This window comes from Planococcus halocryophilus (assembly GCF_022489025.1).
GTDB lineage: Bacteria > Bacillota > Bacilli > Bacillales_A > Planococcaceae > Planococcus > Planococcus halocryophilus_A.
In genome coordinates this window covers 1-57,671 of the sequence record NZ_JAKVTG010000014.1, presented here as the reverse complement: position 1 = coordinate 57,671, position 57,671 = coordinate 1, and the positions used below count along the sequence as shown (strand labels likewise).

Below are 57,671 nucleotides of genomic sequence, written 5' to 3'. Positions count from 1 at the left end.
TTCGTCTTGATGGTATTCGTTGGTGCAACAGTTTCACTTGATGTTGTATGGACTTTCTCTGATGTTATGAATGGATTAATGGCGTTCCCTAACTTAATCGGACTTCTCGGTTTGTCGGGTGTCATTGTTCTAGAAACGAAACGCATTATTGCAAAAATCAAAGAAGAAAAAGAAGCAAAACAGGCTGGCAATTGACATTACATTTGAATAATGAAATGATAAAGTATACCCACCTGAAAGGCAGGAACTTATCATGGACTTATCTACACCTTCTCCAGAAAATGTCAGCTTTATGATTGAAGAAATAAAAGCCAAATTGCGTATGGTTAATGTTGATGCAATGAGAGCTGAACATTTCAACGCTTCTCAATATGAAGATTTACATGACTTATACCAAATGGTTGCAACTCGCGACAAATTTAGTACAAGTGAAATGCAAGCCATCGCTACTGAACTTGGCTCATTGCGCAAATAACACATAAAAAATACCTTGAAGGCATTAGCCTTCAAGGTATTTTTTTGATTGTAGCCTTATGCCTGTCGGAGCAAAACGGTCGTTTCAGCTTTTCTTTTTGTCCAGCTTCAGAAGCCAGGTTCTCGGGTCATAAGTCAGCCCGGCTATACGACTGTAAACACGTCGCTTCGCCGGGCCGTCTTATGCCTGTCGAACCTTAACGGCTTCTTCAGCTTTTCTTTTCATAATGCACAACATACCAACCGCCTTCTTTTATGACCGTTTGTATGCTTAGTAATTCAAGTCCTGCTTGCTTTCCCCATTCGGCTAATTCTTCACGTTCAGGTAAGCGGTACAAATTATCGAACGATGAGAAAAAGCTATTAAAGACATTGGCGAAGGGTGGGCTGTCACTGCCTCCAGCAATAGGGGTTATTACCGACAACATGCCATTCTCTTTAACCCAGCTGGCCAATTCATTAAAAAGTTCTTGACGTTTCTCGAGATCGATATAGTGAATTACGTTGTTCATCATGACCATGTCTTGAGGTTGATCAGGTTTGTATTTCCACAGATCTGCATTTTCAATTGAAATGTTTTTATTGTCTTTTGTTAGTTTTTTCGCGACTTCTGTAACAGAAGGGCTGATTTCAATTCCAGTAAAATGCGTTTTAGGGAAACGTTCGGCTAATTTTTTAATATAGCCACCTTCTCCACAACCGATATCCAATACTGATGCTGCTTCTGTTTGTTTTAAACGTCTTGAAATTTTAGGAAGAGCCAACACTTCCAACAACCGACTTGTTTCCGCTACAGTTGGTGCGTGTTTTTCTTCATCGTAATGCAGACGGTCTTGGTTACGCATCATGTCGGGATAACTTAAAAGTGTTGGAATATGCAATTCCATCATTTCTTTTAAGAGTACCCCAGAGGAATTATTGCCTTTTGGTTTTGGCAATTTCCAAGCATTCCAGGTTTTATAACGACTTCTTCCCGCTTCTTTTAAATGGCCAATTGATACACCTACGCTAACCCACTGATTTAATAAGTCTGCGTCAAGTTGAAGGGCATCTGCCACATCCCTTTTTGTCATTGGGCGCTCGAACGCTTTAAATAAGTCCAACTCATAACCAACATACGCATGCCAACTGTATAAAAAAGGTTGATTGCGTTTCATATACATTCTTGCTTTAAACATCTTCATCACATCAATCATTTGAGTCCCTCCGTTTTCCATGGATAATCATCTTCCGGTGTATAGTATTTTAATTCTTTACGATCTTTCGGTAAATCTTTCATACGTACTGGCATAATGCCACCTTGAATAAATCGATCACGAACATTTTCTTTCCACATACCAAGACCCGAAACATTCAACATTTGTTTAAAATGGAGAATTGGATCTTCTTCCATACGTTCAAATGTTCGCTGACGGATATAGCTTACCGGTTTAAATGGAAACGAATAGGCTAATGCTGCTAAATGGCTCAATTGAATGACGTGATCAGCACGTTTATAGCGCACTTTTTCGTACCACTTCAAATTACCTGAATGCGTTTTTTTATATTCGAACATATCTGCCGTTAATTCACCTAAAATATCGGCGTCTTGTATCGCCATATTCATCCCCTCTCCTGCCATAGGGTGTACAGCGTGACATGCATCTCCAATGATTGCTTTGTTGCCTTTCACATAGGAATTAGCATGATACATTACAGGAATCATCAATTGGATTTTTTTCCAATCGCTTAGCTGTTGAACATATCCATCTACTACAGGAGCTAAATCTGTGTAGAGTTTATGAAAATGACTGATTGGTTTTTCTTTTAATTGTTTGTAATCTCCTGGTGGGATTAAGTAAACGCTACGAACTTGATCATCTGGCAATGGAAAAAGGCCTAAAAAACGATTATATGTAGAAATGATTTTGCCATCTGTAAAATCCTTCGCTCGCGGGAAAGTAACTGTCAAAAAATGATGATTGTAAGTAGTTTGCTTAACTTCTATTTCCATCGCTTTTCGTGTAACCGAGGATCGGCCTTCTGCCCCAAAGAAAAACTGAGCTTCCACTTCAAATTTCTCCGTTCCTTTTTGAAGAACAGCTGTTTTATCTCCGTAACCTTTACAAGCCGTACCTTTTAAATACTCGAAATTATCGTATTCACATGCTGCATTTAAAATTACCGATTTTAATTCTTCATGATGCATCATATAAGCTGCATTGTATTTACCTGGTAACACGTTGTAATCCATGAACGATTGATCCTTTACTTGTAACGAGCTAGAAAGTTCAAGCATGTCTAATACTTTAATTTCGTTTGAACGATTGCATACTTGCTCATAAATTCCGAGTTCATCAAAAATTTGCATACTTTTTGGTTGCAGAAGTTCTCCTTTATAAGTAGGTGCTTTTACAGCCATTCGCTCGGCAAGAATCACTTGGATGCCTCGTTGCGCCAACTTTAAAGCAAGCGTTAATCCACCAATTCCACCTCCGCCAATGAACACATCTGTTTTCATCTACCTCAACCCCTTGCTCCTCTTTACCCTAAACCTAAGAGATTAAAAACCACTTAATGCTGCCCAACAAAAAAAGAAGCCCACGAATGGACTTCTTTTCACAAATTATTCTTAAAGTTTGTTATAAGCTACAGCTAGTTCCGCTCCAACTTTCGCGTTATGCTTCACTAACTCGATATTGGCAACTAAACTTTTTCCTTCAGTCAATTCTTTCACTTTTCCTAAAAGGAAGGGTGTAACTTCCTTGCCTGAAATGCCATTGTCATTTGCTTCTGTCATCGCTTGTGCAATAATGTCATTAATGAACGACTCTTCTAAAGCATGTTCTGCTGGAATTGGGTTGGCGATAACTGCTCCGCCATCAATTCCTAAATCCCATTTTGCTTTTAGCACTTTAGCTAACTCATCTGTGTTGTCTGTGCGGAACGTTAGATCAAAGCTACTTGAACGCGTGTAGAATGCTGGCATCACATCTGTTTGGTAGCCGATAACAGGAACCCCTTTGGTTTCAAGGTATTCCATTGTTAACCCAATATCCAAAATTGATTTTGCTCCTGCACATACAACAGCGACTCCAGTGTTTGATAGTTCTTCTAAATCTGCCGAAATATCCATTGTTGTTTCTGCGCCTCTGTGTACTCCACCGATACCCCCAGTAGCGAAAACGCGAATACCTGCAAGTTCTGCGCAGATCATCGTAGCTGCTACAGTTGTCGCTCCAATTTGTTTTGTTGCGATGACTTGGCCGATATCTCTTCTTGAGACTTTAGAAACCCCAGGAGTGTTACCAAGAAGTTCTAATTCTTCTTCAGACAACCCGATTTTAATCTCGCCATCCATAATTGCAATAGTTGCTGGAACGGCGCCATGATCACGGATAATTTGTTCTACAATACGAGCTGTTTCCACGTTTTGCGGATAAGGCATACCATGCGAGATGATTGTTGATTCAAGTGCTACGATTGGTTTTTTGCCCTCTAGTGCCTGTTGTACTTCTGTTGAATATGAAATCATTGTGTTCATTGTAATTCCTCCAGTTCTTTTTGTAGTTGTACCGCTGTCAGTTCTTGACGAACAGTCGAATTGCTTTCTAATGTTTTTGCTGCATTCACCATACCCGCATGAATTGCTGCGTCTAAATCTTGGCTTCCTAATATGCTATGGACGATTGCACTCGAGAATGCATCTCCTGCGCCTGTGACATCGGCTACATGTTCGACTTGTATGGAAGTGTAATGTTTAGTGTCTGTAGAGTTTCCGGCTATAGCGCCTTCTTTCCCACCTGTGATGACGACTGATTCTGCTCCTCGATCTAAAAGTCGTTGAACGGCCTGATGCCACTCTTCTATCGTCTCGATAGACATCTCCAAATACTTACTTGCTTCATCACGATTTAAAATCAACCAACTGATACCTGCTAAATCATCACTCAAATGATTCATTTTTGGAGCCGATACCGGAATAACAGCTAAGGGAATTTTGTTAGCTAAAGCTAATTTACGTACATATTCTACCGTTTCACGTGGACAGTTTAAATCGATTACAAGAAAAGCAGCAGACAGTAATGCACTGTCATTTTTCGAAAGATAAGCTGGTGTCATAAAATCATAAATTTTCATATCCGCCATTGCCAGTATCATTTCGCCATCAGGTTCTAAAATGGCTGTGTATGTTCCAGTTGAAAGGCCTTCAACCGCCTTGGTAAGTTCTGTTGACATAAAAGAATTTGATGCCGCTTCAATTAAATCCCACTCAGGATCATTTCCAACAATGGATAGGAGTTTAACAGAATTGCCTAGTCGCCCCAAATTTTCAGCAACATTTCTTGCAACTCCACCGACACTCCCGGAAACAGATGCAGGATTTGATGTGCCCATTTGTGCAGTTTGCTGCATCAGGAATTTCCTGTCGACATTGGCACCGCCAATACATATAACCGTTTTTTCTTCTGGTAATACATATGCGCGTCCCAAAATTTTACCTTGCCGCATTAAATTTGAGATGAAGTTGGCAAGCGAAGGTCTGGACATATTTAACCTTTCGGCCATTTCCTGTTGGGACAGATAAGGATTTCGGCGGATCAATTCCAACACTTCCACTTCTTTCTGATTCATATCTACACCTCCATTTAAACTTTTGTTTAATTATAAACTTTTATAATAAATAATACAAGAAAAATAATTAATTTGAAAGACTGGTATAAATGATTGCAGGCTGAGACTGAAAATTGCTACTATAGAAGAGATGAGAGGAGAGATTTATTTGACGTCTTTTAATGAGAAATTAGCCCGCTATGCTGAACTAGCTATAAAAGTGGGAGTAAATATTCAACCGGGTCAGCAATTATATATTGCTGCCGCTATCGATTCTGCACCATTCGTTCGTCTACTTACCCAAAAAGCTTATGAAACAGGAGCTAAACAAGTCTATGTAGATTGGTCTGACGATGCCATTGCACGTCTGCGTTTTGAATTAGCACCAGAGGATTCGTTTTCACAATACCCTGCTTGGAAAGTTCAAGAGCGCGAACAACTAGCAGAACAAGGTGCTGCATTTATCAGCATTGTGTCTCAAAGTCCTGATTTATTATCGGGAATCGATTCAAAACGTATTGCCGCATCACAAAAAGCGACTGGACAGGCATTAAGCAAATATCGTCAATATGTCCAATCCGATAAAATTAGCTGGTCCGTTCTAGCAGCACCTTCAGAAAATTGGGCAGCTAAAGTATTTCCTGAATTACCAAAAGAACAGCAAGTTGACGCACTTTGGGATGCGATCTTTAAAGCTGTTCGTGCAGACCTTGATCAACCAATTGAGGCGTGGTCCGAACATAACCGCTTATTGCATACAAAAGTCGATTATTTGAACGATAAAAAGTACGCGAAACTTCATTACACATCGCCGAAAACAGATTTAGAAGTAGCACTTCCAAAAGGTCATCTTTGGTGTGGAGCTGGATCGGTTAATGAAAAAGGCGACACATTTATGGCAAACATGCCAACTGAAGAAGTTTTCACTGTTCCATATAAACCAGGCGTAAACGGCTTTGTTTCAAGCACTAAACCTTTGAGCTATGGCGGTAATATTATTGACGACTTTAAAATTACATTTAAAGACGGAAAAATTGTTGATGCAACAGCTGCTCAAGGCGAAGATGTTCTGAAACAACTGATTGCTACCGATGAAGGTTCACACTTCTTAGGAGAAGTTGCATTGGTTCCTCATCAATCGCCGATTTCTGATTCGAATATTCTATTCTACAATACATTGTTCGATGAAAACGCTTCAAATCATTTCGCTATTGGCAGTGCCTATGCATTTTGCCTTGAAGGTGGAAAAACAATGTCACAAGAAGAACTTTTGGAAAACGGCTTGAACCAAAGCATTACTCATGTCGATTTCATGGTTGGCTCTTCAGAAATGGACATTGACGGGATTTTAGAAGATGGTTCGCGTGAACCAATTTTCCGTGATGGTAACTGGGCTTTTTAAGTATCGATAATTCGACACTTATTTTTTCTGTTGAAATCGGGTATACTTAAGATTGATAATTACAGTTTAGAGAGGAGTTATCATTATGTTTTATGACATCACTGTCGTTCTTGGCTTTATGGTCGTCATTTTCATGTTTTTCTTTACGCTTCTTCACTTTCTTGGGAAAGAGCTTCACACGCACGACTCTGAGCATGTAGATCCTATTCCTGAAAAAAAATATTAAGCGATAAAAACCGGCTTCTTTATTGAAGCCGGTTTTTATATTGTTTGCTATTTCATTTATTGAAATAGGTATTTTTTTACTTTTTTCACTTTAGGTTCCTTGGACTCTTTCGTTTGCTGGTTTGTAATGATAAAATTCTATCAAGTCAAGGTTTTTATTTATAGGAGGTATTCATGTATGTTTTCTGCAACAGCTATTGGCATTGATTTAGGAACTGCAAATATATTGGTTTATACAAAAGAAAAAGGCATCATTATAAATGAACCTTCAATGGTTGCACTGGATGCAAAAACACGCACGGTTTTAGCCATTGGTAATGAAGCAAAAGCAATGCTTGGAAAAGCCCCAGATTCTATTCTTATCGTCCGTCCGTTAAAAGATGGAGTCATTGCAGATTTTGATGTAACGAGAGAATTATTGACCATCATCATGCAAAGAGCCTTGAAACAACTTGGTAGTACTTTTCGTAAACCTACCGTTATGGTTTGCACTCCATCCGGAGCTACTAAGGTTGAACGCCGCGAAATTCACGATGCAGTCAAAAAAAGCGGCGCTAAAACCGTTCACTTGATTGAAGAAACTGTAGCAGCTGCAATTGGCGCAAATTTGCCAATCAGTGAACCTGTAGCAAGTGTTATTGTCGATATTGGCGGAGGCACCACTGAAGTCGGCATTATCTCTTTTGGTGGAGTCGTGTCATCAAACACGGTCAAAGTAGCCGGCGATCGCATGGATGAAGATATTATTCATTATGTCCGCAAACAATACAATGTTTTGATCGGTGAACGCACCGCTGAGAATATCAAAAAAGAAATTGGATACGCACCAATCTCTCATGAGGTTGAAACGATGGACATACGTGGCCGCGATATTATGACAGGTTTACCAAAAACCATTACTTTAAGCTCTCTTGAAACACAAGACGCGCTTAAAGAATCGTTATCCGCCATTCTTGAATGCATTCGTGCAACGTTGGAAAATTGTCCAGCTGAGTTATCTGGCGATATGGTGGACCAAGGCGTTGTTATTTCTGGTGGCGGTGCGCTTTTAAAAGGTTTACAGGAATGGCTGTCAAAAGAGATTTCAGTCCCTGTCCATATCGCACCTCAGCCATTGGAGTCTGTCGCTATCGGAACCGGGTTATCACTTGGTATGATTAAGCAATTAGAAAAAATGTCGCGTTAAATGCATAAAGGCTAAAGTAGACCCCGTTTCATGGGTTTTCTTTAGTCTTTTTTTCCTTTATCATAGCTGTGATGATATGAAAACATACTATTATCAACATTAATTATTGAAAGATGACTATCTTCCTGATTTTTAAAAATATTCCTGTTGTAATTCGTATTTCTTATAAATTTAGATTAAAATAAAAGAGTATTATTCGATAAGGGGGAAGGTTAATGGCTTTATTAGACCAAATTTTAGAGTACAACGAAGAATTCGTGAAAGAAAAACGGTATGAGCAATATATGACCACTAAATTTCCGGATAAGAAAGTTGTTATTTTAACATGTATGGATACGCGGCTTTTTGAAATGTTGCCAAAAGCAATGAATTTTAAAAATGGTGATGTAAAAATTGTGAAAAGTGCTGGGGCTGTCATTAATCATCCTTTTGGTGGCATCATGCGTAGCCTAATTGTCGCGGTGTACGAGTTAAATGCAGATGAAATTTATATTATTGGACACCATGACTGTGGGATGTCCGCAATTAAACCTAAAGAAATTCTTGATAAAATGAAAATCCGAGGAATAGATGAAAAGACCATTGAGATGATGGAATACTCTGGAGTAGACTTAGAAGGTTGGCTTCGTGGATTTGATGATGTGACGGAAAGTGTTGCCCATAGTGTTAATATGGTGCGTCATCATCCATTATTAGATAAAAACGTTCCTGTGCATGGGCTAGTTATTGACCCCACAACTGGTAAGCTAGATGTTGTCGTCAATGGTAACGAAAACCGCTGAGAAATTCTCAGCGGTTTTCTTTTTGGTAATAGATATAATCGAGTGCAATTCCTTCTTTGCCAAATTGTCTGAGCAAAGATGTAACTTGTCCTCTATGATAGCTTGCATGATTGACAAAAGTGAACAACATTTCTTCTCTTGTCGTAGAAAATTTATCCCCGCGCATATTCCGGTAATGCAGTGTCTCTTCCCACTGTTGGTCTGTGAGAGATGAGAAAAACACTTCCATTTCCTCATGAAGCAATCCATAAGCCTCAATTGCTTTTCCTGTTGTTTCCACATCAAAATGTTCGAACGTTGGATTCGTAACGCCCGACATTCGGAGTAGCCACAGTTTCTCTACACCTAGGACATGCTCTGTTGTTTCTTGAATGGAAGCAAAAGAGTTAATGCCTTCTTTACTATAAAATTCCTCGCCTGAAGTTTGTACATGTTGCAAACAAGTGATTGCTGCCCATTTATGATAAGAGAATAATTTAGCTTTATCCATTCTTCACACCTTCTTCTCTTGTTATTCATCATTCAAACCAACGATGCAGGTCATTCCACCATTTTTTATAGGTGGCCTTACCCTTTCAAAATTCTTGCTCCATCATCGCGTAATAGTAATGATCTTTCCATTCACCATTAATATAAAGAAACTGCTTAAGTAACCCTTCTTGACGAAATCCAGTTTTCTCTAATACCCGAATCGAACCAATATTATCAGGTGAAACATATGCTTCGATTCGGTGAAGACGCAATTGTTCAAAACCAAAGACGGTCATTAGCTTCACAGCTTCCGTAGCAATTCCTTTACCAACATACGCTTCATCGATTGAATAACCAACTAAAGCGCTTAAAAAAGGCATACGTTTCACACTATATACAGAAATGTGACCAATTAGTTTGTTTGTGTTATGTTCATAAATCCCTACACTGTATTCCCGATTTTCTCTCGCTTGATATATCGACTCTCGAATTTTTTCTCGCTGAATGGCTGGTGTAAAATAGCTATCGCGGTGGCTTGGTTCGTAGACAGACCAATATTCCCGATTTCGCAATAGCAGTTGCACCATACCTTCTGCATCTTCCACTGTTAAACTGCGCAAATAACAAGTCTGTCCCTCAAAAAGCAAGTTCATCTTAAGCCTCAGCAGATGTCAGTGAAATGAATTCTTTGGCATCTTGGACACACAAAGCGATTCCTTTTTCCCAGAACGCCTGTTGTGTTATATCTTCGCCCAAATGTTTCATCGCCAATTCTTCTGCGGACATTACTGCTGTATCCCGAAGCAAAGCCATATATTTTTCTTCGAAGCTGCTTCCTGCGTCTAGAGCTTTTGCATACACACTCAACGAGAATAAGTAGCCGAACGTATACGGGAAGTTATAAAATGGCACTTGAGTAATATAAAAATGAAGTTTAGATGCCCAGAAATGTGGATGTGTTGAAGCCAACCCTCCGGCAAACCCTTCTTCTTGAGCTTGTTCCATTAATTCATTTAAACGAGCTGCAGGCACGACCCCTTTTTTACGTTCTTCATAAAATCGTGTTTCAAAAAGAAAACGCGAATGGATATTCATAAAAAATGCGACACTCCGCTGAACTTTGTCTTCGAGTAATGCGATTTTTTCCTCTTTAGACTGAGCATTTTTCACAGCGGCATCTGCAACAATCATTTCAGCGAATGTAGAAGCTGTTTCTGCTACGTTCATTGCGTACGAACGATTTAGCGAATGAACAGGACGCAGTGCATAAGAATGGAACGCGTGACCAAGTTCATGTGCCAGTGTTGCCACATTGGACATAGATCCGCTGTAAGTCATGAAAATACGTGACTCTTCACTTAGTGGTAAGCCCGTACAAAATCCACCTGGTCGTTTGTTTGGGCGATCTTCCGCTTCAATCCAGCCTTTTTCAAACGCTTGTTTTGCAAAATACTCCAATTCCGGACCAAACTTACTGAATTGCTTTAAGATAAACTCTGCCCCTTCTTGGTAAGTAAATTGCTGCGTACTTTTAGTTACCGGTGCATCTACGTCATACCAATCCAAACTATCTTTGCCAAGCAATTCAGCTTTTTTAGCTAAGTACTCGACGAAAGGCTGTTTATTTTTGCTAATTGCTCCCCACATCGCATCCAGTGTTTCTTGCTTCATCCGGTTAATATGCAACGGCTCTTGCAATACATTTTCCCATCCACGCTTTTTGTAAATTTCGAGACGGAATCCACCAATAGAGTTTAAGGTTTTCGCAAAAAATTCTTCCTTTTCGGTCCAAGCTTCTTCTAGTTTTTCATAAGATTCTTGGCGAACAGCAGGATCTTTATGTGAACTTAAGTTATTTGCTTGCCCAACCGATAATGATTTTGTCTCTCCATCAACCGTTACCGTCACATTAATTTCGCCGACTAGCATATCGTATAGCTGACCCCAGCCGTGATATCCATCAATACTTAACGCTGTAATCACACTTTCCTCTTTTTCAGAAAGCAGTTGTTTGGCTTCTTCTCGCCATTCATTCAAAACAAATGTAAATTTACGTAGAAGATCTCCATTCAACAACTGTGTCCACACCGTATCTTCGGTCTTTGTTAAATCTTGTTGGATTTTCTGAAAAGAATGTTGAAAACGTGCCGAAAGCGAAGCAGCTTCACTTTCTAAAATTCCCGCTTTTTTATCTTGTGTATTCTGCGCCATCAGACAGCCGATAAAAGCACCTGATTGGCTTAAATGTCGCATCACTTCACTCATTTTTTCTAGCAAGTCAAATACGTTTTGGGCATCTTCTTTTACAGTCGGCACTTTAAAGTTTTGAACAAGCTTTTCAAATTCAGTAAGCATCGTTACTGCTTGGTTCATATGTAGCCGCAATTCTTGAGATTCACTGCCGCCTGAAAATAGCGTATCCAAATCCCATGTTTCCGGATAATTAACTGTCATGGTTATGCCCCCTGGTAAACTAAATTTTCTAAAAACACTTATTAGTATATCATTTTTTAATCCGATACTGGAATATTATTCCCTTCAAGTCTGCACCACTTCACCTTATCGACATTTTTAGGGATTTATTTGGAAAAGGTTAATTGTTGATTGAAACTGTGGCAGGTATACTTGAGTAAGGGAGGGATTTCGTATGATCCGTATTTTACTGATGACAATTGCATTCATTGCTGTAATTGTTATGAATACTTTGGCAAACACTTTGCCATTAAATGACCAAACTACAGGGGAAGTGTCTAATCGACTTTTGGTTCTGTTCACGCCTGCCGGTTACGTATTTTCAATTTGGAGCATCATCTATCTTTTGTTAGCTGTTTGGATCATCGCTTTCTGGGTACGCTTACGAAAGGGGCAGACCCCTTCATACACAACAACCTTGACGTTTACATTAAGTTGCGTGTTCAATATCAGTTGGCTGCTATTATGGCATTATGAGTTTTTTGCCACATCAATCGTTGCAATGCTTGGCTACTTAATCGCCTTGATCTTCCTTTACTTGCAATACGGAAATTCAGAAAAATCGTTTACCGAACGCCTGCCAATTTCGATTAATATGGGTTGGATCAGCGTAGCAACTATTGCCAATATTAGTTTCGTTTTAACTTATTATAATTGGAACGGATGGGGACTGAGTGATCAATTGTGGACAGTAATTATGCTGACCATTGCCACTGCACTCGCTTTGCATATTCGTTTTCATCATATGGACGTCCCTTATGCTTTGGTTTTTATATGGGCATTTATCGGCATTGCGATCAAACATGGGACTGGTGAAATGTTAGTAACAACTGCTTCTCTATTCCTGAGTGGCGTAATTTTGACAGGCATTTTGCTAATTAAAAAACGAACACCAACAAATTAAAAACCTGCAGACAATCTCGTGAAATCGAGTTGTCCGCAGGTTTTTTTAAGTTGGAAGAGTAAAAGCAATTAATTATTCAGCTTTGTAAGCAAAATCGGTTCACCTTTTGTCACAAGAACCGTATGCTCAATTTGTGCGACTAATGACTGGTCTGGCGTGATAAATGTCCAACCATCACCTGACTCAATAATATGTTCAGATTTCTGAGAAATAAAGGGCTCTACTGCTAGCACCATGCCCTCTTTTAATATCGTTGTTTCCCAAGCATCGTAATAATTTAAAATATGCTGAGGCGCTTCGTGAAGCGATTTACCAATGCCGTGTCCTGTCAAATTCTTGATAACGAACAAGCCTTGCTCTTTTGCCTCGCGTTCGACTGCTTTACCGATTTGGTTCAGTTTTGCACCAGCTTTAACTTTTGTCATTGCGCGATCAAAAGCAGAAGCGGCGGCTGCACAGATTTTTTCTTTTTCTGCATGCCCTTGTCCTACAACAAATGAAATTCCCGTATCGGAAAAATAGCCTTCATACGAACCAGAAACGTCAATATTCACAATGTCTCCGTCTTTTATTACACGGTTACCTGGAATGCCGTGAGCTACTTCTTCATTTACGCTGATGCATGTGTATCCTGGGAAATCATATTCTGATTTCGGCCCCGATACGCCACCAAGCTCTGTAAATAACTTGCCGCCCAATTCATCAATTTCTTTTGTCGTGACTCCAGCTTTCGTTGCCGCTTTCATGGCTTCACGAATTTCAGCCACCATTTGGCCAGCTTTTTTTAACATTTCAATATCTTTTTCATTAGTTGCGATCATTAAATACCCTTCTTTCAAGCTTTTCTATTCAAGAATTATACCACAAAATTAAAACAGAGGCTTCCGTCCTGTTCGAATCTCTTCCAGCAATAAATAGAAAAAAAGACTGTCCGAAGACAGCCTTTTACCATTAAGCTTCGGCGTTTACCAATTTTGGAGCAGCTGCGAAAAGTACTGAACAAACAAAGGCCGCAAGTAAAAATACCGGGATCATGTACGTGGCATTATATACAGCAGAGTAAATTATCACGTTGCCTTCAGCGAACATACCGAAGAACAGTATGCCGGTGACTACATGCACGAAATAGCGTAATACCGATGCAATGAGCACACCTGACACAATCGCGATCAGCATCTTTCCTGTCTGCTTCGCTGCTGCATGCTGCAAATATTTTGTACGCGTAACGCCCGCTAGTCCAACCACACCGTATGCTAATAGATAATCTAATAATACTTGCATAACGACGAAGCCAAATGACAAAGGTGTTACAGAGATAAAGCCAGAAACAATTTGTAATAAGCCGACCAAAAGGCCAGTTAAAACACCTGCTCCAACTCCTCTTCTAAAAGCGATTAAGACAATGGGAATCATGACTAAACTAACTGAACCACCTTGTGGCATCTTGAACGATATAAAATCTAAAACAAATCCAAGAGCTGCAAAAATTGCAATCTCCATCATTAACAATACTTTTTTATTTCTCATGACTTCCTCCTTATGTGTTGTGCACATCACCAGAAGGGCCGCGAATAAAACCATAATAAAAACGACGCCGGGACAGAGCCAGGCGTCGTTGTAAGGACCGGTTTCTATCCACATCCCTGCGCAAGTGTTAACTTACAGGTTCAAAGGGTAAGAACGGATGTTCACTCTCAGCAAAAGCTCCCCTTGTGGTGTATACAAATATTTAACTTTCACCTGTATTGTACACAAGCAGCTACTTTTTAGCAAGGCTGTTTTAAGATGCAGTCATAGGGTAAAGTAAAGACTAGAAATGAAAGGCGAAAGGTGGTGGAGGCAGCCGGTATTTTAGGCCTGCCAAGTAAATGATTGAACTATTAAAGGATTTAATCAAAATTCAAAGCGATACGAAAGAACGAGCGAACGAAGCTCTACAATTTTGTGCTGATTGGTTAAAAAATAAAGGTGAAGATGTCACTATTCATGATAACAATGGGTATTTGATGTTGACCGCAGCTAAAGGTCAAGGAACTGAAACAATTGTTTGGAACGGTCACGTAGATGTAGTGCCAGGTCACGAAGAACAATTTGTGCCGGTCGTAGAACAAGATCGTTTATACGGTCGAGGTTCTGCTGACATGAAAGCGGGTGTCGCCGCGATGATGCAAGCTTTCGTTGAACTAGATAGTCCGAATTTAACGCGTAATGTACAATTACATATTGTAACGGATGAAGAAACTGGTGGTCGAAACACATCTAAATGGCTAGTTGAACAAGGCTACCATGGAAACTTTGTTATTTGCGGAGAACCTACAGGATTAAAAGTCGGATTGCAATCGAAAGGTGTCTTACGCATGGACATCACATTTAAAGGGAAACCGGCTCATGGCAGCCGTCCATGGGAAGGCGTGAATGCCATTGAATCGGCTATGAAATTTCACCAAGCGATTTCCGATTTACCTTTCCGAAAAGAATCAACTGAATACTATGAACAGCCTTCTGTGAACTTACCTATTATTAAAGCAGGAGATCGCTATAATGTCGTTCCTGCAATTTGCGAAATGTCATATGAAATCCGTTATATGCCAGGGCAAGACAAAGATGAAATTGTTCGTCAGCTAGCTGGCGTAGCCGATACAGTAAATGTTGATATGGAATATAAAGCGTCTGGATCGACACCTGCTTTAACAACAACAAAAGAAAATCCTTATATTCAAAGTTTACAAAAAGCAATTCTTAAAACAACTGATCAAAAAGCAATTTTATTCGGTCAGCATGGTGCTGCTGATACGCGGTATTATGCTGCTGTAAACGGTGGCGAAGGTGCAATTGAATTTGGTCCAACTGGAGACGACTGGCATGGCAACGCTGAATATGTATTAATTTCAAGTGTTCATGCATATAAAAACATCTTGCTCGCTCATGTACAAAATCCCGAATAGGTTTGCTTCTGGTACATTTGGGGAAATAAATAATATCAAGCTCATGAATGGAGAGATTTAAATGGCTCTAGGAAGATTATTGAAATCCGCTATTAAATACGGACCTATCGCATATCCAATTATTCGAAAAGTATTAAACAAAAGAAAACAAGGCAAAACTACACAAACCACGACAACACAATCTACTACACGTGGGAAAAAACGCTAATAAAAAACGGTCCGGCAAAATATGCCGGGCCGTTTTTTATTGATGGAACTTACATTGCTGTCATCAACTATAAGGCAACATCTCTCTCAATGCTAAATAATTCGTCTGACTGCGATCTGATGGTCTTTCTGCTGTCTTTTCATCGTCACGACTCTCTAGACTCTCCGAACTATCTTGATCTTCTGTTTCCATAATTTCTTCAAAAGACAATGGATTTGGCGTTGGCAATTCGAAATCCTCTACGCTCCATGCCTCTTGGTATTCAGTGAAAAATGCATTTGCCATTGCTTGATAACCAGCCCGATTTGGATGAACATCAGCAGGATTCGGAATTTGGTTTATGGCATTTTCACCGAATGACTCATCTACTGAGACAAATACAGCTCCAGCTTTTTCAGCTGTCTCTTTCAAAATCTCATTTAGTCGATCAAGCTGTTTGCCCGTCCCATTTTTCTGGGTGTCACGGACATGTGGATAAGCAAAGTAATAACCCATTACATAAACAGCTGCATTCGGCGATTGATCAGCAAGTTCCGCTAAGATAGATTCCATATTTTTTCGTGCCTCATTAAGAGCAAAATCCACTTGACGTTGTTGAAAAGACAAAGAACCTTGTATTGGATCATTTTGTACTAAACGCAGCAAGTCATTTGCGCCTGCTGATACAGTAATAAGATTTGCAGATGCTAATAATTCTACTGCGTCATCTGTTTGGATGCTTTCTAACACATCAGTTGTTGTAAAACCTGGAAATGCTAAGTTTTTGGAATAGAATGTAACCGACTGATTGCGCATAAGTTCTTGTGAGATTAAATCTGTATAACCGTTGTCTATTTCTCGCATAGGTGTTTGACCCGCTGCTAAAGAATCACCAATTGCTACATAATTTATAGGGGCATTTATCATCGCTTTTGCCTGAACTGTTCCGCTAAAAAGAAGCAATCCAGCTAACGCTGAAATCCAGTACTTCTTCATTGCTATCACCTCTTAGAATGCCCAGTTTCCATTTCGGAAAATAGGCTCTTTTGAACCATCTGCCATAATACCGTCTATATCCATGCCGTCACTGCCAATCATAAAATCTTCATGGACAAGTGACGTGTTGAGTCCTATTGCAGCTAATTGTTTGCGCTCTAAATCACGTGCACCTTCATAACAAGTTGGATAAGAATCACCAATTGCTAAATGATTCGAGGCATTTTCATCAAACAGCGTATTATAAAATAGAATATTCGAATCCGAAATCGGTGAATGGTGCGGCACTAATGCGACTTCACCTAAATATGCCGCTCCTTCATCTGCATTGATCATTTCATTCAGAAGTTCTTGTCCTGTTTCTGCCTGAGCATCAACAATTTTTCCTTTTTCAAAAGTTAGGGTAAAGCCGTCAATCACATTGCCTTGATAAACTAAAGGCTTAGTATTACGAACGGTACCGTCTACTCCATGTTTTAAAGGCACGGTATAAACTTCTTCTGTCGGCATATTCGCAATAAACGGATTGCCTTGAGGTGTTTTTGACGCACCAGACATCCATATATGCTTGTCTGGAAGTTCAATCGTCAAATCTGTTCCAGGTGCACTATACTGCAATTTCACATAACGTTTATCGTTTAATTGTGCAGCACGCTTTTCTAAGAAAGCAATATGGTTTTTCCAAGCTTCCACGGCATTGCCTTCACCAATTCTTACTGTTTTAAAGATAGCCTGCCACAAAGCTTCCATTTGTTGATCTGCTGGCAATTCCGGAAAGACTTTCTGTGCCCATTTTGGCGATGGAATCGCTACAATCGACCAAGCGACTTTATCTGTTCCGACGGCTTGACGGTAACGTTCTAACGCTTTCCCGGCAGTTTTCTGCCAGTCTGCTAAACGTTTTGCTGGAATTCCTGTCAGTAAGTCAGGGTCTTCAGCATCAATCCATAGGAAACAACCTCCTGTATTAATTACTTCATCGCGCTGAACAACTGGCCATTGTGGAAACTCTTTAAATGCATCTTCTGGTGCTAATTCAAAATGCGTACGAGTAAGTACTGGATCTTCGTAATTAACTTGGACACGTTTTGCTCCTGCTTCGTATGCTTTTTTAACAACTAGTCGTGTAAATTCAAGTGTATCTGTCGTCGTGTTAATGACGACAAATTGTCCTTTTTGAACATTTAACCCTACATAGACCGTTAATTCGGCGTATTGTTCGAGCTTTTCCTGAAAGTTCATCGTTTATTCCCCTTTGCCGCAATGGTTTTACTTGAGCCTTCGATTAACTTCCCACCGTGGATAATTTTTTGAACAGGCTTCGAAGGTAATTCTTTTGTGAATTTTTTATAATGACGTTCATCAGCATATGCCAATAAAGTCAATACTTCCCCATCTGCTCCTGCTCTACCTGTTCTACCTGAACGATGCAAATATTGTTCAATCGTTTGCGGAACATCTACATGGACAACATGCGTTACTAAGTCAATATCTAATCCACGAGCTGCCACTTCTGTCGCGATTAACACAGCTACTTCCCCTTTACGGAAAGCATCTAATGCTTTTTTACGCTCGTCTTTTTTCATTTCAGAATGCAATGTGACAATTTTGGCATCACGGAATTTCAATTTGTTTTCTTTCATTAGCAATTGATCTAAATTATTAACAAATGCCAATGCTTTCATACCTGGAATATGCGAAATGCTACGCAACAATTCCGTTTTATCACGCTCATCTACTTTGATAAATGAATGCGTCACTTCACCGAACATCGGTAAATCTTCTGCCGTAACTTTAAGCCGTGTCGGATGTTGCATTAAACGTTCGGCTACGAGTTCAATTTCTTCGGTGATCGTCGCTGATACAAGAACCAATTGGCGATCGTGTTGCGTTTTTTCGATCAAGTCTTTCATAATGTTCCGATGCTCACGCGCCATTAACTGGTCGCCTTCATCCAATACCAACATGCGAATTTCATGCATTTTGAGTTTCTTCGTTTTCACCAATTCGTTTAATCGTCCTGGTGTACCGACTACGATTGTTGGTTTTTTCTTAAGCTTTTCTAATTGGCGTTGCATGTTTGCTCCGCCAATCAATTGTGTCACGGTTATAGCGGTTCCTTCTGTCCACTCACGTAAAACATTGACGATTTGCATCGATAATTCTTGTGACGGTGCTACAATCATTGCTTGAATTGCTGGTTTTTCAGGATTCACTCGTTCTAAAATCGGCAAGACGTATGCCAAAGTTTTGCCCGAACCCGTCGGAGATTCTGCTACGATATCATTGCCTGCTAACATTTCTGGAATCATCTGATCTTGAATCGGCATTGTCGCTTCAAATCCAGCTTTTTCCCATTTTTCTTGCCATATTGGACTTAGTTCTTTTATAAAAGTCATTTGCGATTCCACCTTTTTTTCAATGCTTTAAGTGTACCATATTTGCGGTTTCACCGTCTTTTCCGAACCAAAATCAAGTGGAACATTTCCCTACTTATCAGCTTGACTATGTTCTAGATAAATCTCCACTTATAAATAAAAACCAGCCTGAATTCAGACTGGTTCTATTCATTATTCAGTTACTTCTCTTCTGCTATAAACAATTTCTTTTTCTGCTTCAGTTACTGGTCTAACTGGTTTTTTTATAAAGAACGCAAGAACTAAAGAAACAAGCGCAATAAATGTTGAAACGAAAAATGAAAAGTTAATGCCATCAAGCATTGCTAAATTTTTTATATCTTCTGGTGCTATTCCATTTGCCGCTAAGTCTTGCGCTGTAGCTGACGTTCGCGTGTTCATGATGGTTATTAAAAACGCAGAACCAACAGCCCCTGCTACTTGCTGTAATGTATTATTTATGGCAGTTCCATGTGGGTACGCTTTAATTGGCAATGTATTTAAGCCGTTTGTCATGACAGGCATCATGACCATAGAGATTCCGAACATCCGCAATGTATATATCAACATAATACTAACATAACTCGTATCTAGGTTTAATTGACTGAACATATAAGTTGTGATGACAACAATGGCCAGCCCCGGAATCGCTAATACTTTTGCACCGAAGCGGTCAAACAAACGACCGGTTACAGGAGACATGAAGCCCATGATCAATGCTCCAGGTAACATAAGTAGTCCAGAGTCAATCGGCGAAATCCCTTTTATGGTCTGAACATAAATTGGCATTAAAATCATGGCCGAGAACATCGACATGGATAAGGCAATTGATATCGCAGAAGACAATGCGAACATTGGGTATTTATAAATTCGAATTTCCAGTAATGGTTCGTCCAATTTTAATTGGCGAAGTCCAAATACGACTAGTGATACGACACCGATAAGAATTGTTACTATTACAGTCGTGCTATCCCAGCCTAATGTTCCAGCTGAGCTAAACCCGTATAACACGCCACCAAATCCTAAACTTGAAAGAATGAGTGACGCTTTATCAAGCGAGATGTTTCTGTCTTGGAACGTTAAGTTTTTCAATTTAAAAATTCCTAATAAGAGTGGAACTAATGCAATCGGTAAAACAATCCAAAACAGAACACGCCACGAATAATGTTCGACGATAAACCCAGAAAGTGTAGGACCGATTGCGGGTGCAACAACCATAACTAATCCGAAAACACCCATGGCAGATCCTCGCTTTTCAACAGGAAACGCAGCTAGCATAACATTCATCAATAATGGCATCATCAATGCCGCACCAGACGCTTGAATCATTCTGCCGATTAATAATATGCTAAATACAGGCGCAATTGCCGCAAATAACGTACCTAACACAAATAAAGACATTGCTATGATAAAAATCGAGCGGTTAGAATACCGTTGTATAAAAAAAGCACTTGCCGGTATCAAAATTCCGTTGACCAACATATAGCCAGTTACAAGCCACTGTGCCGTTGAGGCTTCAATATTTAGATCAAGCATTATTTCAGGGAGCGCAATATTCAACAAGGTCTGATTAAAAATCGCTACAAATGCTCCAGTAAATAAAATGGCGATAATGCCATAAGGGGTTCTTTTCTGTTCTGTCATTTTCTTGTTTCCTCCGTAAATGATATACATTTTCTATTTCTTCATTTGATTATTCTATACCGGTTGTATAAAATTTTCAAGTTTTTAGTTTAAATAAATAAAAAACGTTGATATAAAAGGATTTTAAAGTTATTATTAAATAAACTAACGGTATAAAGGTGAGGTATATGAATCCTAAAAAACAACAAATATTAACCGCTGCTTATGAACTTTTTATCAATAGAGGCTATAATCCAACTTCTATCCAAGACATACTAGACGAAGCCGGAGTTTCTAAAGGAACTTTTTATAACTATTTCGGTTCTAAATCTGAATGTCTGATGGCGATCATGGAATCCATTGGCAGCGAAATTCGTCAGCAACGATTAGCGGCGGCTGTTGGGTTGCCTGCGAATGACCCTGAAGTTTTAGCACAACAATTGTATATCCGCATTAAACTCAACCTTGAAAAAAATCTCTTTGCTCTTTACGAAAGTATCTTCTATTCACAAGATCCCGAACTCAAAGCCTTTTCCGTTAAACAATACACACTGGAGATGGAGTGGATTTCTTCACGGATTATTGATGTTTTCGGCAAAGAAGCTGCTCCTTATGCTTTAGAAAATGCCGCTTTTGTTCACGGTTACGTTCAACAATTGATTCACTTATGGCGTCTTTCTTCTACAGAAGAATTACCCGCAGAAAACCTGTCTGCTTTTGTTATTCGTCGCTTGCAAGCAACCGTTACTCTTCAAATAGCAGCGAAAGACAGCTTTCTCAAGAATTTAAAATTACCTTCAACAACATTAGCTGATGCTATTAGTGTTGAAGAGCTTTCTACGAGGTTTCAAGCTTATACAGAGAAGATAAAACATTATCCAAAGACACAACAATTGGTTTATTTTTTATCAACAGAAATCGTCGCAGAAAAACCTAGAAAACCATTGATTGAAAGTGTTTTGACTACGTTAGCAAATGACAAGATGATTGAATCTGAATTATCCATTCTGGTTGAACAATTGTGGAAACATGTCGCAACTATGAAATGAAATAAAAAACGAAGCCGGTTTATTGGCTTCGTTTTTTATATTTGGAAACAAATCGCTCAAATGGTTTTTGGTTTACGACGTCTTTTTACTTTTTGTCCGAATGCGTAAGTATATTCAATCAACATGGGTTCAATAAATGCTTGCCCCCAAAATGTGATACCAAAAGGTTTACCTGTTTGACCATAACCAAATGGTACCGATTGCCACTCGTCATTTCTTGTTGCATTTCGGCAATAGTCATTCATCCAATCGCGCCTCGCGATAATTCTCCAATTTTTCATCATGAATCGCTATTCCCATTATGCTTATAATCAGCCATTGAAAAAAGCCGAGCTTAGCCGGCTTGGTCTGTTTCTGTATAAGTTTTCATTAATTCATAAAGTGAAGTTTCATATAATTGTCTGCCATTAATTTTAAAAACATTTTGGTCGACTAACCCTTGAATGATAGTTTCACGTTTATCAGTGAATTTTGACTCGGGTATTTGTTCCATGTTCATCGTTCTCTCCTTCTAAAAGTATTCTATTGTCTTTACCCTTTTAGTAATTCTTTTAAAACCTAACCAATAAATAAACTCTACAAACTTTTTTTAACAATTGGAACTATACTCATTTACTTCTATTTGACAGGTACTTGCCGAGTGAATAGTGGTAATAACCTGCCTCTCCATAGATATATAACTTCAAGTAAGATACAATTTTAACTAAGAATAATTACCTACTAAACACAAGGGGGGCTTATACATGAAAGTTTCGACTCAAATAGACATTAATAGCACAAAAGAAAAAGTATGGAGCGCTATTACCGATATTGAAAACTCAGCCAATGTCATCAGTGGGATTATCAATATTGAAATTTTGCATCCAGTTGAAGGTGACCTTGTTGGATTAAAGTGGAGAGAAACTCGGAAAATGTTTGGAAAAGAAGCACAAGAAGTGATGTGGATCACTCATAGCGAGAAGTACCATTATTATCAAACACGAGCTGAAAGTCACGGTGCCATTTATGTGTCTCGTTTAAATATCACTGAAAAAAGTAATGATATTGTCACTCTTGAAATGTCTTTTGAAGGTGAATCTATAAATTTAATGGCTAAAGTTATAAGCGGTATTTTCAGTATTTTTATGAAGAAATCAATGAAAAAAGCACTCGAAGTAGATCTTGAAGATATAAAAAAATATTGCGAAGCGAATTAACACTTCTAATAAATAAAAAAAAGTTGTCTACTTGGAGTAGACAACTTTTTTGTTTCCCTATGTGATTAAACCAACTCTAACCATGCCACTGCTTCACAATGAGTCGACTGTGGGAACATATCGACAGGCTGTACTTCTTTCGTACGATAACCACCGTCTTCGAGTATGCGTAAATCGCGTGCAAGTGTTGCCGGATTACACGAAACGTAAACAACTCGTGTTGGACGTTGTTTCAGTATTGTGTGTAACAGCTGCTCATCACAGCCTTTACGCGGTGGGTCTACAACTAAGACGTCTGCTTTCTTACCTTCTTTATACCAGCGCGGAATCACTTGTTCAGCAGGCCCTGCTTCAAATAATGTATTTGTTAAACCATTTAGTTCCGCGTTGCGTTTAGCGTCTTCAATTGCTTGCGGCACAATTTCAACACCCATGACAAATTTAGCTCGTTGCGCAAGGAATAATGAAATGGTACCAATGCCGCAATACGCATCAATTACAGTTTCTTCACCTGTTAGCTGAGCATACGCAAGCGCTTGTCCGTACAGAACTTCTGTTTGTACAGGATTAATTTGATAAAACGAGCGTGCTGAAATTTCAAAACGAACATCCCCAATTCGATCTTCAATCACATCTTTGCCCCAAAGTGTCAAGGTTTCGTTACCAAAAATAACGTTGGTCTTTTCAGGATTAATGTTTTGGACAATCGATGTCACTTCCGGAACAGTTGATTGAATCAATTCAATGGCACGTTGTGCTTGAGGAAATTTCTTTTTCTTCGTCACTAACACGACCATAATTTCTCCCGTCGCTCGTGCTTTACGAACAACAACATGACGAAGCATGCCACGATGTGTTGCTTCTTCGTAAGGTTCAATGCCCATGTCGATCAAGTTCTTTTTCAACGCGACCATAATCGCATCTGCTTCAGGCGTTTGAATTAAACACGTATCGGTGTCTGCGATATCATGCGAACGTGGCTGATAAAATCCAGCAACCACTTTGCCATTTTGAGTACCAAAAGGAATTTGAGATTTATTACGGTAACGCCACGGATCTTCCATTCCTTTAACAGGATGCACAGGTACATCTGGTAACTTGCCAATACGTGTAATGGCATCGCGCACCAATTTCTGTTTAAAGGTCATTTGCCCTTCGTAGGACAAGTGCTGAATCTGACAGCCTCCACATGTATCAAACACTGGACAAGGAGCTGTAACACGAAAAGGAGAAGCTTTTTGTATTTCAATAAGCTTTGCAAAGCCATATGATTTTAACGTTTTTAACACATGAACCACAACATCTTCTCCAGGTAATGCGCCTGGTACAAATAGTGGGTATCCATCAACTTTTGCTACGCCCGCTCCGTCGTGCGTCAAATCTTCAACATGAACCGTGATTCGGTCATTTTTATTTACTGGTTTCAAAACGCTCACTCCATTTCACATCTACCTATCATACAACAAAAAAACGCGGCAGGCAAAAGCCTGCACGCGTCGTTACTCCCGGTCCTTTGTAATCGGACCGTCTTTTAACGAAAACCAAAATCCAAAAACAATCGCTCCTATTAACACCAGAAAAGGTGCATAAAATATCATGAAATCTTGCATGAATAGTGCCTCCTTTATGCGTGATAATCCGATTTGCCTTCGACATAATCCTTATCAAACAAGAATAGACGGAACAATAAATATAGCGATGGCAATAACAGGAACAAACCTGCAATAAAAGCAATGATCAATGCAATTGCCATGGCCTCATTTGTAAAGCTATCGTAAATCGTTAAATACGGATAAAGCAAATATGGATAATGTGAAGCTCCATACGCGAAGAATGCCGTGAAGAACTGCCCCACCAATAAAATGAAAGCCCAGCCGTAATGACGTTTTTTCCAAATTAGATAAACCGTTCCAGCAAATAATAAGAACGATACAGCGAACACCCACCACAAATCAAGAATACGCGTATAATGTTCCGGATTATGACCACGCAATTCGTATATAATACCGGCTGCTGTAACCATTGCTGGCGCTGCCCAAACAAGCGCATATTTACGCATTAAATCAGTTGCTTTAGCATCTCCAGCTTTTGAAGAATACCACGTTAAAAATACTGCTGAAATATAAAGCACCGCTGTTAAACTCAATACGACAATACTCCACATTAACGGACTTGAGAACAATGCCCAGTAATCTAAATAAGGTTGCCCATTGTCTAATTGGATAAAACCGCCTTCAGACATTGCCAACACAGGGGACAACGCAGCCGGAAGCAATAATCCTGACAAACCATACATATATATATAGCCTCGATGATTGATTTTAGCTCCGTAAGTCGCAAACGCGTAATAGGAACCGCGAATCGCCAACAGAATTAACGCAATACTTGCCGGCACTAATAAAGTTGTTCCGTAGTAAAAAGCGGTCTGCGGGAAAAACCCGATGACTCCGACAAAGAAGAACACAAAAAACACATTGGTCACTTCCCAGACCGGCGACAAGTATCGCTGGATTACTCCAGTTAGAATATGTTGTTTGCCAACAAAAGAACTATAGGCATTAAAGAAACCAGCGCCAAAATCAATTGACGCCACTATGACATACAGAAACAGAAACAACCACAGTACAGAAATTCCGATAATTTCTAAAGTCATTTCTTGTCACCGCCTTTGCTATTTTCTCTTTCTGCTAATTCTATTTCAACTGGGTTGCGTTTGTACATTCTCGTCAAGACAACAGCAGTACCAATACCTAAAATTAGATACAAGCCTGCAAACAAGATAATCATTAAATCAACTTGACCACTTGTTGTCGCTGCTTGATCGACTGTCATGTATCCTCGTAGCACCCAAGGCTGGCGTCCTACTTCTGTAAACCACCATCCTGCTTCAATTGCGATAAGCGCTAATGGCCCTCCGGCAATGAGTAGCCACTGGAACCATTTCGCGCGAATAAACGTCCAATTGCGCCATACTGCTACAACATACACAAAGGAGAAGAACGCTAACCACATACCAATCATCACCATCGTATCGAAAAGATAATGAATCCATAATGGTGGCCTTTCGTCTTCTGGGAATTCATTAAGCCCCTTCACTTCTGTAAATGGATTGCTATGGGCTAGAATACTTAACGCATACGGAATTTTAATAGCATATTTCGCTTCTTCTCCGTCTAGAATCCCAAAAAGAATCAAACCTGCCTCTTCTTCTGTTTCAAAATGCCATTCTGCAGCTGCCAATTTTTCGGGTTGGTATTCAGCCAAATACTTACCAGAAAAGTCACCAATTAATGCTGTCGCAATAGCGAATACAAGTCCTAGTTTCATTGTTAAGAACAATGCTTTTTTATGGTAAATATGATTCGACCCACGCAACAACCGAACCGCTGCGATAGAGGCCAACACAAAAGCACTAGTCATAAATGCCGTAGCCATTACGTGCGCTACTTTTGTGGGTACAGCTGGACTAAACATTGCCAGCAAAGGACTAATATTAACCATTTCGCCATCTAGTATTTCAAATCCTTGTGGCTGGTTCATAAAAGCATTGACGATTGTAATAAATACCGACGATGCTGCTGCACCAAGTGCAACCGGAATAAGGAATAAGAAATGCTTTCGCTGATCTTCAAAACGGTCCCACGTGTAAAGATAAATTCCTAGAAAAATAGCTTCAAAGAAAAATGCGAAAACTTCCATAAACAATGGCAATGCAATTACGTTCCCTGCCAATTGCATGAAATTCGGCCATAATAGTGACAGCTGCAAACCAATAGCGGTTCCTGTTACAACTCCTACTGCGACGGTTATGACAAACCCTCTCGCCCAGCGACGGGCCATCAAAATATAATGTTCATCTTGTTTCTTAATCCCTACCCATTGAGCAATCATAATCATCAGCGGGACCCCTACGCCTATCGTAGCGTAAAGGATGTGGAACGATAAAGTTAAAAGCGTTAGAATACGACTCAGAAAAGCTGGATCTTGAAATTCCACTCTACTCGTCTCCTTTTATAAATACTAGATTCATAGTTTCTATAGTCCTATTGTACATCAAACCGACTTTCCAAAACGCTTCCCAAGCCTTGCTTTCAGAGCAAACTTTGAATAAGCTGTGACAAACATAAAACGAAAAGAATTGAAATTTTTCTCAATTTTTAGTATTCTAAATATAACAAATAAAAAAGGGTGATGCATCATGAGAACAAAACGGAAAGTATTTGCGTACATCACAAGAGGCGATGAAGAAAATCGCGAGTTGCTTGTATTTGAATACAAAGGGGAACCAGAAGTTGGCTTACAAGTACCAGGTGGTACCATTGAAGACGGTGAACTGCTAATCGACGCACTATATAGAGAAGTTAAGGAAGAAACGGGTTTACCACGCGAGGTACTTGACTTTGTAGGGAAAATTCATAAGTACACATATTACCCTGATTATCAGGATAAAGCGTACGAACGTAACATTTTTCAATTTGAATACACGGGTGAACCTGTTGAACAATTTGAACATGTGATCAAAAGTCATGGTCGCGATAACGGCATGACGTTATTGTTCCGCTGGGAATCACTCAATAACTTACCGCAACTTGCTGCAGAACAAGATAAAGCAATCGAGTTGCTTTAAGCACAAAAAAAGTTGGAACCCAGAGAAAATAAAGGGTTCCAACTTTTTGTTTGCGTTTTTTTATTTACGGTCTTTTTCATTTAACGAATCTATTGGAACGTATATTTCAATATGATTAGCCAAGTTTTTAAATGTAGCTGGTAACACCCCGCCATATTCACCGTCTAAATTCAACAGTACCCGCTCTTCTGTTGTTACTTTAATTTCACTTGCCTTGGCATAAATTACGTGAGGGTCTGACAAGTGCTCACCACGTAACGCTAAAGAAGCAACGCGAATAAATTCAGCCATGTTCAGCTCTTTTAAAATTAACAACGTAAACTTCCCATCATTAATACTGGCATCTGGCGCAAGTTTTTCAAAGCCACCCACAGAATTGGTTAAGCCGATTAAAAACATCATCGCACTATCATCAAAAACTTGTCCATCGTATTCAATGCGTACACGTGAAGAACGAATCGAAGGCAACATTTCAATTCCTTTTAAGTAATAAGCCATTTGACCAAGGACCGTTTTCAATTTACTCGGTACTTCATAAGTTAACTCTGTGAGTCTGCCACCTCCTGCAATATTGATAAAATAACGATCGTCATTCATTAACCCAATATCTACAGGAATAGAATCTCCTTTAAGAATAATATCTACAGCTTTTGTAATGTCTCGCGGAATATGAACCGCGCGGGCAAAATCATTAGTAGTTCCCATTGGAATCAGTCCGACTTTTGGACGATTCTCAAACTTAGCAATTCCTGAAACAACTTCATTTAATGTCCCGTCTCCACCAACAGCTATTACTAAATCGAAATTCCGCTCTACTGCATGAGCAGCCGCTTGAATAGCATCCCCTTCAGAAGTAGTTGCGTGGCAGGAAGTTTCATACCCCGCTCTCTCCATTTTCTCTAAAACTTCTGGCAAGTGCTTGCGAAATAACTCGCGACCAGAAGTGGGATTGTAAATTATACGTGCACGTTTCATAGGATTCAGCCTTTCTGGACTTTCTGTAAAAATGAACACAACACATGTCTTTAATCAAATACTTTTAGATTTTGTGGTAACTTGATCATTCTCTTGACGTTAAGGCTGTTTGGAATACTTGACGTAATTCTTCATACACTACATGCCAAAAATCATCGTTATATACAAAACCATCTAAAATTTCACCAGTTACCGTTTTCACATGCAATTTGTATTGCGGATCTTCTTTTTCAGGAAGAACTGATTTCTTCTTATCTACAAACTCCTGCACTTTTGGAGCTCTTGGTCCCCACTCACCAAGAACATCTCCATTTTCAGAGAGCACAATGTATTTCGGAATTAATCGTTCACCGTTCGTTAAGTAACGATCCATCAATTCCAAATTATCATCACGATATATGCAATGTACATCCAGATCAGCTGCATCAGCAATTTTCCGCAAAATTGCATTGCTCATCATTGCATCACCGCTCCAGTCTTCTGTGATTACTAATACGTGTGGCTTTTTATCTTTTAGTAAAGCCAGGAATTCCGGATCTTTCGGTAGCTCAAACTTTTCATAGATGCTATAAGATTTATGTTGATTCGATTCCATTTGAGCCATATAGCTTTCCAAACTAATGCCTTTTTCAAAGTATTGCTGCTCCGTCATCATACCATCACGCCTCCCTTTCCCTACTTTGCCACTAAGTTAAGTTCCTTCTTAAAAGCAGAAATTACCTCACTTAAAATTAGTTGTATAGGTACAGTCACTGATTATTAAAGCACATTCTATTGGCCTAAATTCGTCTTTAATACCAGTTTACTGTTATGTGGCAAAGTGTTCAAGGCTGAGATGCAGAAATGGCCTTTACAGCAACCTCTATATCCATAAAAGACAACGCTCTATACTCACTTAAAAGACGATATAAACTCTAATTTAGTTCCATTAATTAACTAATAAACTCAACTAACTAAAACTACTCGACGCTATTACATCCACTCACCAGCACCGCCGCGTTCACGGGCTAAGCGATGCGAGAAGACAGGCGCTCCTCCCCTGGCTTCTTGCGGGAGCTATGCCCAAAGCGGTCGGTGCGATTACTCATCACTTTCTCTACAATCCATAAAAAAAGATGGCCCATAACGGACCACCCTTTCACACTATTTTACTGTATATTATCGTTTTGCAATTTCTTCAAGAAGAATTTTATTAAGCAATGGCGGATTTGCCTGCCCTTTTGTTTGCTTCATAATTTGCCCAACAAGGAAACCAATCGCGCGATCTTTACCGTTTTTAAAGTCTTCAATCGATTGTGGATTATTATCAAGAGCTGCTGTGACAAATTCACGCAATGTGTTTTCATCAGAAATCTGAACAAGTCCTTTAGCTTTGACGATATCGTTTGCGTCGCCGCCTTTTTCGATCAATTCTTTAAAGACTTTCTTCGCGATTTTAGACGAAATCGTACCATCTGAAATCAATTTGATCATACCAGTCAAACCTTCAGGAGTTAATGCTGTATCTGAAAGTTCTTTTTGCTCAGCATTTAAATAAGCTGAAACTTCTCCCATCAACCAGTTAGAAGCAAGTTTAGCATCAGCACCACCAGCAACCGTTGCTTCGAAGAAATCAGAAATTGGTTTTGCCAAAGTTAGAACCATCGCGTCATAAGAAGACAAGCCAAGCTCTGATACGTAACGAGCTTTTCTTGCATCCGGCAATTCTGGAATTTCAGAACGGACACGCTCAAGCCAAGCATCATCAATCACAATGTCGACTAAATCTGGCTCTGGGAAGTAACGGTAATCGTCAGATCCTTCTTTAATACGCATCAACAATGTTTTACCTGTTGATTCGTCATAACGACGTGTTTCTTGCTCGATGATGCCACCTGACAATAACACTTGCTCTTGACGAACTTGTTCGTGCTCAATGCCTTTACGAACAAAGTTGAAAGAATTCAAGTTTTTCAATTCGGTCTTTGTACCGAATTGTTCTTGACCAAACGGACGAAGCGAAATGTTCGCGTCACAACGCAATGATCCTTCTTCCATACGGACATCAGAAACGCCTGTGTATTGGATAATTGCTTTGATTTTTTCAAGGTAAGCGTAAGCTTCATCAGCTGTACGAATATCTGGTTCAGACACGATTTCGATTAACGGTGTTCCTTGGCGGTTAAAGTCGACCAATGAATGACCATTTCCTGTATGCGTCAATTTCCCAGCATCTTCTTCCATATGAAGACGCGTTATTCCGATGCGTTTTTTCTCACCTTTTACTTCGATTTCAATCCAACCATGTTCACCGATTGGCTGATCAAATTGCGAAATTTGATAAGCTTTCGGGTTATCCGGATAGAAGTAGTTTTTACGGTCAAATTTCGTGTGGCGCGTAATTTCACAGTTTAATGCAAGTGCTGCTCTCATTGCCCAGTCCACAGCAGTTTTATTTACTACTGGCAATACGCCTGGATAGCCAAGGTCGATGACATTTGTATTGGTATTTGGTTCCGCACCAAAATGAGCCGGTGCTGGAGAGAACATTTTCGATTCTGTTTTTAATTCTACGTGGACTTCAAGTCCAATGATTGTTTCAAAATTCATTGTGCTGCTCCCTCCCATGTTTGAGGAGTTTTTTTATGGAAATCTGTTGCTTGTTCATATACATCTGCAACACGATAAACGGTTTCTTCGTCGAAGTGTTTACCGATAATTTGCAAGCCTAATGGTAGACCATTTTCAAATCCACAAGGTATTGAAATGGCTGGTACACCTGCTAAGTTTACTGGAATTGTTAAAATATCGTTTGCATACATTGTTAATGGATCGTCAATGATTTCACCAATTTTAAATGCTGGTGTTGGCGTTGTTGGACCAACGATGACATCATATTTTTCAAATGCATCATCAAAGTCTTTTTTGATCAATGTACGAACTTTTTGTGCTTTTTTGTAGTAAGCATCGTAATAACCTGAGCTTAGTGCATACGTTCCCAGCATGATGCGGCGTTTTACTTCATCACCAAATCCTTCAGAGCGCGTATTCATGTAAAACTCAAGAAGACTTCCTGCTTTTTCTGTGCGGTAGCCATAACGAATGCCATCGAAACGTGACAGGTTAGATGAAGCTTCAGAAGAAGCAAGAATGTAATAAGTTGCTAATGCGTATTTTGAATGAGGCAGTGAAATTTCTTCACAAATTGCGCCTCGTTCTTCAAGCACTTTCAAAGCATCAAGAACAGCTTGTTTTGCTGCTTCGCCAACACCTTCAGCAAAATATTCTTTTGGAACACCGATGCGCATGCCTGTAATATCACCCGTCAATGCTGCTGTAAAATCTGGGACTTCCACATTTGCAGACGTTGAATCTTTGTCGTCATATCCAGAAATCGCATTTAATAACAATGCATTGTCTTTTACTGTTCTTGTAATTGGACCAATTTGATCTAATGAAGAAGCATAAGCGATCAACCCAAAACGAGAAACTCGTCCGTAAGTTGGCTTCATCCCCACAACACCACAAAAAGCAGCAGGCTGACGAATCGAACCACCCGTATCTGAACCTAGTGAAAATGGAACTTCTCCAGCTGCAACTGCAGCAGCAGAGCCACCAGAAGAGCCACCTGGAACAGTTTCAAGATTCCATGGATTTTTCGTTTTTTTGTAATACGAGTTTTCGTTAGAAGAACCCATTGCGAATTCATCCATGTTCAATTTACCGACGGTTACCATTCCAGCTTCTCTCAACTTATCCACAACAGTTGCATTATAGATGGGATTAAATCCTTCTAAAATACGACTAGAAGCCGTTGTTTCTAGTCCTTCTGTTACGATATTGTCTTTTACTCCGATTGGTAAACCAAATAATGGTCCTCGTTCAGCAAAAGGCACTTGATCCATTTCTGCTGCAAGTTTTGTGGCACGTTCTTTGTTCAACGCAAGAAATGCATCTACTTTTGGCTCAAGCGCTTCAATTCGTTCGAATGCTTTTTCAGTCATTTCCGCAATTGTCGTTTCTTTTGTATGTATCATTTCCTGCAATTGTGCAGCTGTTTTTTCTACAAATGACATGTTTGGTTCCTCCTTCCGACTACTCTAAAATTGTTGGGACTTTTACTTGTCCGCCTTCATGTTCTTTTACGTTTTTCATAACCAAGTCACGATCTAATCCAGGGATAGATTTATCTTCGCGCAATACGTTGACCATCTGCAATACATGCGTCGTTGGTTCAACATTTTCTGTATCTAGTTCACTTAACAATTCCATTGCATTCGTAATTGCTTCTAATTGATCTGCAAAATGTTCTGCTTCTTCATCTGTAATTGCGAGTCTCGCCAAATGTGCGACTTCAATTACTTCTTCTTTCGTCATTTTCGCCATTTCTTTACACCTCCGGATTCAGTAAACATACGCTATATCATACCATTTTTCTAAAAAAATGAATAGGGACAGCCGTATGGCTATCCCTATTTTCAATGGAGATTATTCATAAATGTGAACAAAGGGTTCCGTTTCTCCTGCTTTTTTCAAAATTAACGCTTCGGGACCATTACTTGAAGTGACGCTAACTTCTATTAACACATTTTCAGGAAAATGCTCCATTACTAGACCTGTCACATATTGCGTAAAACCAATCACTTCTGATACTCCATAAAATTGAATCGGAATCTCTACTTTCAACTCTTTTAATTCATTTTCTTGATAAAAGCCGACGCCGATAACACTGGTGTAATTTGAAAAATAAACTTCAACATCTTGCTTGAAATTACGGAATGCAGTATCAATATCTCGATAACTATCATTGCTACCGGACGTTGGGAATAAAACATAATCTTCATTTATCGGGTTCCAGCTAGCAACGCTTTTTTTCCCACCGGGTGCGGCACCTGATGAAAAATAAGTGCTCGGAATCATCGAACTACCTGCATTTTGTTTAAAAAGCCCTACCACTATTGGCACATCAGCTAATCCTTCTTTTTCACGCAAACGTTTAACGATTTCATCAGCTATGCGTTTTCCTTCTTTTTCTAGTTGCGCTTGAGGTATTTCTTCTTCGTAGGAAATGCCGTTTTCACTACCAGAGTAAGATGAATTGAGTGCAAGACCGATTGAAATACCACCAAGACGGATTGTATCTTCATTAGTTTTCACTAAATAATTTTGTTCAATAACATGTGCCAATATTTCTGCAGGAGGACGTTCTCCCGCCTCTTTTTGTTCTGCTGTACGTTTATCCGGAAGATTCAATCCGGCTGGATTGTCTTCACTCTTACGTCGTAGCCACGAAGTTACATCTTCATCAGTAATTTTTTGGCCTTCTTGAAAATAATAATCATCCGGTGAAAATTGCTTTTGCGACAAGCGCAACAAGCCATTTTCTGTTTCAGCAATATCGTAACGAGAGTTTAGACGATTGACGATTTTCCCTCTAGTAGCACTTGCTTTATATGGCAGAAGCGTACGGTAAAACTGATCATCCAATTGCATGCTCGGGATGATTGCCGTTTCTACTTCTTCTTTTTCATTTATTACTTCTGTTTTCTCATCTGTTTTCGAAGGAACACATCCCGATAACAGCAACAAACTGATTGGAATCCACCATATGCGTTTCATGTTAAAATCCCCTTATTTGTTCAATTCCTCAACGAGACGTTGTTCGTCCCAAATTTCCACTTTGAGCTCACGTGCTTTATCGAGTTTAGAGCCTGCTTCTTCACCGGCAATTAGCAAATCCGTTTTCTTGCTGACACTGCCTGTCAATTTGCCACCAAGCGCTTCAATTTGAGCGCTAGCTTCTTGACGAGTCATTTGTTCGAGTTTACCTGTTAAAACAATTTTCTTGCCTGCAAAAGCGTTTGCGCCTTCTTCCACGCGGACTCGTGTACCCGTATACGATAAATTGACGTTTGCTTCGCGTAAACGTTCCACTAATGCACGAACTTCTTCGTTATCAAAATACATAACGATAGAATCCGCCATTTTGTCGCCAATTTCATGTACTTCAATCAATTCTTCTTTTGTAGCAGTGATTAATTGTTCTAGTGTTCCAAAATGCTCGGATAATATCCGTGCGCCTCTTTCACCCACGTGACGAAGACCAAGACCAAATAACAATTTTTCCATTGAGTTTTTTCGAGAATTATCAATAGCTGCTACAAGATTTGAAGCAGATTTATCGCCCATTCGCTCTAATTCCAATAATTGCTCTTTTGTTAACTTGTAAATATCCGAAATATCTTTGATCAAGCCTTCTCGATACAATTGCTCAATTACCTTTTCACCAAGACCATCAATATTCATTGCATTGCGTGACACAAAGTGAATTAGGCCTTCTGTAATCTGTGCAGGACATTGCGGATTCACACAACGAAGAGCCACTTCTCCTTCGATTCGGACCAACTCGCTGTCACACGCAGGACAATGGGTGGGCATATAAAAAGGCAGTTCTTCTCCAGTTCGTTGGTCAAGAATGACAGATACGACTTCTGGAATAATATCTCCTGCTTTTCGAATAATAACTTTGTCACCGATCCGAATATCTTTTTCCTTGATCAGGTCTTCATTATGCAAAGAAGCTCGTTGCACCGTAGTCCCTGCAACCGAAACAGGGTCTAATATCGCAGTTGGTGTTACAACGCCTGTTCGGCCAACACTCAATTCAATATTCCGTACAGTGGTCATTACTTCTTCTGCTGGGAATTTATAAGCTGTTGCCCATTTTGGACTTTTCGCTGTAAACCCAAGTTCTTGCTGGTACAAAAACTGATTGACTTTAATGACGATGCCGTCAATTTCATACGGCAAGTCGTTTCGCTGTTCAGTCCATTTTTCGATATATGCCAATACTTCTTCAACCGTCGTGCATACTTGGCGTTCTTGGTTTGTTTTAAAACCAAGTTTTGCCAGGTAATCAAGCGACTCATTATGGTTTGATAAATTATACGTTTCTCCGTCGCCACCAATTCCGTAGATAAAAACATCTAAATTTCGGCTAGCCGAAATTTTCGGATCTAATTGACGCAATGATCCTGCAGCTGCATTTCGCGGGTTGGCGAACAGTTCTTCACCTTGCTCACCGCGCTGTTTGTTTAACGCATGAAATGATTTTTTTGGCATAAATACTTCACCGCGTACTTCAAGGGTGACTGCGTCTTTTAGTTTTAAAGGGATTGTATGAATCGTTCGAAGGTTGACCGTAATATCTTCTCCAACACGCCCGTCTCCGCGCGTTGCGCCTTTGACGAATTTCCCGTCCTCGTATAGCAGTGACACGGCAAGCCCGTCGATTTTCAGTTCACAAACATATTCAATTTTGTCACCTGCACCGCTCCGCACACGTTTATCGAACTCGCGCAAATCCTCTTCGCCAAAAACATTTGATAAACTGAGCATGGGACGTTCGTGAGTAACTTTATCGACAGATGAAATTGGTGTTCCACCCACACGTTGAGTGGGGGAATCTGGAAAAACCAAATCAGGGTAAAGCGTTTCTAAGTCGATTAATTCATTGAGCAATTGATCGTATATCGCATCCGGAACAGCCGGCTTATCAAGTACGTAATAAGCGTGACCATAATTCCGGAGCATATCATTTAATTCATTTACACGTAGTTCCGCTTTCATGCGATCCATCTAGTTTCCTCCCGATTATACTTTTTCAATCGGCGCAAATTTAGCCAATAACCGTTTAATGCCGACAGGGCTCGGGAACGCGATATCAAGTTCGGTTTGTTCACCGTCGCCTTTGACACTAACGACCGTTCCGGTACCCCATTTTTTATGCGTCGCTTTATCGCCTGTTTTCCAACCTAATTTCTCACTGCCTGACTGATTATAGCTAGGACGAGTTACTGCTGGTCGCTTCGGTACTTGTCGATAACTTGTTGTAGCACCTGCACGATGGTGAGCTCGTGTTTGTTCAATCAGATCTTCTGAAATCTCCGAAATAAATCGAGATGGCATATTAAAATTACTTTTCCCAAACAATGTACGTGAAGAGGCGTGCGTCAAATACAAACGCTGTTCCGCTCGGGTAATTCCAACATAAGCAAGTCGGCGTTCTTCTTCTAATTCCTCATCGTCATTATTCGACCGTGAATGTGGGAAGACGTTTTCTTCTAATCCGATAATAAAGACTACAGGGAACTCTAACCCTTTTGCTGCGTGCATCGTCATTAAAATAATCGGACCATCTGCATCTTCTTCATCATCTAATGAATCGATATCTGAAATCAATGCTAAATCGGTCAAGAACGCGACTAATGATTTATCATCGCTTTGCTTTTCAAAAGCTTTCGTAACCGATAAAAATTCATCCAAGTTTTCTAAACGACTTTCGCCTTCAATGGTTTTATCATTTTGTAACATTTGACGATAGCCGGACTTTTTCAGTACTTCTTCAACGAGTTCTGTAACGGACAAATATTCTTGCATTTGCGTAAAACTATTGATCATTTTTTGGAACTCTAAAGCCGTTTGCGCTGTTTTTGGCGTTAACCCCATAAAGTCTGCTTCTTGTAATGCATCCATAATGGTACGGTCTTGTTCTATCGCAAAACGTGCCATTTTCTCGAAAGAAGTTGCGCCAATTCCACGCTTTGGCTCGTTAATCACACGAGCTAAAGACAAATCATCGTCGTTGTTAGCAATCAAACGCAAATACGCCAATAAGTCTTTAATTTCTTTGCGGTCATAGAATTTTGTTCCGCCAACGATGGTATAAGACATATTAGATTTAACAAACATTTCCTCCATGATTCGCGATTGTGCATTTGTGCGGTAAAGAATTGCAAAATCAGACGTTTTGTAGTTTTCTTCGTCCATCAACCTTTGTATCGTTTGAACAACAAACTGCGCTTCTTGACGCTCGTCTCCCGCTTTATGCAAAGTAATGGCTGTACCTTCATCGTTTTCCGTACGTAATTCTTTTGGATAGCGACTTGTGTTTTTCTGAATTACATCGTTCGCTGCTTGTAAGATACGTTTTGTCGAACGATAGTTTTGCTCAAGCATAATCACTTTCGCATTTGGATAATCTTTCTCAAACGACAAAATATTCGTGATATCCGCTCCGCGCCAGCGATAAATCGATTGATCCGAATCACCAACTACGCAAATATTCTTAAACTTGCTTGCTAACTTCTGAACCAATTGATATTGAGCATTGTTGGTATCTTGGTATTCATCTACATGAATATAATGGAATTTGTTTTGATAATACTCTATTACTTCGGGAACAGTATTGAATAAATTCAACGTTGTCATGATTAAATCATCAAAATCCAGTGACTGGTTTTTCTTCAAGCGTTTCTCATATGCTGTATAAACATCCGAGACTGTTTTCTCGTATGGATTAAATTGATTCATGTCCGCTGCAAATTGAGCAGCATCAATGCATTCGTTTTTTGATGATGAAATCGCATTTAACATCGTTCTTGGTTCGTATTTTTTCGGATCCAGATTTTGTTGTTTTAATACATTTTTAATGACCGTTAATTGATCGGTTGTATCCAAAATCGAGAAGTTTTTCGACATCCCTAAACGGTCGATATCTCGTCTTAAAATACGCACACACATTGAGTGGAATGTAGATGCCCACATACGCTGTCCTGTTCCGTGACCTAATAATCCATCAATCCGGTTGCGCATTTCACGTGCAGCTTTATTGGTAAATGTAATTGCTAAAATATTTGACGGATAAACTTGTTTTTCCAGCACCAAATAAGCAATACGGTGTGTCAGCACACGCGTTTTCCCTGATCCTGCACCTGCCATAATTAATAAGGGCCCTTCAGTCGTTTTAACTGCTTCGGCTTGTTCCGGGTTCATCCCGTTTAATAAGTTTTTTGATATCAATTCCATTGTGCACCACCTCGAACATTCGTTCTTATTAGTATAACGACTAAACAGCCGTTTCCGCAACTGCCTCTACGGTTTCAATCGCTTTATCGATATTTTCATAAATAATATTGCCAACAACGATAGTATCAGAAAAAGCCAATGCTTTTCTTGCTGTATCAGCTGAGTCAATCCCCCCGCCATAAAACAAACGGGTTTCAACAAGGACTCCTTTTACTTTTCTAACGAGTTCCATATCCCCAAACATGCCACTATACTCCATATAAAAAATAGGCAAACGGAAGAAATGTTCCGCTAACCGGGCATAAGCTAATACATCTTCGGTCGTCAAATCGGTTTGTGCGTCAGTTAATTTTGCAGCTTTGCAATTGGCATTCAAAATACAATAACCTTCTGGAACAAGTTCATCCCAATCCAAAATCTCTCCATATTCACGAATGGCTTTATGATGTAGCCCTTTAACCCAAAGTGGATTGTCACTGTTTAAAACTGTCGGGATAAAATAATAGTCAAACCCCGGAGCTACAGAATCGATTGTGGAGACTTCTAACACCATTGGCAGCTGATAGTGCTGCACACGTTCCGTTAAATAAAGGACATTGTCGAGTGTGACATTATCACTGCCGCCAATCAAGATGGCATCAGTCCCGGATTTACAAATTCGTTCCAAATGTCCATCTGTGATTTCTTTTGCTGGATCTAATTTAAAGACATGCTGCCATGTTTTGAAATCCATCTTTTTTCACCCAACTTTATCTCAGTTATCATCTATTTAGTATAACAAAAAAACCGAACAGAGTCGGTTCTCTGTTCAGTCTTTTGGAAGTTCAAAAGGTTTTTCATCTGGATAAAGACGTTCTAACATGGAGTCATAAGCGTCATTGCCATAGTTCAAGCAGCGCCGTACACGAGAAATCGTTGCTGTACTAGCACCTGTTTCATTTTTTATTTTTTCGTACGTTTTTTTCATGCGAAGCATATGTGCTACTTCTAGCCGCTGAGACATCGATTGAATCTCACTAATTGTACATAAATCATCGAAGAAACGATAAGCTTCTTCCTTATCTTTTAAGGCCAAAACTGCTTCGATTAATTGCTCTGTTTGATGGCCTCTAATTTTATCAACTTGCATGCAGCTTCCTCATCCTTTCATTGCTACCATCGTCACGGCGTATAGCTAACGGATTGCTCGATACCAGGAACAGTAGGAACAATGTGAATCCATGTTTTCCCAGGTATTAATTTTACCACTTCTCCGTCCGCAAACGGCACTAACATTCCATTAACCGAATTCCATTCGATTTCTCGAACTCCACCCGCTTGAAATAACAGAGCCTCTCCACCACTCGACAAATCAATAGACTGACGCCCTTTAGAATCGATTGTCTCATGTTGTGCTTCAAAAACTAAAACATTTGAAACTTTTATTGTTTCTAGGGTTTCTTTATCGGTCATCGCTATGCCGTTGACCGATCGGCTGTACAACTGTGATTGACCGTTATATAGAAAGTCACTGTAAAACAGTTTGTTTGTTCCGTACTCTACTCTAACCGAAAGAGCCTGTTCTTTAAGTTTATCATTTTCCGCTGAGTCATAGAAATAATAAGGTGATTGTCCTTTGTATTCTGTGGATGTTTGCGCGTTTTTCATAGCTTTTGTGATGTTCTCCATAGTGATATAGGAATTATGTGGCGCAATACGATCAGTTGATCGTTGAAATAAAGTTCCATCATATTGCATGCCGTTGACATGATCGACAACTCCCGATTCAAGCATTTCCCGAGCATCAGGACTATAACCATGTGCCACGAAGAAAGCATCATATGCTATAGCAAGTTCAACAAAATAATCACGAGCACTTCGGATTGGCCCAATCTTATTTGGGTATTCGCTTTGATAAAGCGCCACAAACCGTGTGATATTAAACTCTGCAATCATTTCAATAACGATGTCTGCTTCGGCCAGCCCCGTTTGCGGACGAGCATCGGGATGATTATTCACAACCGCCATAACAGGTCTCCCAGTGGTCGTTAAATCCATCAATTCGCCAGTAAATGGTGTCGTTGGTAAAGTATTCTTTACTACAGGCTGCTCAGGTGAAGGAGTCGGTGTAGAAGTAGAGTCTTCCTTTTTCATTAACCAAAATCCCCCGGCAACAGCTACCAATATGAGTAGAAAAACAAAGATGAACAGCCATTTTTTCATACCGATTACCTCATAAATGATGGAAACAGTATTTTCTTATTTTTGACATCATAGATGCCTTTTTGCGTAACGCGGACATACGGCAAGTGAGTAGCCTGTAAAAATAGCATTGTGTAAACGGCATCTCCATGCTTGTAGCCACGTTCTTTCAACGCTTTCTTCAATGCCTTTTCTTGTTCAATTAATTGCTCCATCGGTAAATCTGACATGACTCCCCCATAAGGAAGTGGCAAAGATTGAACAATTTCACCATTTTCAACAAGGATGATTCCGCCTTTTAATCGTTTCATTTCATTGAAAGCTAGCCACATGTCTTCACGATTTTTTCCGATAAGGATAATATCACCTGTACTTGTATATGAAGAAGCAAACCCATCTAGTCCCGGCGCAAACCCTTTAATCAACGTATTCACACGCCACTTCCCATTTTTATCGATGAGCATTAAAAAGCTTTCGTCATGTGATTTTGATAAATTGGCATCATGCGTATCGACACTTACTGTATAAGGTTTTGTAATAACATCATTTATCATTTCAATACCAAATGGCATCGAAAATTGGAAATCGTCATCCGTCAATTCAAATTCTATATCCAAATCCGGAAAAATCGACCAATCTACATTCGGCAATGAACAAACTTTCTTGCCGTCTTTTTTCAACCATACACCTTTTGAAATCACACCGGAAGGCACCGGATTCTCAATCTCATCAAGAATATTTAAATTCGCATAACGCCCTGTCGCGATTAATCCGTGTAAACTTGTTACATTATAATAACGAGCAACGTTATATGAGGCCATCATATATGCATCAATTGGTGGCACACCTGCGTCAAGTGCAATTTGAATGCACCAATCCATTACACCATCTAAGTGAAACGCCGGTGTCGAACCGTCTGTTGTCATCATTAACTTATCAAACACATTCAACTCGCGCTCCACGATTCCTTTTAACAAATTCGGCAAATCCGGACGAATTGAAGAATGTCGAAGGGTCACACCGTAGCCATGAAGTAAACGCATTTCCACTTCATCCACAGTCATGGATTCATGGTCGCCATCCGCTCCAAGTAGTCGCATACGAGCTAGCGTTTTTTCTGATGCCCCTGGGAAATGTCCCTCAATTTTTTTCAAGCCCATTTTCGCTTTTTGAATCCAATACAGCATTTGGTCATCGCCAGCGAGCAGTTTTGGCCAACCTGTCAATTCACCACCGAGTAACACGTCTTGGCGGTCTAACCACTCCCCTACTGAAGTCGATGTGAACAATTGATCTTCATTATTCAACTCTGTTTGCGAATCAAATCGAGTCCACCAATAAAAGCTAAACGGTAACTCTCTCAATTGATCCAATAATGAAAACGCTTTCTTATTATCAAGTGCCATAAAAAACGTTAAGTTATCGGACAAGAACATTGTCGTTCCACCTTGAGCCGCATAATCTGCAAAACTTTGTGGATTGTATAATTGAGTAGGGTGAACATGAGGTTCTATGTATCCCGGAACAATATATTTCCCTTTCATATCTGCCACTTCGGTAGCGGCATCAATTTTCGGCATTTCTTTGCCTGCGTAAACGATGCGATCGCTAGATATCCATATATTTCCTGTTACCCATTTCTTAAAAATTCCATGAAGATATGTTGCATTTATCAAAACGAGATCCGGCGCAATTTCTTTTGTCACGATTTTCAGTTGATTTCGAATCTCTGTATTTTTCCATAACGGATTAACCATTTGCCGGCACCTGCTTTCTACTAGTTCGATACTTAATATCCTAGCATAATTATGCATTCGAAAATAGACATTCACATCAAAAATAAGAACATTCTAATTAATTTAGACACAAAAAACCCACGCATTGGCGTGGGTTCAAACAAATTCTTATGATCCTTAGCTATATAAAATTACCGTGGAAGGCGGCAACTCCAACGGGAGCAGCACGAGCTGGAGCCACTGGACTGAGCAGAGCGAGGGAAGCGGCAGAAGCCGTACCCGTGGAACGCGTCCGCCTGGAGCAGTAAACTTATTTTTTTACTTAGCTAAAAACCCACGCGAATGCGTGGGTTGGGTCAATCAGTCATTATTAACGGGATCACTGAATGGTTTCAGGACGTCTTTCTTTTCTTCTTCTTGAAAAGTTAGTACGTCAGATACCGAATCATACGATTCTCCATAAAACTGTTCATCTTTATACGTATGAATGTCTTCGTACATTTTTTTCATGCCTTCAAAAATCTGCTCTTCTGATTCACCACTTGGCGTCCAGTAAAGGATTTCCATCGAGTTTTCTTCACCCGTTGCGAGTGAACGACGGCAGTAACCGATTGATGATGCATGTTCGAATCCTTCACGTGCATAAAAACGTAGCCGTTTTTCCGTATCTGTATCTTCGTAGTCCACCGGTTCAACTTCAAGGATAATCGGTTTGTTTTTATCTTTTAGCATTTGCAACGTCTTTCTGCCAAGACCCATGCCACGCGATTCTTTAGAGACAAATAAATAATCAACAAACGTAAAGTGTGGGAACTCTGCATACATTAAAACATGGTAAGGACCTTCATCTTTGTAGTAAACGCTTCCTTTTTCTTTTAACAACGCATCCATGTGCTCTTTTGATTTCATTTCTTCAATTGGAAAATACTGGTTTAGTTTTTCATACCAATTCATAATTAATCCCCTTTCAATTTTCATTTCACATTTTTTTTGAGGTCGTAATGGGTTTACATTCTGGAGTTTAAATAGAGGTAACCGTGGGCTGTTGTAAATCCTCATCTTTTGTGTCAATGCCTATAGGGCAGGCAAAAACAAAAATGACACATCTTCTTGTCGAATTTGTGTCATCAATGAGTATATCATATATAAAATTATTTTGCACGCCATCCTATATCGGAGCGATAAAAGAAACCGTCCCAAGATAAGCTTTTTAATTGTTCATAAACCTTGTCTTGCGCAGATTCAATAGATGTTCCACTTGCTGAAATCAGCAATACTCGGCCCCCATTTCCTGCATATCCATTCACTGTTTGTTTTGTCCCTGCATGCGTAATCTCCACTCCTGAGAGCTTTGTTAAATCGGGTAAAAGAGCACCTTTTTCAACAGTCTCTGGATAATTATCAGCAGCAACAACAACTCCAAGTACTGATTGGTCGTCCCAAACAAGCTCAGCCGGCTGACCTTGTAAAATGGCATCCATGAACAGCCCAAAATCTGACTTCATGCGGGGTAAGACAACTTGCGTTTCAGGATCGCCAAAACGTGCATTAAATTCAATTACTTTTGGACCTTTTTCCGTTAAAATAACACCTGTATAAAGAATGCCATTAAACGGCGTGCCTTCAGCTGCCATTGCCTGGACTGCAGGTTCTACAATTTCAGCATAGGTTTGATCAACAATTGCTTGTGAAATTTGTGGAACAGGTGAATATGCGCCCATTCCCCCTGTGTTTGGTCCACGGTCTCCATCGTAAGCTCGTTTATGATCTTGTGAAATAACCATAGGATAAATTTGACCGCTATGAACGAAAGACATAAACGAAAATTCTTCCCCATCTAAAAATTCTTCAATGACAACTTTTGAACCGGACTCTCCAAACTTTTGTCCTTCAAGCATATCGTTGATAGCAGCAACGGCTTCGTCTTCCGTCATTGCCACAACAACACCTTTCCCAGCCGCAAGTCCATCCGCTTTAATAACAATCGGAGCACCGTGTTGACGAATAAAATCAATAGCTGGTGCCGTTTCTGTAAAGGTCTCATAGCCAGCAGTTGGAATATCGTATTTTTTCATCAATTCTTTTGCAAAAGCTTTACTGCCTTCAATTTGCGCAGCCGCTTTAGACGGACCAAAAATACGTAATCCTTTGGCTTCAAAAAAATCGACGATTCCTTCTGATAAAGGCTGTTCAGGTCCTACAAAACTAAAATCTACTTGCCGTTGCTTTGCAAATTCTGCAAGACCAGCAAAATCCATTTCATCAATTGCAACTACTTCAGCATCTTCCTGCATTCCATCATTGCCTGGAGCTGCATAAACTCTAGTGACCGAAGCAGATTTCGAGAACTGACGTACGATGGCGTGTTCTCGCCCACCTCTTCCAATGACCAAAACCTTCATAATTGTTTCACCCCGATTAATGTTTAAAATGACGGATGCCAGTAAAAACCATAGCAATTCCGTATTCATTCGCTTTATCGATCGAATCTTGATCTTTTTTCGAACCACCTGGTTGAATAATCGCTTTTATGCCTGCTTTTGCAGCTGCTTCTACCGTATCATTCATCGGGAAGAATGCATCAGATGCCATAACTGCACCTTCTGCAGCACTACCTGCTTGATCTAATGCAATTTTAGCAGAGCCAACGCGATTCATTTGTCCCGCACCGATGCCCAAAGTCATCTCCGAGTTACATACAACAATGGCATTGGATTTAACATGTTTTACAACGTTCCACCCAAGTTTTAATGCTTCCAGTTCTGCCGCTGTCGGCTGACGTTCTGTAGCTACTTGAATATCTGCATCATCATATCCGAAAACGTCTGGCTGTTGAATTAACAAACCACCCTCAACCGTAACAGTGTTCCATTTGTCGCTAACTTTGCTGTCGAATGGAATCGTCAACAAACGAATATTTTTCTTTTGTGTCAGCAATTCAATTGCTTCATCTGAAAATGATGGTGCAATAATGATTTCTAAGAAAATCGTTGCTAATTGCTTTGCTGTATTAGCGTCAACTTCACGATTTAAGGCTACAATTCCACCAAAAATTGATGTCGAATCCGCTTCATACGCTTTACCAAAAGCATCAGCGATTGTTTCACCTGTACCAACACCACATGGATTCATGTGTTTTACAGCAACTGCTGCTGGCATTTGGAATTCTTTTATCATTTGAAGCGCTGCATTGGCATCTTGAATATTGTTATACGATAATTCCTTGCCATGCACTTGATCAGCATTGGCAATCGAAAAGTTCGAACCAAGCGGGCTACGATAAAACGCAGCTTTTTGATGAGGATTTTCTCCGTAACGAAGTGTTTGGGACAACTCATATGTGAGCGTTAATTGATCCGGATATTCTTCACCTGTTAAATCAGTCAAATAGTTTGAGATGTACGAATCGTAAGCCGCCGTATGACGGAAAACTTTTGCCGCTAATCGACGTCTCGTTTCAGGCGTTGTAGACTGTTCGTTTTGTAATTCAGTCAATACTCCAGCATAATCAGCTGCATCCACAATAACAGTGACATATGCGTGATTTTTCGCCGCAGAACGTAACATTGTCGGTCCACCGATATCAATATTTTCAATCGCATCATCTACCGTAACATCTGGTTTTGCAATAGTTTCACGGAACGGGTATAAATTAACACAGACAATATCAATCGGCGAAATGCCGTTTTCAGCCATCTGACTTTGATGTTCTGCATCATCATGTTTGGCTAATAGTCCACCGTGTACAAGCGGATGCAAAGTTTTTACACGTCCACCTAAAATTTCTGGAAACTTCGTAACTTCGTCTACGGCTGTTATTGCAACGCCGTTTTCTTCAAGAAATTTTTTAGTGCCGCCTGTCGATAACAGTTCATAGCCCATTTTTTCCAATTCCTGTGCAAATTCCAAAATTCCTGATTTATCCGATACGCTGAGTAATGCTCTTTTTTTCACAAATAGTCCTCCTAAAGATTAAGACCGATCGTTTACCGGTCGAATAATTGCTGCAATGTTGCAGGATATAATTCATGTTCAATCTGATGGATCTGATGCTCGACTTCTTCGCGTCCACGACCTAATACCGGAAACGATTGTTGTGCAATAATGTTGCCTGTATCCATTCCTGCGTCTACATAATGCACTGTGACGCCTGCGTTTTCTGCCCCTGCTGCAAGTGTTTGCCCAATTGCATCTTTTCCTGGAAACGCGGGCAAAACAGAAGGATGGATATTCACAATACGATTTTCATAAGCTTCAAGTAACACCGGACCAACCAAGCGCATATAGCCTGCAAGCACAACCCACTCTACTCCAAGATTTTGCAGTTTTTCTTTTAGCATGTCTTCGTAAAGTTGCTTCGACTCATACTCAGAAGGACTAAACGAAAATGATGCTACGCCTGCCGTTTCTGCACGTTCTAATACAAACGCTTTGGGCTTATCTGTTACAACAAGCACAATTTCAGCTTCTAATTTTTCAGCCATAATCGCATCGACAATGGCTTGGAAATTAGAGCCATTGCCAGATGCAAATACAGCGATTTTTGTTTTAGTTTTCATCCAATGTTCCGTCCTGTTGCCCTTGAAATTGGACGCCTTCAGTGCTCGAAACGCTGCCAATTTGGAATGCTTGCTCGCCGTTCGCTTTAGCGGTTTCCAATACTTTTTCAGCATCTTCAGGTGCTACAGCTACAACAAAACCAATGCCCATATTGAACACTGAGTACAAGTCGCGGTCTGCCAACTCGCCTTTTTCTTTCAGCAACTTGAAAATATCAAGTACTGGCCAGCTGCCAAGAGAAATTTTCGCGCCTAAGCCTTCTGGCATCATCCGTGGAATGTTCTCGATAAATCCGCCACCTGTCACATGTGCCATGCCATGGATTTCGGTTTCATTGCCCATAGTAGCTACTGCTTTTGCGTAAATTTTGGTAGGAGTTAACAACGCATCACCAATTGGTCCTAGCGCTTCATAGCCTTCAACTTGTTGATCAAGCGTAAATTGATTTTGCTCAAATACAATTTGACGCACAAGTGAATAACCGTTTGAATGAATACCGCTAGAAGCCAGACCGATTAATACATCCCCAGCTGCAATTTTTTCGCCAGTAACGATTTTGGATTTCTCCGCAGCTCCGACCGCAAATCCAGCGATATCGTATTCATCTTCTTCATAAAGACCCGGCATTTCTGCCGTTTCTCCGCCAATAAGTGCAGCTCCAGCTTGCACACAACCATCGGCTACGCCTTTAACGATTTGTTCAATTTTCTCAGGAATCGCTTTGCCGACTGCAATATAGTCTAAGAAAAATAAAGGTTCTGCACCTTGTGCAACGATGTCATTGACACACATCGCTACGCAATCAATGCCGATTGTATCGTGACGGTCTGCCATGAACGCGAGCTTTAGTTTTGTGCCCACGCCATCCGTTCCGGAAACAAGAACCGGTTCTTTCAAATTCAGCTCAGACAAATCGAACATACCGCCAAATCCACCAAACGCACCGAGCATTCCTTTACGCGCTGTCCGTTCTACATGGGATTTCATACGGTTTACTGCTTCATAGCCAGCTTCGATATTAACGCCTGCTTTTTCATATGCTTTTGACACACCGGTTCCCCCTTATTTCACTTTTTCTTTTTCGTGCGGTAATACTGTATCTGGATAAATATTGGTCGGGTATTCGCCTGTAAAGCAAGCTAGACAATGTCCACATTTTGATCCAGGATCTGTACGTCCAATATTTTGAACCATACCGTCAACCGATAAAAATGTTAACGAATCCGCACCAATAATTTCACGCATTTCTTCTACCGTATTGTTCGCAGCGATTAATTCACCCGGTGTGCTAATATCAATACCATAAAAGCATGGATTCTTAATAGGTGGCGAACTGATGACAACATGCACTTCAGTAGCTCCTGCTTCTTTTAGCAAGTTAACGATGCGGCGTGAAGTTGTGCCGCGGACAATCGAATCATCGACCATAATGACGCGTTTTCCATTGACGACTTGACGCACTGGTGAAAGCTTCATCTTAACACCTTGTTCGCGCAAGTCTTGTGAAGGTTGGATAAACGTACGTCCGACATAACGGTTTTTAATCATGCCCAACTCATACGGAATACCACTTTGCTCTGAATAGCCAATTGCAGCTGAAATACTCGAATCCGGAACACCTGTGACAACGTCCGCTTCAATTTGTACTTCTTTTGCTAATTGAACGCCTAGACGTTTTCGTGCTGTATGGACGTTAATGCCATCGATGTCCGAATCTGGACGTGAAAAGTAAACATATTCCATCGTACAAATCGAACGTTCTACTGGATAAGCAAAACGTTCTGCACGCATGCCATCTTTTGTAATGATTAAAAATTCACCTGGTTCAACCGAACGAACAAATTCCGCTCCAACAATATCAAATGCACACGTTTCAGACGCCGCTACCCACGCATCCCCCAGTTTACCAAGAGATAATGGACGCAAACCGTTTGGATCTAATGCAACATACATGGCTTCTTCCGTCAAAATCACACAAGCAAAAGCACCTTTTAAGAGAGACAATGCATTTTTCGCTTTTTCTTCAAATGTTGCATAGCCGCTTCGTTTAATTAAATGAGCCAATACTTCTGTATCTGAAGTTGTTTGGAAAATACTCCCTTGACGTTCTAGGTGTCCTTTTAACTGAGTTGCATTGACCAAATTGCCGTTGTGCGAAATTGCCAAACTACCCGTAGTTGAGTTAAAGAGCAGAGGCTGGACATTTTCAATGCCACTGCCTCCTGCTGTTGCATAGCGAACATGCCCAATTGCTGCATGTCCTGCTATCTTTTCAATTTTCTCAGGTGTGAACACTTCACTAACCATGCCTTCACCTTTTAATGGGAGAAGACCTTCTCCATTAGTTGAAACAATTCCCGCACCTTCTTGACCGCGGTGTTGCAAAGCGTGCAATCCGTAATACGTCAATTGTGTCGCATTCGGATGTCCCCATATTCCAAAAACACCACATTCTTCATTTAAGCTTCTGATTTCAGCAAGCATGGGATAGCTCCTTTCCAAGCTGAGCGAAGCGTTGCGACTGAATCGTTAATCCAAGTCGTACCGTCTTCACCGTTGATTACAAATTTGTCTCCCGTGACTTGGCCGACTTTCTTAGCATCTGATACGATTTTCTCGAATTGTTCTGCGTTTTCCGGACTAACTGTCACAACAAAACGTGACTGTGATTCGCTGAATAAAGCAGTTGTTGCAGATCCAGACAACGTGACTTCCATGCCTAATCCGTTACCAAAGGTTTTTTCAGCTAATGCGACAGCAACGCCACCTTCAGCAACGTCATGCGCTGATGCAACAAGTCCTTGCTGAATCGCTGATAAGATTTCTTGTTGACGTTTTGCTTCAACTGTTAAATCGATCGCTGGTGCTTTACCGAAAATACGTCCTTCGACCATTTTCTGTAATTCACTTCCGCCAAACTCTGTAAAGCTTTCACCAATTAAGTAAACAAAGTCGCCTTGTGTTTTAACATCTTGCGTCGTAACATGTGCAAGGTCTTCTACAAGCCCAACCATGCCAATTGTTGGTGTTGGGTAAATAGCCGTACCGTTTGTTTCGTTGTATAACGAGACGTTTCCGCCAATAACCGGAGAATCTAACATCGTACATGCTTCAGACATACCGTCTGCTGCTTTTTCAAGCTGCCAGAAGATTTCTGGTTTTTCTGGATTACCAAAGTTTAAGCAATCTGTAATCGCAAGTGGTTTCGCACCTGTTACGACAACATTACGTGCTGCTTCTGCTACTGCAATTTTACCGCCCACCTCTGGATCCAAGTAAATATAGCGAGAGTTACAGTCAGTCGTCATGGCTAAACCTTTGTTCGTACCACGGACACGGACAACTGCAGCATCCGATCCCGGGCTTACAACTGTGCTTGTACGCACTTGGTGATCGTATTGATCATAAACCCATTCTTTAGAAGCGATAGTTGGCTGTTTTAATAAAGCCGTTAAGGTTTCATTAAAATCAGTTACTTTTGGTTCTACGTTGTCCATTTGTTGGAACTCTGTAAAATAAGTTGGAACGGCTGAAGGCTTGTGGTAAACCGGCGCATCTTCTGCAAGTGCGTCAACTGGAACTTCTGCAACAATTTCACCTTTATGTTTTAAGCGCAGTGTCGAGTCGTCTGTTACTGTACCGACTGTCACTGCATCTAAACCGTATTTTTCGAACAACTCAACGATTTCAGGCTCACGACCAGCTTTAACGACGATTAACATACGTTCTTGTGATTCAGAAAGCATCATTTCGTATGCTGTCATACCTGTTTCACGTTGTGGAATGTGATCAAGATCCATTTCAATGCCTGAACCTGCTTTTGAAGCCATTTCAGCTGAAGAAGAAGTCAGTCCAGCAGCACCCATATCTTGAATACCGATCAACGCATCTGACTTAATTAGTTCTAAACAAGCTTCAAGTAAAAGTTTCTCCATAAATGGATCGCCTACTTGAACGGCAGGACGATTTTTATCAGAGCCATCTGTTAACTCTTCAGAAGCAAAAGTAGCTCCGTGAATGCCATCGCGTCCTGTTTTAGCGCCGACGTACATTACCGGGTTACCTGTACCTTTGGCAATCCCTTTTTGAATGTCTTCATGATTGATCAATCCGACACACATCGCGTTAACTAACGGGTTACCGTCATAACAATCGTCAAATTGAATTTCTCCACCAACCGTTGGAATTCCGATACAGTTTCCGTATCCGGCAATTCCCGCAACAACTTCTTCAAACAAGTATTTCACGCGTGGTGTTGTTAATTCACCGAAACGCAATGAGTTCAGCAACGCGATTGGACGCGCACCCATTGAAAAGACGTCACGGATAATGCCGCCAACTCCAGTCGCTGCTCCTTGATAAGGTTCAATAGCCGATGGGTGGTTATGCGATTCCATTTTGAAGACGACTGCTTGTCCGTCACCGATATCTACAATACCAGCACCTTCTCCAGGTCCTTGCAGAACACGTTCGCCTTTAGTCGGGAATTTCGCAAGTACAGGCTTCGAGTTTTTATAAGAACAATGCTCAGACCACATAACTGAAAACAAACCTGTTTCCGTGTAGTTAGGCAATCTTCCTAAAATCTTTTCGACCATTTCAAATTCCGCATCCGATAAGCCCATTTGTTGATATACTTTTTGTTCTTTTATTTGAGCAGCATTTGGTTCAAGCATGACTGACATGTGATTCCCTCCACTGTTTAACGATTGATCTAAATAAGGCCAAGCCATCTTTGCCGCCGATTAACTCTGATACTGCGCGTTCAGGATGCGGCATCATGCCTAGCACGTTTCCGCGTTCGTTAATGATTCCTGCAATGTTGTTTCGACTGCCGTTAAAATCGTCTGCATACGTAAAGACGATTTGGTTGTTTTCTTTGAGGTGATCGTATGTCGCATCATCACAATAATAATTGCCTTCTCCATGAGCGATTGGAATTTGGATTTCTTCGCCTTGTTCGTATTCATTTGTGAACAATGTACTGTTGTTTTCTACTTTTAATCCAACAGTGCGGCACATGAACTTCAAGTTTTTATTTCGTAAAAGAACGCCTGGCAATAAACCTGCTTCCGTTAAGATTTGGAAACCATTACAGATTCCAAGAACTGGTTTTCCTGCTTCAGCTGCTTTTCTTACTTCGTCCATGACTCCAGAGAATTGAGCTATCGCGCCGCAACGCAAGTAATCGCCATATGAAAACCCGCCTGGAAGTAAAATCCCGTCATAGCTGCTCAAATCTTTTGAGTCATGCCATACGTACTCTGCTTCTTCACCTAGTTCATCCTTAACCGCATGGTACATGTCCAAATCACAATTCGAACCTGGGAAAACAATTACTGCGAATTTCATTGCGAGACAACCTCCTCAATTTCATAACGATAATCTTCAATTACAGTATTAGCTAAAAGTCGATGACATAATTCATTAACTAAAGAATCTACATCGCGTTCGCTATCTTCAATAACCAGTTCTAGGTATTTGCCAATTCGTACATCTGCCACTTCATCATAGCCCATTTTATGAAGAGAGCCCATAACTGCAGAACCTTGTGGGTCCAATACACTTTCACGTAATGTTACGTATACTTTTACTTTTTTCATGAGTGTTGTCCTCCTAGACGAGTTAAAATGAGTTCGTACGCTTCTGTCAAATTCCCAAGATTACGGCGGAATACGTCTTTATCAAGCTTTTGTTTTGTTTCCATATCCCAAAGCCGGCAAGTGTCCGGCGAAATTTCATCAGCCAATAAAATTTGCCCATTTTCGTCACGGCCAAATTCAATTTTAAAATCAACAAGATCCACACCGATTTCTTTGAAAAAGCCGATTAACACCTGATTAATTTCACGTGCTTTTTGCTTGAGCTCTGCCACTTCTTCGGCAGTTGCCAGCTTTAGCATATCAACATGGTCATCTGTAATTAAAGGATCACCTAATTCATCATCTTTCAAATAGAACTCCACAACCGGGCGGCTAATAGCCACGCCTTCTTCAATCCCAAGGCGTTTAGCCATGCTGCCCGCTGTGATGTTCCGGACCACTACTTCCAATGGAATGATGCTTACACTTTGCACCAATTGTTCGTGATCAGACAATTGCTTAACGAAATGAGACGCAATGCCTGCTTCCTGCAATTTCGTGAAAATCAGTGACGTGATTTTATTGTTCAAAATGCCTTTCCCGGTAATTTCTTCTTTTTTCTCACCGTTGAAAGCCGTTGCTGAATCTTTATATTCCACCCACAAAATTCCCTGTTCATCCGTTGCATACAGGCGTTTTGCTTTTCCTTCGTACAATAGCTGACCTTTTTCCATTTTCAGAAGCCCCCGTTTAGTTTAATCCAAGTCGGTTGAAAATCATGTCTACTTGTTGCAAATGGTGATTGTAATCAAAGCAATCATCCAATTCTTCTTTAGAAAGTTTCGCTGTAATCGTGTCATTCGCTTCCACAATTTTGCGGAAATGTGTTTGGTTTTCCCAAGCTTCCATCGCACATGGCTGAACGGTATCATAAGCTGCTTCACGAGCCATCCCTTTATCGATTAATGCCAATAACACACGCTGTGAATAAATTAAGCCAAGAGTGGAATCCATATTGCGTTTCATGTTTTCAGGGAAAACCGTTAAGTTTTTCACGATATTACCAAAACGATTTAACATGTAATTAAGTGCAATCGTTGCATCTGGTAAAATCACGCGCTCTGCTGATGAGTGTGAAATGTCGCGTTCGTGCCATAAGGATACGTTTTCGTAAGCTGTTAGCATATAACCACGGATTAAACGTGCAAGGCCCGTCATGTTTTCAGAACCGATTGGGTTACGTTTATGTGGCATTGCCGAAGAACCTTTTTGGCCTTTTGCAAAAAACTCTTCTACTTCACGTGTTTCTGATTTTTGCAATCCGCGAATTTCTGTTGCAAATTTCTCGATAGACGAACCGATCAATGCCAAAACGCTCAAATACTGTGCATGACGGTCACGTTGTAATGTTTGTGTTGAAATTGGTGAAGCTGCAAGACCTAACTCTTTGCAAACATATGCTTCAACAAATGGGTCAATATTGGCATATGTTCCAACTGCGCCAGACATTTTCCCTGTTTCTATTGAAGCTGCAGCTGCTTCGAAACGTTCTAAGTTACGTTTCATTTCTTCGTGCCATAATGCTAGTTTTAAACCAAAAGTCGTTGGTTCTGCATGAACACCGTGCGTACGACCCATCATGACCGTCATTTTATGTTCTTTCGCTTTATTAGCTAGAATTTCGATAAAGTTTGTTAAATCTTTACGGATAATTACGTTTGCTTGTTTTAACAAGTAAGACAAAGCTGTATCAACAACATCTGTTGAAGTTAAGCCGTAATGAACCCATTTGCGTTCTTCGCCAAGCGTTTCAGATACCGCTCTTGTGAAAGCAACTACATCGTGGCGTGTTTCTTCTTCAATTTCTAAAATACGGTCAACTGAAAAAGAAGCGTCTTTACGGATTTTTGCTACGTCTTCTTTCGGAATATCTCCAATTTCAGCCCAAGCTTCACAAGCTAAAATTTCAACTTCTAGCCATGCATTGTATTTGTTTTCTTCTGTCCAAATTGCGCCCATTTCGGGTCTTGTGTAACGTGCGATCATTTTTAAGTTCCTCCAATTATTCTGGCCAAATACCAGATGCATCTATTTCACTCAAAGTTGCCTCTAAGTCTTCCGTTAATATCGTAACATGTCCCATCTTCCGTTTCTGCTTCGCTTCGTCTTTTCCGTATAAATGAATCGACCAATTTGGAAATTGTGCGATTTTCGAAGTAAGTGGAGCTACATGTTCTCCTAAAACGTTAACCATTACCGCTTGAGACCAGAGGATTGGCTGTCTTAGTGGCCATCCACAAATGGCACGGATATGCTGATGGAATTGCGAAATGTTCGTCGCTTCAATCGAGTAATGCCCGGAATTATGAGGACGTGGCGCCAATTCATTGACAATAATGCCCCCGTCTTCTAAGACGAACATTTCAACTGCTAATGTACCTACCATATCGAGGTGAGCTGCAATTTTCTCAGCCGCTCCTTTTGCTTCATCGATTGTCTTTTTGTCGATTCTTGCTGGAACAATTGTTTCATGCAAAATATGATCTTTATGAATATTTTCGCCAATCGGCAAAATAGCTGTTTCCCCGTGAACGTTGCGTTGAATGATGACCGAAATTTCTTTTGTAAATTCTACAAAGGTTTCGGCCACACAATCGCCGTTCGCGAACAATGCCTCTGCTAAAGAGAGTTCTTCTATAGAAGAAACTGTTTGCTGTCCTTTGCCGTCGTATCCGCCCCGTGCGGTTTTCACTACGAACGGAAATGACAAATCAGTACTTTTTTTTGTTAACTCCTCAAAAGTTGAAGCCGTAATATAATCTGCAACAACAACGCCCGCTTCTGAAATAGCTTGTTTTTCAACAATCCGATTTTGTGTCACACGAATCAATTCAGAACCTTGTGGCACATATGCAATTTCAGCTAGTTTTGATAATCCCTCGACATCTATATTTTCAAACTCATAAGTAATAACATCACTCGCTTCAGCTAATTCTTCTAACGCATGCTGATCATCAAATGGTGCGACGATTTGTATATCGGCTACTTGACCAGTTGGCGAATCCATAGCTGGATCAAGAACCGCAATTTTGAAGCCAGCTTCTTTCGCAGCTAACGCCATCATACGTCCTAATTGACCGCCACCAATAATGCCAATCGTTTGACCCGGCAAAATCGTATTTGTCATATTAAGTCCTCCGAACTTTCTAAAACTGCTGCTGTAGTGCGGTCTCTTCTGTCTTGCAAGGCTAGTGCTGCATGCTCATCTACTGTTCCCAGTATTTGAGCTGCCAGTAATCCAGCATTCACAGCTCCGGCTTTACCGATAGCGACTGTAGCGACTGGAACTCCGCCAGGCATCTGAACGATTGATAATAAGGAATCCAAACCATTTAACGCTTTGGACTGAACAGGAACGCCAATAACGGGCAAAGTGGTCTTTGCTGCTACCATCCCTGGCAAATGTGCTGCACCACCTGCTCCTGCAATAATTACATGCAATCCACGTTCACGTGCCTGTTCGGCATAGGTGAACATTAAATCCGGCGTGCGATGAGCTGAAACTACTTTCTTCTCATAACTTATACCTAGCTCATCCAATACGTCACACGCATGCTTCATTGTTTCCCAATCACTCGTACTTCCCATAATGACGCCAATTCGCGGATTCATCGATTACACTCTCCTTTTAAAAAATAAAAAGCCCTTAAATAAACTGCTCACATTACGTGAAAAGCAGTTTACTTAAGGACTGTAAATGATACGAATTTTTAAATGATGGCATAAAAAAGCACATCCTTCGCTTTACGACCAATAAGTTGCTTTCCCGCATAGTCCGGACATTTACGGTGTCCTGGTAGAGACGCAGAAGCCAATTCTTCTGCATATATGGGGTATCCTCATTTATCATAACAAGACGACGAAACTACGTCAATGATAAAGTCGAACAATAAGTTATACAATTATTTAATCGTTCGCTTTTAAAAGGGATATATTGTTATTCCTTTAGTTTATCTCCTTTAAACTGGACGATTTGCCTTATAGGTACAGGTTGACCATCCACTTCTTTAAATAAAGGCTGTTCTTTTCTGCCTACTACCGCATATCCTTCAGCTTTCATTCTATCTAGACATTCTGAAATTGTTTCATGTTCATCAACTTCAAACCATACTGTGTTTTTACTCATTTATATAAGTTTCCCCTTTTCACTGTTTTCACCCAGAATCCGCCATGAATTGTTTTTGCTTCATAGGCAATGATAAAGGCTTTTGGATCGATTTCTTGAATGGCTTTATACAGTTTTAACTCCATTTTACGCGGTGTTAAAATTTGCATCGACTGTCGCCCGCCATCACGGCCGTTTGCGTTCCAATCTGTGACACCATATCCTTTTTCGCGAAGCATTTTCGGAAGGTATTCCCCAGCTTCACTCGTAATAACATTCACCGTAATATAACCAAGCGCCATTTTCTCTTCAATCTTCGAACCAATGACAACGCCAGATCCATAGCCTAATGCATAAGCAATTAAATTTTGAAGCTGATCAAGATTATCAAGAACCAATCCTAGTCCTACTATATAAATAACCACTTCAATCATGCTGACACCAGCCGCTAAATAGCGATATCCTTTTAGGGTCATGATCATCCGTATTGTGAAAAAAGTTACATATACGATATTAATCGAAAAAATTATTAATACCATAACCCAAGGGTTTACATCCAATTTTTACACCTCTTCAATATCTATTAAGAATTAATTTTCATACTAGGGCAAAAACGCTAAGAAAGCAAGAGAGAAAAGGCCGAGAAAAACCTTGTGTATAAAGGCTTCACATAAATATTTTAATAATGTTCAATTTCTAAAAAAATTACTTTCCAAAAATCTTTTTCAAAGATGTAATAGAGGAAATTACATTCTTTATGTTATGCACTTGGAAATCGTTTGCTAAGTAAGATTCATGTTCGCTAAAAGGAACAACAAAACTAGAATTCTCTCTACTTATTTACATTAGCTTCATTTTAGTTCTAGAGGCATTTTATTTAACACTCCATAAGGCTATCGATTTTAAAAGTCACTTTTGGGTTTTAAATAATTAGGTTTAGCTACACGCAAGTTTAGTATTTTAAATCATTGCGGATTATATAGTCAAAACAAATTCTTGAATTTCCTTAACGCATTCTATTGCTACAGATTAACTTATTTGCAGCCATTTATTTTATGGTTTAAGACTAGTCAATCCAGTTATTTAGATAAACAAAAA

58 protein-coding genes and 2 riboswitches (1 of these 60 running past the window's edge) are annotated in these 57,671 nt (G+C 40.1%); of the genes, 12 read left to right on the top strand and 46 right to left on the bottom strand.

Annotated elements, in window-relative coordinates; all coding sequences use genetic code 11:
- Positions 1 to 195, top strand: the final stretch of a protein-coding gene (locus MLE13_RS14140) for an alanine/glycine:cation symporter family protein (RefSeq protein ID WP_240750325.1). 1,167 nt of this gene lie to the left of the window's left edge; the window shows 195 of its 1,362 coding nt (coding positions 1,168-1,362); its start codon lies off the left edge, out of view; its stop codon occupies positions 193 to 195.
- 58 nt (positions 196 to 253) lie between these two features.
- Entirely contained in the window at positions 254 to 475 is a 222-nt protein-coding gene (locus tag MLE13_RS14135; RefSeq protein ID WP_240750324.1) for a DUF1128 domain-containing protein, read from the top strand.
- A 208-nt stretch (positions 476 to 683) separates the two neighbouring features.
- Here the strand turns inward: MLE13_RS14135 and MLE13_RS14130 are convergent, their stop codons facing one another.
- The 4 genes from MLE13_RS14130 to MLE13_RS14115 all read right to left on the bottom strand — a co-directional run bounded on the left by MLE13_RS14130 (position 684) and on the right by MLE13_RS14115 (position 5,088).
- Positions 684 to 1,670, bottom strand: a complete 987-nt coding sequence (locus tag MLE13_RS14130; RefSeq protein ID WP_240750323.1) for a class I SAM-dependent methyltransferase — start codon at positions 1,668 to 1,670, stop codon at positions 684 to 686.
- A complete protein-coding gene (locus MLE13_RS14125) occupies positions 1,667 to 2,974 on the bottom strand; it encodes an FAD-dependent oxidoreductase (RefSeq protein WP_240750322.1) in 1,308 nt (435 codons plus the stop codon). Before MLE13_RS14125 ends, MLE13_RS14130 begins: the two co-directional genes overlap by 4 nt.
- 111 nt (positions 2,975 to 3,085) lie before the next feature.
- The gene (locus tag MLE13_RS14120) at positions 3,086 to 3,997 is read right to left on the bottom strand and encodes a pseudouridine-5'-phosphate glycosidase (protein WP_240750321.1); all 912 of its coding nucleotides are present in this window, start codon (positions 3,995 to 3,997) and stop codon (positions 3,086 to 3,088) included.
- Positions 3,994 to 5,088, bottom strand: a complete 1,095-nt coding sequence (locus tag MLE13_RS14115; protein ID WP_240750320.1) for a carbohydrate kinase — start codon at positions 5,086 to 5,088, stop codon at positions 3,994 to 3,996. The genes MLE13_RS14120 and MLE13_RS14115 overlap by 4 nt, the downstream gene beginning before the upstream one ends.
- Positions 5,089 to 5,236: 148 nt before the next feature.
- On the opposite strand from MLE13_RS14115, the gene MLE13_RS14110 reads away from it, so the two are divergent.
- The 4 genes from MLE13_RS14110 (at position 5,237) to MLE13_RS14095 (ending at position 8,662) form a co-directional block, all read left to right on the top strand.
- Complete coding sequence (locus MLE13_RS14110) at positions 5,237 to 6,469, top strand: aminopeptidase (protein ID WP_240750319.1); 1,233 nt, start codon at positions 5,237 to 5,239, stop codon at positions 6,467 to 6,469.
- An 85-nt stretch (positions 6,470 to 6,554) separates the two neighbouring features.
- Entirely contained in the window at positions 6,555 to 6,695 is a 141-nt protein-coding gene (locus MLE13_RS14105; RefSeq protein WP_240750318.1) for a hypothetical protein, read from the top strand.
- Between the two features lie 177 nt (positions 6,696 to 6,872).
- Complete coding sequence (gene mreBH, locus MLE13_RS14100; protein WP_240750317.1) at positions 6,873 to 7,880, top strand: rod-share determining protein MreBH; 1,008 nt, start codon at positions 6,873 to 6,875, stop codon at positions 7,878 to 7,880.
- 215 nt (positions 7,881 to 8,095) lie between these two features.
- Positions 8,096 to 8,662, top strand: coding sequence for a beta-class carbonic anhydrase (locus MLE13_RS14095; RefSeq protein ID WP_008497158.1), 567 nt, complete (start codon positions 8,096 to 8,098; stop codon positions 8,660 to 8,662).
- Between the two features lie 7 nt (positions 8,663 to 8,669).
- On the opposite strand, the gene MLE13_RS14090 is transcribed toward MLE13_RS14095, so the two are convergent.
- The 3 genes from MLE13_RS14090 to MLE13_RS14080 all read right to left on the bottom strand — a co-directional run bounded on the left by MLE13_RS14090 (position 8,670) and on the right by MLE13_RS14080 (position 11,587).
- The gene (locus tag MLE13_RS14090; protein WP_240750316.1) at positions 8,670 to 9,152 is read right to left on the bottom strand and encodes a DinB family protein; all 483 of its coding nucleotides are present in this window, start codon (positions 9,150 to 9,152) and stop codon (positions 8,670 to 8,672) included.
- Between the two features lie 85 nt (positions 9,153 to 9,237).
- Entirely contained in the window at positions 9,238 to 9,786 is a 549-nt protein-coding gene (locus MLE13_RS14085; protein WP_240750315.1) for a GNAT family N-acetyltransferase, read from the bottom strand.
- Position 9,787: 1 nt separating this feature from the next.
- Positions 9,788 to 11,587, bottom strand: a complete 1,800-nt coding sequence (locus MLE13_RS14080; RefSeq protein ID WP_240750314.1) for a M3 family oligoendopeptidase — start codon at positions 11,585 to 11,587, stop codon at positions 9,788 to 9,790.
- Between the two features lie 193 nt (positions 11,588 to 11,780).
- Here MLE13_RS14080 and MLE13_RS14075 point away from each other — a divergent pair, with 193 nt between their 5' ends.
- The gene (locus MLE13_RS14075) at positions 11,781 to 12,509 is read left to right on the top strand and encodes a tryptophan-rich sensory protein (RefSeq protein WP_240750313.1); all 729 of its coding nucleotides are present in this window, start codon (positions 11,781 to 11,783) and stop codon (positions 12,507 to 12,509) included.
- 68 nt (positions 12,510 to 12,577) lie between these two features.
- Here MLE13_RS14075 and map read toward each other — a convergent pair whose 3' ends face one another.
- Both map and thiT read right to left on the bottom strand, forming a co-directional pair.
- Entirely contained in the window at positions 12,578 to 13,330 is a 753-nt protein-coding gene (map, locus tag MLE13_RS14070; RefSeq protein WP_240750312.1) for a type I methionyl aminopeptidase, read from the bottom strand.
- A 130-nt stretch (positions 13,331 to 13,460) separates the two neighbouring features.
- Complete coding sequence (gene thiT, locus MLE13_RS14065; RefSeq protein ID WP_240750311.1) at positions 13,461 to 14,036, bottom strand: energy-coupled thiamine transporter ThiT; 576 nt, start codon at positions 14,034 to 14,036, stop codon at positions 13,461 to 13,463.
- A 96-nt stretch (positions 14,037 to 14,132) separates the two neighbouring features.
- A riboswitch (TPP riboswitch) is annotated at positions 14,133 to 14,230 on the bottom strand.
- Between the two features lie 147 nt (positions 14,231 to 14,377).
- Between thiT and MLE13_RS14060 the strand changes: the two genes are divergently transcribed.
- Positions 14,378 to 15,454 (top strand): M20 family metallopeptidase, encoded by a 1,077-nt coding sequence (locus MLE13_RS14060; RefSeq protein WP_240750310.1) that lies wholly within the window; start codon positions 14,378 to 14,380, stop codon positions 15,452 to 15,454.
- 61 nt (positions 15,455 to 15,515) lie between these two features.
- Entirely contained in the window at positions 15,516 to 15,662 is a 147-nt protein-coding gene (locus tag MLE13_RS14055) for a hypothetical protein (protein WP_240750309.1), read from the top strand.
- Positions 15,663 to 15,725: 63 nt separating this feature from the next.
- Here MLE13_RS14055 and MLE13_RS14050 read toward each other — a convergent pair whose 3' ends face one another.
- The 4 genes from MLE13_RS14050 to MLE13_RS14035 form a co-directional block, all read right to left on the bottom strand.
- Positions 15,726 to 16,637, bottom strand: a complete 912-nt coding sequence (locus MLE13_RS14050; protein ID WP_240750308.1) for an SGNH/GDSL hydrolase family protein — start codon at positions 16,635 to 16,637, stop codon at positions 15,726 to 15,728.
- Between the two features lie 12 nt (positions 16,638 to 16,649).
- The gene (locus tag MLE13_RS14045) at positions 16,650 to 17,879 is read right to left on the bottom strand and encodes an aminopeptidase (RefSeq protein ID WP_240750307.1); all 1,230 of its coding nucleotides are present in this window, start codon (positions 17,877 to 17,879) and stop codon (positions 16,650 to 16,652) included.
- The gene (locus MLE13_RS14040; RefSeq protein WP_240750306.1) at positions 17,876 to 19,036 is read right to left on the bottom strand and encodes a DEAD/DEAH box helicase; all 1,161 of its coding nucleotides are present in this window, start codon (positions 19,034 to 19,036) and stop codon (positions 17,876 to 17,878) included. Before MLE13_RS14040 ends, MLE13_RS14045 begins: the two co-directional genes overlap by 4 nt.
- A gap of 171 nt (positions 19,037 to 19,207) precedes the next feature.
- Positions 19,208 to 20,677, bottom strand: coding sequence for an MDR family MFS transporter (locus MLE13_RS14035; RefSeq protein ID WP_240750305.1), 1,470 nt, complete (start codon positions 20,675 to 20,677; stop codon positions 19,208 to 19,210).
- A 167-nt stretch (positions 20,678 to 20,844) separates the two neighbouring features.
- On the opposite strand from MLE13_RS14035, the gene MLE13_RS14030 reads away from it, so the two are divergent.
- The gene (locus tag MLE13_RS14030) at positions 20,845 to 21,705 is read left to right on the top strand and encodes a TetR/AcrR family transcriptional regulator (protein ID WP_240750304.1); all 861 of its coding nucleotides are present in this window, start codon (positions 20,845 to 20,847) and stop codon (positions 21,703 to 21,705) included.
- A 56-nt stretch (positions 21,706 to 21,761) separates the two neighbouring features.
- Here the strand turns inward: MLE13_RS14030 and MLE13_RS14025 are convergent, their stop codons facing one another.
- Both MLE13_RS14025 and MLE13_RS14020 read right to left on the bottom strand, forming a co-directional pair.
- Positions 21,762 to 21,989 (bottom strand): hypothetical protein, encoded by a 228-nt coding sequence (locus MLE13_RS14025; protein ID WP_240750303.1) that lies wholly within the window; start codon positions 21,987 to 21,989, stop codon positions 21,762 to 21,764.
- A 50-nt stretch (positions 21,990 to 22,039) separates the two neighbouring features.
- A complete protein-coding gene (locus tag MLE13_RS14020) occupies positions 22,040 to 22,204 on the bottom strand; it encodes a Fur-regulated basic protein FbpA (RefSeq protein ID WP_240750302.1) in 165 nt (54 codons plus the stop codon).
- 244 nt (positions 22,205 to 22,448) lie between these two features.
- On the opposite strand from MLE13_RS14020, the gene MLE13_RS14015 reads away from it, so the two are divergent.
- Entirely contained in the window at positions 22,449 to 22,901 is a 453-nt protein-coding gene (locus MLE13_RS14015) for an SRPBCC family protein (RefSeq protein ID WP_240750301.1), read from the top strand.
- Positions 22,902 to 22,966: 65 nt separating this feature from the next.
- Here the strand turns inward: MLE13_RS14015 and rlmD are convergent, their stop codons facing one another.
- The 4 genes from rlmD to MLE13_RS14000 all read right to left on the bottom strand — a co-directional run bounded on the left by rlmD (position 22,967) and on the right by MLE13_RS14000 (position 26,897).
- The gene (rlmD, locus tag MLE13_RS14010) at positions 22,967 to 24,328 is read right to left on the bottom strand and encodes a 23S rRNA (uracil(1939)-C(5))-methyltransferase RlmD (RefSeq protein ID WP_240750300.1); all 1,362 of its coding nucleotides are present in this window, start codon (positions 24,326 to 24,328) and stop codon (positions 22,967 to 22,969) included.
- Between the two features lie 72 nt (positions 24,329 to 24,400).
- Positions 24,401 to 24,511: a cytochrome bd oxidase small subunit CydS gene (gene cydS / locus MLE13_RS18090; protein WP_430905219.1), complete on the bottom strand. Its 111-nt coding sequence runs from the start codon at positions 24,509 to 24,511 to the stop codon at positions 24,401 to 24,403.
- Between the two features lie 14 nt (positions 24,512 to 24,525).
- Positions 24,526 to 25,554, bottom strand: coding sequence for a cytochrome d ubiquinol oxidase subunit II (locus MLE13_RS14005; RefSeq protein WP_008496102.1), 1,029 nt, complete (start codon positions 25,552 to 25,554; stop codon positions 24,526 to 24,528).
- Positions 25,551 to 26,897: a cytochrome ubiquinol oxidase subunit I gene (locus tag MLE13_RS14000; RefSeq protein ID WP_240750299.1), complete on the bottom strand. Its 1,347-nt coding sequence runs from the start codon at positions 26,895 to 26,897 to the stop codon at positions 25,551 to 25,553. Before MLE13_RS14000 ends, MLE13_RS14005 begins: the two co-directional genes overlap by 4 nt.
- 202 nt (positions 26,898 to 27,099) lie before the next feature.
- Here MLE13_RS14000 and MLE13_RS13995 point away from each other — a divergent pair, with 202 nt between their 5' ends.
- Positions 27,100 to 27,528, top strand: coding sequence for an NUDIX hydrolase (locus tag MLE13_RS13995; RefSeq protein WP_008431148.1), 429 nt, complete (start codon positions 27,100 to 27,102; stop codon positions 27,526 to 27,528).
- Positions 27,529 to 27,588: 60 nt separating this feature from the next.
- Here MLE13_RS13995 and MLE13_RS13990 read toward each other — a convergent pair whose 3' ends face one another.
- The 27 genes from MLE13_RS13990 to MLE13_RS13860 all read right to left on the bottom strand — a co-directional run bounded on the left by MLE13_RS13990 (position 27,589) and on the right by MLE13_RS13860 (position 57,112).
- Positions 27,589 to 28,503: a diacylglycerol kinase gene (locus MLE13_RS13990; RefSeq protein WP_240750298.1), complete on the bottom strand. Its 915-nt coding sequence runs from the start codon at positions 28,501 to 28,503 to the stop codon at positions 27,589 to 27,591.
- A gap of 85 nt (positions 28,504 to 28,588) precedes the next feature.
- The gene (locus tag MLE13_RS13985) at positions 28,589 to 29,158 is read right to left on the bottom strand and encodes a thioredoxin family protein (RefSeq protein ID WP_240750297.1); all 570 of its coding nucleotides are present in this window, start codon (positions 29,156 to 29,158) and stop codon (positions 28,589 to 28,591) included.
- A gap of 503 nt (positions 29,159 to 29,661) precedes the next feature.
- Positions 29,662 to 31,092, bottom strand: coding sequence for an Asp-tRNA(Asn)/Glu-tRNA(Gln) amidotransferase subunit GatB (gene gatB / locus MLE13_RS13980; protein ID WP_240750296.1), 1,431 nt, complete (start codon positions 31,090 to 31,092; stop codon positions 29,662 to 29,664).
- Positions 31,089 to 32,558, bottom strand: a complete 1,470-nt coding sequence (gene gatA, locus MLE13_RS13975; RefSeq protein WP_240750295.1) for an Asp-tRNA(Asn)/Glu-tRNA(Gln) amidotransferase subunit GatA — start codon at positions 32,556 to 32,558, stop codon at positions 31,089 to 31,091. The genes gatB and gatA overlap by 4 nt, the downstream gene beginning before the upstream one ends.
- Before the next feature lie 19 nt (positions 32,559 to 32,577).
- Entirely contained in the window at positions 32,578 to 32,868 is a 291-nt protein-coding gene (gene gatC, locus MLE13_RS13970) for an Asp-tRNA(Asn)/Glu-tRNA(Gln) amidotransferase subunit GatC (RefSeq protein ID WP_058386046.1), read from the bottom strand.
- A gap of 102 nt (positions 32,869 to 32,970) precedes the next feature.
- Entirely contained in the window at positions 32,971 to 34,101 is a 1,131-nt protein-coding gene (locus MLE13_RS13965) for a CamS family sex pheromone protein (RefSeq protein ID WP_240750294.1), read from the bottom strand.
- Between the two features lie 12 nt (positions 34,102 to 34,113).
- Positions 34,114 to 36,120 carry an NAD-dependent DNA ligase LigA gene (gene ligA / locus MLE13_RS13960; RefSeq protein WP_240750293.1) on the bottom strand — a complete coding sequence of 669 codons (2,007 nt, stop codon included), beginning with the start codon at positions 36,118 to 36,120 and terminating at the stop codon, positions 34,114 to 34,116.
- A 15-nt stretch (positions 36,121 to 36,135) separates the two neighbouring features.
- Positions 36,136 to 38,349 (bottom strand): DNA helicase PcrA, encoded by a 2,214-nt coding sequence (pcrA, locus tag MLE13_RS13955; protein WP_240750292.1) that lies wholly within the window; start codon positions 38,347 to 38,349, stop codon positions 36,136 to 36,138.
- Positions 38,350 to 38,389: 40 nt separating this feature from the next.
- Positions 38,390 to 39,082: a heptaprenylglyceryl phosphate synthase gene (locus MLE13_RS13950; RefSeq protein ID WP_240750291.1), complete on the bottom strand. Its 693-nt coding sequence runs from the start codon at positions 39,080 to 39,082 to the stop codon at positions 38,390 to 38,392.
- A 75-nt stretch (positions 39,083 to 39,157) separates the two neighbouring features.
- On the bottom strand, positions 39,158 to 39,478 hold the full coding sequence (locus tag MLE13_RS13945) for a YerC/YecD family TrpR-related protein (RefSeq protein ID WP_240750290.1): 321 nt from the start codon (positions 39,476 to 39,478) through the stop codon (positions 39,158 to 39,160).
- Positions 39,479 to 39,510: 32 nt separating this feature from the next.
- On the bottom strand, positions 39,511 to 40,551 hold the full coding sequence (locus MLE13_RS13940; RefSeq protein ID WP_240750289.1) for a DUF3048 domain-containing protein: 1,041 nt from the start codon (positions 40,549 to 40,551) through the stop codon (positions 39,511 to 39,513).
- A gap of 5 nt (positions 40,552 to 40,556) precedes the next feature.
- Complete coding sequence (locus tag MLE13_RS13935) at positions 40,557 to 42,287, bottom strand: adenine deaminase C-terminal domain-containing protein (protein WP_240750288.1); 1,731 nt, start codon at positions 42,285 to 42,287, stop codon at positions 40,557 to 40,559.
- 339 nt (positions 42,288 to 42,626) lie between these two features.
- Positions 42,627 to 43,220 carry a GNAT family N-acetyltransferase gene (locus MLE13_RS13930; RefSeq protein WP_240750287.1) on the bottom strand — a complete coding sequence of 198 codons (594 nt, stop codon included), beginning with the start codon at positions 43,218 to 43,220 and terminating at the stop codon, positions 42,627 to 42,629.
- A 197-nt stretch (positions 43,221 to 43,417) separates the two neighbouring features.
- Positions 43,418 to 44,668 (bottom strand): phosphoribosylamine--glycine ligase, encoded by a 1,251-nt coding sequence (purD, locus tag MLE13_RS13925; RefSeq protein WP_240750286.1) that lies wholly within the window; start codon positions 44,666 to 44,668, stop codon positions 43,418 to 43,420.
- Between the two features lie 16 nt (positions 44,669 to 44,684).
- Complete coding sequence (purH, locus tag MLE13_RS13920; protein WP_240750285.1) at positions 44,685 to 46,220, bottom strand: bifunctional phosphoribosylaminoimidazolecarboxamide formyltransferase/IMP cyclohydrolase; 1,536 nt, start codon at positions 46,218 to 46,220, stop codon at positions 44,685 to 44,687.
- Between the two features lie 32 nt (positions 46,221 to 46,252).
- Positions 46,253 to 46,825, bottom strand: coding sequence for a phosphoribosylglycinamide formyltransferase (gene purN / locus MLE13_RS13915; protein WP_240750284.1), 573 nt, complete (start codon positions 46,823 to 46,825; stop codon positions 46,253 to 46,255).
- Complete coding sequence (purM, locus tag MLE13_RS13910; protein WP_240750283.1) at positions 46,815 to 47,876, bottom strand: phosphoribosylformylglycinamidine cyclo-ligase; 1,062 nt, start codon at positions 47,874 to 47,876, stop codon at positions 46,815 to 46,817. Before purM ends, purN begins: the two co-directional genes overlap by 11 nt.
- Before the next feature lie 12 nt (positions 47,877 to 47,888).
- The gene (purF, locus tag MLE13_RS13905) at positions 47,889 to 49,310 is read right to left on the bottom strand and encodes an amidophosphoribosyltransferase (RefSeq protein WP_240750282.1); all 1,422 of its coding nucleotides are present in this window, start codon (positions 49,308 to 49,310) and stop codon (positions 47,889 to 47,891) included.
- Positions 49,286 to 51,511: a phosphoribosylformylglycinamidine synthase subunit PurL gene (purL, locus tag MLE13_RS13900; protein WP_240750281.1), complete on the bottom strand. Its 2,226-nt coding sequence runs from the start codon at positions 51,509 to 51,511 to the stop codon at positions 49,286 to 49,288. The genes purF and purL overlap by 25 nt, the downstream gene beginning before the upstream one ends.
- A complete protein-coding gene (purQ, locus tag MLE13_RS13895; protein ID WP_008496118.1) occupies positions 51,495 to 52,178 on the bottom strand; it encodes a phosphoribosylformylglycinamidine synthase subunit PurQ in 684 nt (227 codons plus the stop codon). Before purQ ends, purL begins: the two co-directional genes overlap by 17 nt.
- Positions 52,175 to 52,429 carry a phosphoribosylformylglycinamidine synthase subunit PurS gene (gene purS / locus MLE13_RS13890; RefSeq protein WP_240750280.1) on the bottom strand — a complete coding sequence of 85 codons (255 nt, stop codon included), beginning with the start codon at positions 52,427 to 52,429 and terminating at the stop codon, positions 52,175 to 52,177. Before purS ends, purQ begins: the two co-directional genes overlap by 4 nt.
- On the bottom strand, positions 52,426 to 53,142 hold the full coding sequence (gene purC, locus MLE13_RS13885) for a phosphoribosylaminoimidazolesuccinocarboxamide synthase (protein WP_240750279.1): 717 nt from the start codon (positions 53,140 to 53,142) through the stop codon (positions 52,426 to 52,428). The genes purS and purC overlap by 4 nt, the downstream gene beginning before the upstream one ends.
- 16 nt (positions 53,143 to 53,158) lie before the next feature.
- A complete protein-coding gene (gene purB / locus MLE13_RS13880) occupies positions 53,159 to 54,454 on the bottom strand; it encodes an adenylosuccinate lyase (RefSeq protein ID WP_240750278.1) in 1,296 nt (431 codons plus the stop codon).
- A gap of 16 nt (positions 54,455 to 54,470) precedes the next feature.
- Positions 54,471 to 55,595: a 5-(carboxyamino)imidazole ribonucleotide synthase gene (gene purK / locus MLE13_RS13875; protein ID WP_240750277.1), complete on the bottom strand. Its 1,125-nt coding sequence runs from the start codon at positions 55,593 to 55,595 to the stop codon at positions 54,471 to 54,473.
- Entirely contained in the window at positions 55,592 to 56,080 is a 489-nt protein-coding gene (gene purE / locus MLE13_RS13870) for a 5-(carboxyamino)imidazole ribonucleotide mutase (RefSeq protein ID WP_240750276.1), read from the bottom strand. The genes purK and purE overlap by 4 nt, the downstream gene beginning before the upstream one ends.
- A gap of 139 nt (positions 56,081 to 56,219) precedes the next feature.
- Positions 56,220 to 56,320: riboswitch (purine riboswitch) on the bottom strand.
- 85 nt (positions 56,321 to 56,405) lie between these two features.
- The gene (locus MLE13_RS13865; protein WP_240750275.1) at positions 56,406 to 56,594 is read right to left on the bottom strand and encodes an NETI motif-containing protein; all 189 of its coding nucleotides are present in this window, start codon (positions 56,592 to 56,594) and stop codon (positions 56,406 to 56,408) included.
- On the bottom strand, positions 56,591 to 57,112 hold the full coding sequence (locus MLE13_RS13860) for a DUF2179 domain-containing protein (protein ID WP_065528534.1): 522 nt from the start codon (positions 57,110 to 57,112) through the stop codon (positions 56,591 to 56,593). The genes MLE13_RS13865 and MLE13_RS13860 overlap by 4 nt, the downstream gene beginning before the upstream one ends.
- Positions 57,113 to 57,671 lie beyond the last annotated feature (559 nt).

Coding starts and splice junctions, on each gene's coding strand:
- MLE13_RS14135 (WP_240750324.1), top strand. CDS start 254: ATGGACTTATCTACACCTTCTCCAGAAAATGTCAGCTTTATGATTGAA.
- MLE13_RS14130 (WP_240750323.1), bottom strand. CDS start 1,670: ATGATTGATGTGATGAAGATGTTTAAAGCAAGAATGTATATGAAACGC.
- MLE13_RS14125 (WP_240750322.1), bottom strand. CDS start 2,974: ATGAAAACAGATGTGTTCATTGGCGGAGGTGGAATTGGTGGATTAACG.
- MLE13_RS14120 (WP_240750321.1), bottom strand. CDS start 3,997: ATGAACACAATGATTTCATATTCAACAGAAGTACAACAGGCACTAGAG.
- MLE13_RS14115 (WP_240750320.1), bottom strand. CDS start 5,088: ATGAATCAGAAAGAAGTGGAAGTGTTGGAATTGATCCGCCGAAATCCT.
- MLE13_RS14105 (WP_240750318.1), top strand. CDS start 6,555: ATGTTTTATGACATCACTGTCGTTCTTGGCTTTATGGTCGTCATTTTC.
- mreBH (WP_240750317.1), top strand. CDS start 6,873: ATGTTTTCTGCAACAGCTATTGGCATTGATTTAGGAACTGCAAATATA.
- MLE13_RS14095 (WP_008497158.1), top strand. CDS start 8,096: ATGGCTTTATTAGACCAAATTTTAGAGTACAACGAAGAATTCGTGAAA.
- MLE13_RS14090 (WP_240750316.1), bottom strand. CDS start 9,152: ATGGATAAAGCTAAATTATTCTCTTATCATAAATGGGCAGCAATCACT.
- MLE13_RS14085 (WP_240750315.1), bottom strand. CDS start 9,786: ATGAACTTGCTTTTTGAGGGACAGACTTGTTATTTGCGCAGTTTAACA.
- MLE13_RS14080 (WP_240750314.1), bottom strand. CDS start 11,587: ATGACAGTTAATTATCCGGAAACATGGGATTTGGATACGCTATTTTCA.
- MLE13_RS14075 (WP_240750313.1), top strand. CDS start 11,781: ATGATCCGTATTTTACTGATGACAATTGCATTCATTGCTGTAATTGTT.
- map (WP_240750312.1), bottom strand. CDS start 13,330: ATGATCGCAACTAATGAAAAAGATATTGAAATGTTAAAAAAAGCTGGC.
- thiT (WP_240750311.1), bottom strand. CDS start 14,036: ATGAGAAATAAAAAAGTATTGTTAATGATGGAGATTGCAATTTTTGCA.
- MLE13_RS14060 (WP_240750310.1), top strand. CDS start 14,378: ATGATTGAACTATTAAAGGATTTAATCAAAATTCAAAGCGATACGAAA.
- MLE13_RS14055 (WP_240750309.1), top strand. CDS start 15,516: ATGGCTCTAGGAAGATTATTGAAATCCGCTATTAAATACGGACCTATC.
- MLE13_RS14050 (WP_240750308.1), bottom strand. CDS start 16,637: ATGAAGAAGTACTGGATTTCAGCGTTAGCTGGATTGCTTCTTTTTAGC.
- MLE13_RS14045 (WP_240750307.1), bottom strand. CDS start 17,879: ATGAACTTTCAGGAAAAGCTCGAACAATACGCCGAATTAACGGTCTAT.
- MLE13_RS14040 (WP_240750306.1), bottom strand. CDS start 19,036: ATGACTTTTATAAAAGAACTAAGTCCAATATGGCAAGAAAAATGGGAA.
- MLE13_RS14035 (WP_240750305.1), bottom strand. CDS start 20,677: ATGACAGAACAGAAAAGAACCCCTTATGGCATTATCGCCATTTTATTT.
- MLE13_RS14030 (WP_240750304.1), top strand. CDS start 20,845: ATGAATCCTAAAAAACAACAAATATTAACCGCTGCTTATGAACTTTTT.
- MLE13_RS14025 (WP_240750303.1), bottom strand. CDS start 21,989: ATGATGAAAAATTGGAGAATTATCGCGAGGCGCGATTGGATGAATGAC.
- MLE13_RS14020 (WP_240750302.1), bottom strand. CDS start 22,204: ATGAACATGGAACAAATACCCGAGTCAAAATTCACTGATAAACGTGAA.
- MLE13_RS14015 (WP_240750301.1), top strand. CDS start 22,449: ATGAAAGTTTCGACTCAAATAGACATTAATAGCACAAAAGAAAAAGTA.
- cydS (WP_430905219.1), bottom strand. CDS start 24,511: ATGCAAGATTTCATGATATTTTATGCACCTTTTCTGGTGTTAATAGGA.
- MLE13_RS14005 (WP_008496102.1), bottom strand. CDS start 25,554: ATGACTTTAGAAATTATCGGAATTTCTGTACTGTGGTTGTTTCTGTTT.
- MLE13_RS13995 (WP_008431148.1), top strand. CDS start 27,100: ATGAGAACAAAACGGAAAGTATTTGCGTACATCACAAGAGGCGATGAA.
- MLE13_RS13990 (WP_240750298.1), bottom strand. CDS start 28,503: ATGAAACGTGCACGTATAATTTACAATCCCACTTCTGGTCGCGAGTTA.
- MLE13_RS13985 (WP_240750297.1), bottom strand. CDS start 29,158: ATGATGACGGAGCAGCAATACTTTGAAAAAGGCATTAGTTTGGAAAGC.
- gatB (WP_240750296.1), bottom strand. CDS start 31,092: ATGAATTTTGAAACAATCATTGGACTTGAAGTCCACGTAGAATTAAAA.
- gatA (WP_240750295.1), bottom strand. CDS start 32,558: ATGTCATTTGTAGAAAAAACAGCTGCACAATTGCAGGAAATGATACAT.
- gatC (WP_058386046.1), bottom strand. CDS start 32,868: ATGGCGAAAATGACGAAAGAAGAAGTAATTGAAGTCGCACATTTGGCG.
- MLE13_RS13965 (WP_240750294.1), bottom strand. CDS start 34,101: ATGAAACGCATATGGTGGATTCCAATCAGTTTGTTGCTGTTATCGGGA.
- ligA (WP_240750293.1), bottom strand. CDS start 36,120: ATGGATCGCATGAAAGCGGAACTACGTGTAAATGAATTAAATGATATG.
- pcrA (WP_240750292.1), bottom strand. CDS start 38,349: ATGGAATTGATATCAAAAAACTTATTAAACGGGATGAACCCGGAACAA.
- MLE13_RS13950 (WP_240750291.1), bottom strand. CDS start 39,082: ATGGATTTCAAAACATGGCAGCATGTCTTTAAATTAGATCCAGCAAAA.
- MLE13_RS13945 (WP_240750290.1), bottom strand. CDS start 39,478: ATGCAAGTTGATAAAATTAGAGGCCATCAAACAGAGCAATTAATCGAA.
- MLE13_RS13940 (WP_240750289.1), bottom strand. CDS start 40,551: ATGAAAAAATGGCTGTTCATCTTTGTTTTTCTACTCATATTGGTAGCT.
- MLE13_RS13935 (WP_240750288.1), bottom strand. CDS start 42,287: ATGGTTAATCCGTTATGGAAAAATACAGAGATTCGAAATCAACTGAAA.
- MLE13_RS13930 (WP_240750287.1), bottom strand. CDS start 43,220: ATGAATTGGTATGAAAAACTAAACCAGTATTTTCCAATTGAAGAAATG.
- purD (WP_240750286.1), bottom strand. CDS start 44,668: ATGAAGGTTTTGGTCATTGGAAGAGGTGGGCGAGAACACGCCATCGTA.
- purN (WP_240750284.1), bottom strand. CDS start 46,825: ATGAAAACTAAAACAAAAATCGCTGTATTTGCATCTGGCAATGGCTCT.
- purF (WP_240750282.1), bottom strand. CDS start 49,310: ATGCTTGCTGAAATCAGAAGCTTAAATGAAGAATGTGGTGTTTTTGGA.
- purL (WP_240750281.1), bottom strand. CDS start 51,511: ATGTCAGTCATGCTTGAACCAAATGCTGCTCAAATAAAAGAACAAAAA.
- purQ (WP_008496118.1), bottom strand. CDS start 52,178: ATGAAATTCGCAGTAATTGTTTTCCCAGGTTCGAATTGTGATTTGGAC.
- purS (WP_240750280.1), bottom strand. CDS start 52,429: ATGAAAAAAGTAAAAGTATACGTAACATTACGTGAAAGTGTATTGGAC.
- purC (WP_240750279.1), bottom strand. CDS start 53,142: ATGGAAAAAGGTCAGCTATTGTACGAAGGAAAAGCAAAACGCCTGTAT.
- purB (WP_240750278.1), bottom strand. CDS start 54,454: ATGATCGCACGTTACACAAGACCCGAAATGGGCGCAATTTGGACAGAA.
- purK (WP_240750277.1), bottom strand. CDS start 55,595: ATGACAAATACGATTTTGCCGGGTCAAACGATTGGCATTATTGGTGGC.
- purE (WP_240750276.1), bottom strand. CDS start 56,080: ATGAATCCGCGAATTGGCGTCATTATGGGAAGTACGAGTGATTGGGAA.
- MLE13_RS13865 (WP_240750275.1), bottom strand. CDS start 56,594: ATGAGTAAAAACACAGTATGGTTTGAAGTTGATGAACATGAAACAATT.
- MLE13_RS13860 (WP_065528534.1), bottom strand. CDS start 57,112: ATGGTATTAATAATTTTTTCGATTAATATCGTATATGTAACTTTTTTC.